The sequence below is a fragment of the Primorskyibacter flagellatus genome (genome assembly GCF_900176485.1).
In the GTDB taxonomy this organism is placed as follows: Bacteria; Pseudomonadota; Alphaproteobacteria; order Rhodobacterales; family Rhodobacteraceae; genus Primorskyibacter; species Primorskyibacter flagellatus.
Genome location: NZ_FWYD01000023.1, coordinates 1 through 54,035 on the forward strand (window position 1 = coordinate 1; position 54,035 = coordinate 54,035).

The window sequence follows — 54,035 nt, forward strand, 5'->3', positions numbered from 1 at the left end:
TAATGCGGAGCAAAGCCGTCGCATAACGGCAAAAATGAGTGGCTATCAAGCGACTGTCCCACGCACCTCCGCATTATGGCCACCTGATGATAAGTGAAGCGAGGGAAGAGCGACGCCGTTGATGTAGAGGCGATCTGTGAAGCCGTTCGGCGGCCAACGATGCGGTTCGTCGAAATCAAGACCGAAGAACAGCAGGCTATTCTATCGATCCATCGCACCCGAGATTTGGCAGTTCGGCAACGCACCCAGTTGGCCAACATGATCCGCAGCCTGTTGCGCGAGTTTGGGCACATTTTGCCGATTGGGTTCGAAGCAGTTACGGCTTTTGCAAAGCGTCACCGGGACGGTGATCACCCTGACATGCCGGAAATCGCGAACGGGATGCTTGGAATCCAGTGCTACCAATTCATCGGCCTGAACGAACGCATCTCTGGCTATTCGAAGATGATCGAGCAACACGCAATGCTGAACGCAGATGCACGTCGATTAATGCGCATGCCTGGAATTGGGCCGGTCACAGCATCGGCGATTGTCGCCACTATCGGTGACGCGCATCAGTTTCGGACAGGGCGCGATCTGGCGGCGTGGCTGGGGTTGACCCCTCTCAATAAATCCAGCGGCGGTAAGGAACGTCTTGGAAAGATCACCAAGCAGGGTGATCGCTACATTCGCAAGTTGCTGGTCGTGGGCATGACGTCTCGCGCTGTGATGGCGAAACGTTCGCCAGAGAAGGTCGATCTGTGGACAGCCAAGATCATTGCCGACAAACCGTTCCGGCTGGCAACGGTCGCCATGGCAAACAAGGCAGCCCGGGCCGTCTGGGCCATGCTGGCCAAGAAACAAGAATACCGGCAACCAGCGTTCTAAGCGCTCTACGAGATGCAAGACGTTGAAGTGATGATGCGGAATTAAGTCAACCAAGAGCAAGGACACTCCGGGAATGGCAGCGGCCCTTTGAGGTCGATAAGCCGATTGGAACCTCGCTTGCGGAACTCATCAGGGCCAGTGGAGGCAATGCCAAAACATAAACAGGCCGGACAGACGACAGTACTGACTAAAATGACCGCAGAAATTGCCAGAAAACGCTTGCAATGCAGGAGCCACCCACAGATGCCGTTCGATAAGGTCGCCAATGCCGCGCCGCAGCTATCCCAAAGAAGTCATTCATCGGATGTGCAGTAATTCTGTAGGCTGGAAGGAAGCTGTACGGATGGATAAGCTTTCGCTGTGGTCGTTCCAGCGCCCGTTTACAGTAAGGGTTGCGGGCTCTTTCCGGTTTTGGAATCGGCCTGCTGTCGTTAGAACTGGCCCCAATTAACCCCATTGGAACCGGACAGATACAAATGCTTACTGCAGATATCAACGGCAACCGAAGTAGGCCATTGCCAGGCACCGTTGGTATGTGTCCCTTTTGTCATTCAGAGATGATACCTCGATGTGGTGAAGTAAGAGTTCATCATTGGGCCCACAAAAGCAAAACGGACTGCGATCCTTGGTGGGAGCCCGAAACTGACTGGCATCGCAACTGGAAGAACGAATTTCCTCTTAGATGGCAAGAGCGTATATTTACGGATGAAGCGGCAGGCGAAAAGCACATTGCCGATGTCTACACGCTTGCCGGTCTCACTGTAGAGGTTCAACATTCCCATCTGGAACCAACAGAACGCCGTGCGAGAGAGGCATTTTACAAGAATATGCTCTGGATCGTTGATGGCTCGCGACTTGAGGGAAACCGAAAGAGAATAACAGAATGGCGAAGCGGATTGACCGAAATTATTCAGGGTCAAAAACGCACCGGTCTGTTCCTATCCGATGTCGCGGAAGAGCTTTTTCCCAAATATTGGCTGGAAAGCCCAGTTCCTGTTTGCTTCGATTACATGGGCCCAAAAGCTGATCTGTCAGCAGCCCCTCAGCCACTTTTTCTGCTCTACCCCGGCATTGTCCACAGCAGACGTCTCGTTGAGCCGCTGTCACGCGACGGGTTATTGCGATCCATTCTATCAGAGAAACTGAATATGAACTCCGTGCGAAGCATCATGCATGATGTTGCAAGGCTGCGTCTTGGGAAAAACCGAAGATGACCTACTACTACGCAGTTTTGGTCTCCGTGCCTTAACCGCATTCACTTTGGGTTATGGGCTTGAACCGGAGCTCGCGCTTGGCGAACCATCTCATGCTGTGAAGGTCCAACTTCCGGCGTTTTCCGGCCCAAACATGCAGTTCGTCATGCTGTAGCAATGTTGCGTCTGCAGCCCGCATTGCCGACATTAGCTGCGAACTCGAAGTCTGATGCTTCTTGAAGCCAGAAGCCGGACGGGCTGATCAACTTCAAAATGGGCTGTAACGTGCCTAAATATGTTTCAACGGTCAAAATTTGAAAGGCGGCGTATGAACAACAGGTGAGCGTTCCCTCTTTTTAGTTCAGCCTGAACAAGTCAGAAGCCACTGATTTTACTTATCGATCCCGCTAGAACTGTAGCGTGAAATTGCAGGGTTTCGTATACTGGGTTTCGAAAGCTTGCAAATTCCGGAGCCGTGATGAAACCTCATCCCCGCGCTGAAGAGCAGGATGATCTCCTGCGTCCCCGCCTGACCGACATGATCGATCTGCGCCACGAATTGGCGAAGCTGGAAAAGCTGATCGACTGGGAGTTCTTCGAGACGGAATGGGCCGGTTTCTTTCCCTCCACGACAGGGCGGCCAGCCACATCGCCGCGCCTCGTCGCGGGGCTGCTGTATCTCCAGCACGCTTACCGGCTGTCCGACGAGGCTGTGGTCGCCCGTTGGGTTGAGAACCCATATTACCAGCACTTCACAGGTGAGGTTTTCTTTCAGCATCGCCCGCCCATCGATCCGTCCTCGCTGACCCCCTCTCAGCGAATGTAAACATTCGCCTGCCGGGCAATGGCTGGCGCAAACGGATGGGAGAGGAAGGGGCCGAGTGGCTACTCACCAAGACGATCGAGGCTGGGCGCACATCCGGTGCCGTTGATGATGGCAGCTTGTCGCGCGTCGCCGTGGATACGACGGTGATGGAGAAGAACATTGCCCACCCGACCGATGCACGCCTGTATGAGAAAGCCCGTCGTCAGCTTGTCGCCCTGGCAGACGAAGGCGGGATCACACTGCGGCAGAACTACAACCGTCTGGCACCGCGCCTGGCGCTGCAGGCCGGTCGCTACGCCCATGCGCGCCAGTTCAAGCGCATGCGCAAGGCCCTGAAACAACTGAAGGGCTACACCGGTCGCGTCCTGCGCGACCTTCGCCGTCAACTGGATGAGATCCCCGACGGTTCTTTCCGCGAGCGCGTGCTGGACACCCTCGTGCTGGTCGGCCGTCTGCTGCACCAGGGGCCGAAGAGCCGCGGCAAGATCTACGCTTTGCATGAACCCGAGGTCGACTGCATCTCCAAGGGCAAGGCCCGTAAGCGCTATGAATTCGGCACCAAGGTCAGCCTCGCCACCACCATCGACGAAGGCTTCGTCGTCGGCATGCGGGCCCTGCCGTGTAATCCTTACGACGGCCATACCTTGGCCGAAGCCCTTGAGCAGGTGGAAATCCTCACCGGCCAGATGCCCGCGCTGGCCATCGTGGATCGCGGATATCGGGGCCACGGAGTCTCGCGCACAAAAGTCCTGATCAGCGGCACGCGCCGGGGCCTGACGCCGAAGCTGAAGGCGCTGCTGCGACGGCGCAGCGCCACCGAGCCCGAGATCGGCCACATGAAAACCGACGGACGCCTCTCGCGGTGCCCACTCAAGGGCACGTTCGGCGACGCCATCTTCGCCGTCCTCTGCGGGTGTGGGCACAACATCCGCAAGATCCTGACCCACCTCAGGGCCTTTTGGGCCTTCATCCTGGCGGCGTTGTGCGCCGCCTTCATCCCGAAGAGCAGGCCGTCAACTTCCTATCTCTTCGGCGGATCAGGTTGTTCAGCCGGAACTACTGAGGTAACGAATTTGACAAACCATTTTTGATCCAATTTTCACAGCAACAACGGCCATTATTTTGGAAGGAATATACTTTGAACACATTCGAGGATTCCTTAATTGCGAAACGCCATCGCGACTTCATTTTGGCGGGCCTGTCGAACGGGATCGTGGCCTTCGCTTTTGCCGTTATCTCGTTTGCTGTCCTGCCGTTTGTTCAAGCAATGGTCACAACTCTGATGGTGATGACGGTTTTATATGGGATGTCCGTGAGCCGTGCCCTGAGTCACAACCAAGATCTGCAAACTAGAATGACTACCTTGCGCGATTTGCGCCACCTTGAACTCATAGCCTTGCACCAACCGCGCGACGAAGAAGCCTCTAGTGAACTGTTACGCCAAGCAGACCACGAAATGCTGCAGTCATTGGGCCAAGCATACGATCTTATAGCTGCCGTGCAAAAAACTGGGATCTACATTGCACTTCAGATCGCGTTACTCTTCGCCAGCGCTTGGTTGGGCACAGTTTGGTCGTTGCCAATCTTAAACTTCCTCGCAAAGGTCGAAGTACTATTTCACTGAATTCAAAAAACAAACATGGCCGCACTGTGTGAACTCACCGGTTCCGAAAGCTCGTAGTCGCGACGAACGGCAACAACGGAGGACTGCGCCGCGGCAAATAAACTCGGCTGGCTGCGTCAAACGGCCGAGTTTGCAAATGCCGCTATCTGCGCACTGATCTGCTCTGCCTTTTTCTGGTTTGAAACGGGCGTGTAAGACGACACCGTCGTGATCAGGCTTTCGTGGCCCATGTTCATCGAGCGGTGGTCGCAGGATTTCGGACCAGTTGCTAAGCTTTAGCGACTGACGAAGGACCGAACCGAGATGACGAAACGAAAGCGCTATTCTGCGGAATTCAAGGCGAAGGTGGCATTGGAAGCCATCCGTGAGGAGCTGACGACGGCCGAGTTGGCCAAGAAGTACGGCATTCATCCAACAATGATCAGTGGCTGGAAAAAAAAGTAAGCATCCGGCGTAGGCCACAGCGAGGTCAACGCGCGTGCTCACGGTCCATTTCGATGAGTTCTTGCAGGTTTTCAATCCCGAAAGGAGTGAAGGCGATGACGCTGGCGTCGCCGGGGCCGTAGACCCAGATCACACCATCTTCGGTTTCCATATCAATGGCGAGATTGAAGATCCGATCAACTGTTTCTCCGAGCTCGGCAGCAACGCGGTCGATGGTCTTGACGGAATACACCTTGTTCAGCTGCATGGTCACGCCGCCTCGGCGAGGGACAGGGTTTTCCAGTTCCAGGGCAGAAGTTCATGCACGCGCGAGACGGGCATGTCGGGCAGCCGAGCGAGGACATCGGCCAGCCAAGCCTGCGGGTCGATGTCGTTCATTTTAGCGGTGACGATGAGGGTATACATGGCGGCGGCACGGTGCCCGCCGCGCTCGGAGCCAACAAAAAGCCATGACTTTCGGCCCATAGCCACGCCACGCAGAGCGCGTTCGGCTGCATTGTTCGTCAGGCAAATGCGCCCGTCATCGAGGAATGCCGTGAAGGCCCGCCAGCGGCCTTCTTTTTCGAACATGTAATTGATCGCCTTGGCCACTTTGTTGTGTTTGGACAGTTTCGCGCGCTCCTCCTTCAGCCAGTCATGGAGATTATCCACCAAGGGCAGAGACAGGTTCTGGCGGGCGGCAAGGCGGGCCTTGGCATCCAGCCCGTTAATGTCGCGCTCGATGTCGAAGATGGCGTCGATCCGTTTCACCGCCTCCAGTGCAACCGGCGAGATCTGATGGGCAGGTTTGCCCTTGCGCACGTTGCCCGCGATGTCTGCCAGTTCGAAAAACTTCCGGCGGGCATGTGCCCAGCACAGTGCACTGGTCACGCGGCCCGCATCACGGTCAGCGCGGTAAAGATCGTTGTATCCGCCATAGGCGTCGGCCTGCAGCACGCCTTGCCATCCGGCGAGATGCTGATTGGGATTGGTTGCCGCGCGACCCCGGGAGAAGCGGAAGACCGCAGCCGGTGGCGCGCCACCATTCCAGGGCTGGTCATCGCGCACATAGGTCCAGAGACGGGCCTTTTTTGCACCGCCCCGCGCCAGAAGCGGCACGGTGGTATCGTCGCCATGTAGGCGGCCAGCGGCACGCACATGGTTCTCGATCAAGGCATGGATCGGCTGCAATGCGACAGCGGCATGCCCCACGAGGTCAGCCAGGGTGGACAGGCTCAGATCGACGCCTTCACGGGCAAACCGCTCGGCTTGCCGGTTCAAGGGCTGATGCTGTCCATATTTCTCGAAGACGAGCATGGCGATCAGGCTGGGCCCGGCCCATCCGCGCGGGATCGCATGGAACGGGGCCGGTGGCTGACTGATCTTCTCGCAGCTCCGGCAGGTGAACTTCTCGCGCACGGTCTGGATCACCTTCCACTGCCGCGGGATCACCTCCAGGGTCTCGGCGACATCCTCGCCCATCTTCACGATACGATCCGAGCCGCAGCAGCTACAGGCATCAGGGGCTTCGATCATCACCCGCTCGCGCGGCAGGTGCTCGGGGAACGGCTTGCGCACAGGTGGACGGCGCGTGAAGGCACGCACCGTGGTGGCGGCTTTGTCGGTCGATTGTTCTGCGGCCAGGGCATCTTCGGTAGCCGCAGCTTCCAGTTCGTCAAGCTGCAGTTCCAGTTGATCGATCAGCCGCGCGCGCCGTTCCGACGAGATACCGTATTTGTCGCGGCGCAGCCTGGCGATCTCGAGCTTGAGCTCCTGGATCATTGCTTCCGAGCAGGACACAGCCGCACGGGCCTGTGCCAGCTCGCTTTCCGCAACATCCGCACGGGCCTCGGCTGCGACAAAGGCAGCGCGCAATTTGGCGAGTTCGAAGATGGCATCAGACATGGTCAATGTCTACCATCGGCAATCGCGCTGCACCAATAAAAACAGGCCTGTCAGCGCAGTTTATCCAGCCTTTGCAGGGCGTTGCGTCCAGCGAGGATTGCGCCAGTCGATGCCCTCCAGCAGGTAACCCAACTGCGCCGCCGAGACCTGAACCGCTTCACCGGACCGGCTCACCGGCCAGATGAACTTGCCTGCTTCCAGGCGCTTCAGATAAAGCGACATGCCTACCCCATCATGCCACAGGATCTTGACCAGATCGCCGTTACGCCCCCGGAAGCAGAAGATCTCGCCCGCATGGGGGTCACGGCCAAGCCCTTCCTGCACCTGTAGCGCCAGCGTGTTCATGCCGCGTCTCATATCGGTGATGCCGCCCGCAATCCAAACTTTCACCCCCGCCGGAAACGCGATCATTGCAGGTCCACCACTGCCAAAATCCGGGCAAGCGCTTCGGGCTCCACGCCCATCGGCACGATGAGTCGGCGCCCATTCGGGAGGGCTATCTCGACCTGACAACCCGGAGGCGGATAGGGATCGACCTGGTTGGCTCGCGACGCGGGAGCTTCCTTCGTCACAGCCACCGGCGCGAACGATACCGGGCGAGAAGACCCAAGCTCACCGTTTCGATACTGCCGTCGCCAAGTGGTCAGCAGCGATCAGCAAATGCTATGCCGCCGCGCCGTGGCTGCCACCTGACGGTGGCCGATATAACTTTCTTCCACAATGCGCAGTTTATCATCATCTGACCAAGACCGACGGCGATCCCCATCGGCGGCGGAAAGAACTTCAATTTGAGGGCGGTTGATAAAATCGGACATAAGGTCGGACTTACCATCGGATCAACCCGAGATCAGACGGCCGCCGCCGAAGGCTTACGGAAGAAGGCAGCGATTGCGAACATGGCTTCGACGTTTGGCGGGGCCTCGTCCTCCGAGCCGCAGGTGTCTGCGGGTGACGTCGAAAAACTGCACGCCAAGATCGGCCAACTCGTCGTGGAGCGAGATTTTTTGGTCGATGCCTCCAGTCTCATCCTCGGCACTGGAGGCAAAAGGCGGTGAAGCAGAACCATCCTGAGCTCAGTGTCCGGCGGCAGTGCAGCCTGCTGTCGCTGGCGCGCTCCAGCCTGTACTATCATCCACGCGGCGAAAGCGCCGAAAATCTGGCGTTCATGGCAATCATCGACCGCCAATTCTTGGAGACGCCTTGGTACGGCTCGCGGCAGATGGCCCGTCACATGCAGCGACAGGGCCACCAATGCGGGCGTCATCGGCTGCGGCGGCTGATGAGGCTCATGCGCTTGGTGCCGATCTATCAGGAACCCAAGACAAGCAAGAAGCACCAGGCGCACAAGATTTATCCATACTTGCTCAGGGACTTGCTGATCACCCGCCCCAATCAGGTCTGGTGTACGGACATTACCTACATTCCGATGCGCCGTGGGTTCCTGTACCTGGTGGCGGTCATGGACTGGCACAGCCGGAAGATGCTGAGCTGGCGGCTGTCCAATTCCATGGAAGCGGGGTTCTGCATAGAAGCATTGAAGGAAGCGCTGGCCCGATATGGGGCGCCGGAAATATTCAATTCCGACCAGGGCTCGCAGTTCACCAGCACCGACTTCACTGACGTGCTGCACGACGCGAAGGTGAAGATCTCCATGGACGGGCGCGGTCGCTGGATCGACAACCGGATGATCGAGCGGCTCTGGCGCTCCTTGAAGTACGAATGCGTCTACCTGAACGCTTTCGAGACCGGTTCCGAGGCCCGCGACGGGATCGGCAACTGGATCACCTACTACAACGAAGAACGCCCACACTCATCGAACGGCTTGCTGACGCCTGCCGAGGCCTATGATATCCGCAACGACAAACTTAAGGCCGCTGCCTGACATGAAAACAATGCTATAGCTTAGCCCGGCGGAAAACTGGTCGAAGTTCCAGGACCACCTCTATCGACCATGCCTTGAGTCGCTCCATGTCGTGGCACTTGCGCTTGCCCAGTATGGCCAGCGTCGTGCGGAAGTCATGCGGGGTAAATTCCCGCATCTGGACTGAGACGAAGGTGGAGCGGATGATCTTGTTCAGCTTGCCTCCGTTCGCTTAGGGGTCGCGCAAAAGCCCAAGCACCGCCAAGCCGCTGTCCAGCGCATTTTGTTCGCACGGTTCAACTCGACGGGCACTCAACCCCCGGGCAACGAATTCTCTTCCCCCAGCAGCGCGCCCGACGAAGCCAGTCGCTGGACGCTGCTTCTATCCGGCAGGGCCTAGCTGCCGAGGGCATCACGTGCCCATCGCGCGGCTGGATCGATACACCGAAGAGGGCCGCAAGTTTGATTAATGCCGTATTTACTCCAGAACAAAGAATGCTACGAAACCGAGGCGTTGGGCTTTGCCCGGTGCGATTGATCAGGACTTGTCTGTCAGATAACTGCCTAGATAGCCTTTTGTTTGACCGGCATTTATCCGCAGCTTTAGCTCCAAGATATGGATGCATTAGCTCCTTCTTAGACTGCTTTTAGCTGGGCCCCATCTGCTTTTTTCACGCTCTTACTTCGAGTTTGTCTCTGACTTATCTGCCGCGTCTCCCTGGTAATGCTCGCGCAGTTTGGCGAGTTCGGCTTCGATTTGTTCCTTCGTCATGCCCCGAACGGCGGTGTGGTGATGGGCCATGAGCTCCATCATACCCGGTCGCATGACGTGTTCGTAGTGCCCGGCCGTGTTGCGCGGGTTGTCGCCCCAGGTGTCGGGGAAACGCGTCCGCAGGATTCTAATGAGCGGTTTGGCGTCTCCCTCACCTCCAAATGCCATACGGACCGCCTTACCGGTCCAGTAGGCCGCCAGAGCGGTCCAGGCGATGCAGCAGGCTTCGTCAAATTCGGGGTAGCGCGCAGCCCAGTTGTACATGGTCGACATGGAGACCCCCATCTCGGAGCACCAAGCCTCGGGGAACTGGCCCTCGCGTGCCATGCGCTTGACGATCTCACAATATTCGGGCCGGTACTTTAGAGCATTTTTTGCCCGCGGATCGGCCGTGAGCGGCACGATGTTGCTGCGCTTTCGACTGTGCGTCATGACAAGGATCCTTCGATACGCTGGCTGTGGAGAATCGTCATCCGAGGAACCCCATAAGCGGGCCGACTGCAAAATACATCGACCAAACTTTGACGCTCGACATCACGTTCTGGCACGCGGTCGGTGACTTCATGCCCCGACCGGGTAAGTTGCTGACTCGTAAGAGGTACTGGTTTCGACAGCCGGACAAAACCGACATTACCGACAAAACCTTCATCAAGACGGCTTCTGTCAGTTTCGTCAGTTTTGTCCGGACCGACGTTGCCAAACGTTCAGCTGCCAACCATTGGGTCATGTTTGATCTCAATGTAGCGCCGGGTTGACCGCAAACAGTCGTTGTGGGCGTCCCCCCTTAGCGCCCGGTGGTGTCTCCATTGGGCGTATACAGTCACCTTCGTCCAGGAGCGCGAGCGCCGGATTGAGTTGTGCCTTGGTGCCCAAACCTGCGCGGTCGAGCCGCAGTACATCTCGTGAACTGAAGCTCCTCCAAGCCTGATCCCGGATGATGCCCACCAAACGCCGTGCCGCGCGTTCCGCTTTCGATATCGCCGCGTCCGCGTAAGCGCGCTGCGCCATCGGCAGGAGATATGCCTCAACCAGCGTCGTTGCCCTGCCAAATTCCAATGCCGAAATCTCTCGAGGCTCGTCCTTGTCATCTAATGCCCAGCCAAGGAAGGCTAGAACCAGAGACAGGCGTGCAGCGAGCCCTGGCAACTTGCCAATAAAGGACAACATCAGCCCTTCGGTCTCAGCTTCCAGGCAACGCATTCGCTGGCGGAAACCTTGCAAAAGATCGCGCGCATCCTCGGCGAAGGGAATAAAGTCAGACTGTGTCTCGCCTTCTTTGCTTGTAATAAAATCGAGAGACAGAAGTTTGCTCAATATCCGTTCCATCAGGATTTCGTCTGTCCCTGACCGAGGGCGGCGCAAGGGCGCGGGGTCCGGCCAGATCGGCACGAAGCGCGCCAACAGCCCGTCATCGTCGGACTTGAACAGCAGGCTCTTCAACCGGTCAGGCTGGATTCCCCCGCAAACGCCCACCGCGAGTCGGTCAATTGTCAGGGAATCCCTCCCCATTCGCTCTACTGTAAAGTTTCGGCCGCCGAAGGCCTCGATCCAGAACGGCCGGTCGCTGGCACCACCAGAGTAGCGTTGCATGTCTTGCAACCATCCTGCCAGTTCATCGCGTAGCTGCAGGACGCCCCGAGGTTGCTGCGCGAGGATCACTCCGAGCCGCTCGATCGTGGCGTCGTTTATCACCAGCCTGGGAACATGCGGAGACGTGCCGGCATTCGCTTCTTCTGGTCGTTTCGGCGGCGTGTCGCCCGCCTTAATCGCTGCCTTTGCTGTTTCCTTCCATGCGGCTTCGGCCAATTTCGCAAGGTCAGCCTTTGCGGACCAAGCTTTATATTCTGCGTGCGCCGCCTCGCGCAGGCGGCGTTCGATCGACCGCAGCGGCTGCATAATAGCATCGATTGCTGGTGATTTTCCTGAACTGGGGAGTCCGACGCACATGGTCCAGATGATGGGCGGTTCAGCCCAGCCCTGCCAAGGCGAAACCCACCGAGTATTGCCGATAGCCGCGCCGCCCACGGTCATAAGGGTTGCAAAGATGTAGTCTGGCGGCGCTCCTTTCGCCTCCGCGGCATCTTTTACCCATTTCGAGAGGCACGGCCCCAGCACGTCGCGCAGCGGAAGTTCTGGCGCAGGCGGCAAGTCTGTGCGCAAAAAGCGTTCCGAGGGTTCTGGCCAGTCGGGTGTGAAGGGTATCGGTTCCGGGGCACTCATGCGGTACCCCTTTTCGTAATAAGGACATCATTCCAGTCGCAGCGGTTAGGAGCGGGTAGCAGCGAGACGTCCCAGCCGGTCGCATGCGCCCGTTCGGCCAACGCAACCGCGGCCGCCTGCCCAGCGGGGTCGCCATCGGATGCTACGATCAGCTGACCTGGTTTCGAGGGCAGCGAAAGGGCGCGCATCCCAGACGTGGAGAGCGCAGCCCAGACAGTTGCCGGATCTTGCAGCAACCCGCAGGACAGGCTGAGTGCGGTTTCGATGCCCTCGGCCACGGCCAGCGCACCGGGGATGTCAGATAGTCTGACTGCACCACCGGCAACAGCGCCGAGCATCGCTTTGGCGGGCTTGATCGCTGCCTTGCCGCGCCCGTCGCTGCGCAGGTAGGTCCGGTGTACCGCGAAGCCGTCGCCGCCCACTACGAGCGCCACCAGAGCGGGATGTCGGGTCGCGGTCGCCCCGTGCCAGCATGCGGATTGAAAGCGCAGCGTCTCCGGCAGCGGGCAGGTGATGCCGCGGGTGCGCAGGTAGATCTCGGCGAGGCTACCGCCAATCGATTGCGTCGCATCCCAGATTCGGCGCGCCTGGACGGCACGATTGACGGCTTTGGCCCGTCGGGCCGCCTCTCGACGTGGAATCTCAAAGGGATCGGGCGGCGCTACATTGCCAGAGACAATACCCCCGGCCGCGAGAATATCGCGGAAGGCACAGTCCGATTTCTTGCAGTGCAGCAGCAACTTGCCACCTGCATCAGAGATTGTCAGCGCGGTCTGATGCCTTCGCATCTCGGGCTGACAGACGGGGCACGGTGCAGTTCCATAGGCACCGTGCCAGTGCCCTCCAAGCCGTTGGGCGAGAGTGCGAGCATCACTCACTGGACGCCCTCCCGCAAAGGTAGCCCGCTCGTCGATTGACCATAAAAGAGCTATGAGCCATCTGTTCACGCATCGGGATCGACCCGGTTTGCCTCGGCCCATGCGTTCAGGTCCGCGCCGCGATAGATGATCTTGCGACCAAGGCGATAGAAGGCCGGGCCGACCCCCTTGTGGCGCCACTGCGCCAGTTTCGCCCTATCTCCAATCAGCTCCAAATCGATGTCACCGAGAACGTAGCTGCGCGCGTCGTCGAAAAGTTTTGGCATTTGTTCCGCTCCGTATATGTCTGAAACGGATCTAAGCGGATCATTTTATACTGAAAACGGCTCATCAAATGACAAAATCTGGCCGCACACCTTCTTTATGGTTCGGCGTCCAGGATGGTTTTTCCACAATTCGGGAGTCAGTCCTCCGGTACGGAGGATTTCGACCTTAGCGCCTCGAATATGTGTAGATCGTAGATCGGCAGCCGCACAATATCTTCATCTGTCAGTTGCTTCAAAGCCCATTCTCCGGGGCGGCGGATTTCGCCCTTGATCTCCAGAGCCTCGAAAGTTTCCTCCAGCGCCCTGCCGTAATCGGTTGACGGGTGCCCTCCATCAGAAGCGGTGCCGAGCGTTGGCTTTCTGCCGGTTCGCCCAGCCACCAGTTTGGCCAATCTCAACGCAATCGTCCTGGCATAGGCATTTGGTGGGCGTCCCCTTTTGCTCCAGGTTTTCTCCAAACGAGCATCAAGATCCGCCCGCCTTCGCTCCGCCAATCTCTGAATTCCGCCCAGCAAGGTGGCCGAAGACCCCCAAGCGCCAACCTTTGCCGCTCCGTCGATGACCAGGTCGGTCGGGTCCTCAACCATCCGCTTGGCAGCGTACCGTCTTGCCTCGGAATCCACATATTGCATCAAGGGCAAGCCAACCTTCTTTTCAGCGTCTTTTCCGAGCAAGGGGGAGCGCAACAGCGGCACCAGAACGTTTAGCTGAGAGAGGAGTTTTTCTATCAGTTCTATTTCCGCCAAAAGTTCCCCCTTGGTTTCGTGCAGGTCCGGATTGTCGATGTCGAAAGGCGGCTGATGCGCGCCGAATCCGACGCCCGGCGGAATGTCGAAATATCGTCCAACAATCTCGTTCAGGCGTTTGACGGTGTCTTTGCCGCGCATCCGGTCAATTTCCCCAACTGTATTTGGAACATGGATGATGCGCTCTTCTGCGGTTTCGGCTGGCGCACTGGTCTGGACATAAATGTAACCGACGCCTGACTTTTGTCATTTACTTTCCGTCCAGCGTCGCACCCGGCAGCGCAATAACCGTGCCCTCTGAGCCGGTTACATGGCTTGACCACCGATCCATCAGCACCCGCCGCTTTTCCAGCATGTCCGACCGCGCATAGGCCCTTTCGACATCTGACCCGACTCGGTGCGACAGGCTCAATTCGGCGACTTCGCGTCGCGCGCCCGCGACTTCGGACGCCCAATCGCGGAAGGTGGAGCGGAAGCCGTGGACCGTGACGCCCTCGACATTCATTCGGCGCAACAGCATCAGCATTGCCATATTCGACAGCGGCTTGTGGCGTTTCTGGCCCTCGAAGACGTATTCCGATTGCATCGCGCGCAGCGGCTCGATGATCGCCAGCATCTCGTCGGTCAGCGGAACGCGGTGATCTTCGCCGGTTTTCATCCGCAGCGCAGGACAGGTCCAGACCCGCGCGTCGCTGTCGATCTCATCCCATGTCATGCCCAGCACTTCGCTGGTGCGCGATCCGGTCAGACAGGTCAGCATCAGCGCCTTTGCCGCCATCGCGTTGCGGGTTTGCAGATCGGCATAGAAGGCTGGCACGTCCTGCCACGCCATCGCCTTGTGGTGTTTTACCTTGGCTTTGACCTTGGGCAGAGACCGGGCTTCCTTGATCGCCGTAACAGGGTTCTCGCCGGATCTGAACCCCTTGGAGCGCGCCACGTCCAGCACCGTCTTGATCCTTTGCGCCAGACGCTTCGCCGTTTCGTGCTTTTCGGTCCAGATCGGCGCAAGGCACATCATCACCTCGGGCTGGCCAATGCTGTCAATCGGCATCCGCCCGATCTTGGGAAAGGCATAGTCGCGCAGGGTGTTGATCCATTGTTGACCATGCTTGGCGTTTTTCCATGTCGGCATCCGGTCGATATGAACCTGCTGGGCAAACTCCTCGAAACTCTGCACCTCGCGCTTGGCGTTGTAGCGCGGGTTCAGGCCTTGCTTTGCCATGCGCCGATAATCCAGCGCCCGGTCGCGCGCTTGGTTCAGCGTGACAACATCCGCGCCGCCTAAGCCGAAGTCAGTGCGCAGCGGTGCGCCCTTCTTGTTCTTCTGCCCCTTGACCACAACCCGCACGATCCAACGCCGTGCCAAAGACGGATCAACCACCAGATAAAGCCCCGAGCCATCGCCATGCCGCCCCGGTCCAAGGTTCTCCACCAGCTTCTTGGTCAGCTTTCCAGTCAGGGCCATCTCAAAATACCACGTTCCATACCACTCAAGAAAAGCATACGGGCAGTATCGAAAGAAATCCAACAAAAAGCAGAAACCGCGCAACCCCCGACACACAAAGAGAAAAGGCCACCCAAGGAGATCCGATCAAATCATGAAAAATGTGATAATGGCGGAGGAGGTGGGATTCGAACCCACGGTACGCTTTCACGCACGCCGGTTTTCAAGACCGGTGCATTCGACCACTCTGCCACTCCTCCGGCGCGCGGTGGGTTGTCGTCTAGACCGGTCCGGGTGATTCTGAAAGCAAACTTTGCAGGCGGGTTTTTCCGCCGACAGCGCCGGGTGGACTTTCCATGCGCGGGATGACGCTGTAGGCTTTGGCCGTTGGCGCTTTCCCGCGCCTGTTGAGCATGAGGACCGGCACAACCGGCGCAGTCTCAAGGTCCGAGCAGGCAAAGGGTGACGCATGAAAAATTCTGGTGCAGCCGGCCTCTGGCGTGACCGATGCCGATATGGCAATCAACTGCACTCGCAACTGACTGGAGAACGCGCCGCGATGCTGCCAAGACTCTGCCGATTGATCCCTGCCCTCGTCGCCGCAATGCTGTTTGCACTGCCCGCAGACGCATTCGACACACGCGCGCGCGCAGCCTATGTGCTCGACCAGACCACGGGGACTGTGCTGTTGGCCAAGAACGCCGACCAGCCCCTGCCGCCCGCATCGATGTCCAAGCTGATGACGCTTTACATGGCATTCGAGGCGATCCGCGACGGCAGGCTCAGCCTTGACGAAAGGCTGCCGGTTTCCAGCCACGCCATGTCCTATGGCGGCTCCACCATGTTTCTGGACACCACGGACCGTGTCCGGGTCGAGGATCTGTTGCGCGGCATCATCGTCCTGTCGGGAAATGATGCCTGCGCGGTGATCGCCGAAGCGCTGAGCCCGGATGGCACAGAACGCGGCTTTGCGCGCTACATGACCCAGCGCGCGCGGCAAATGGGCATGACCAACTCGGTTTTCGCCAACTCCAACGGCTGGCCCGCACCGGAACACGAGATGTCGATGCGTGATCTTGGCCTGCTGGCTACGCGGCTGATCGCCGATTTTCCGAAATTCTACCCGATGTTCGCGGAAGAACGGTATGAGTTCGATGGCCGCGCGCCGCAGAATGTGCGCAACCGCAACCCGCTTCTGTCTTTGGGGATCGGTGCGGACGGGCTGAAGACCGGCCACACGACCGAGGCCGGGTACGGTCTGGTCGGGTCGGCGGCACAGGGTGATCGACGGGTGGTCGTGGTGATTTCGGGACTGGATACAGAACGGAGCCGCGCCGAAGAGGCCGAAGCGATCATCAACTGGGCCTTTCGGCAATTCGCCAGCAAGTCGGTTGCGCGCGCCGGGACCGTGATCGCCGAGGCCGACGTCTGGATGGGCGATGCAGCCAAGGTCGGCCTGACCGTGGCCGAGGATCTTGATCTGCTTTTGCCGGTACTGGGCGGCGACGAGGTCAAGGGCGAGGTTGTCTATACCGGCCCGATCACCGCGCCCGTCCAAAAAGGACAAGAACTCGCCGAACTGATCATCAAGCCCGAAGGTCTGCCAGAACACCGGTTGCCGCTTGTGGCGGACCGTGATGTGGCGCGCGGCGGCTTCGTCAACCGTATGATGACGGTCAGCCAGGTGTTGATCAAACGACTGAACGAAGGTCCCGAGGGGGCGCTGTGACATCCAAAGGACTGTTCGTCAGCTTCGAGGGTATCGACGGATCCGGCAAATCGACACAGGCAAGACGCCTCGCTGATACGCTGACCGCGCGCGGGCATGAAGCGGTGCTGACCCGCGAGCCCGGTGGCAGTCCGGGGGCCGAGGAAATCCGTGCACTTGTCTTGCAAGGCGACCCTGACCGTTGGTCGGCAGAGACGGAGTTGTTGCTGTTCACCGCTGCCCGCCGCGACCACCTGGAACGCACGATCCGTCCGGCGCTGGCCGCCCATCGCATCGTCATCTGCGACCGGTTTGCCGATTCCACCCGCATGTATCAGGGTCTCAGCCGTGGTGATCTGCGCGCTGCGGTGGATCAGTTGCACGAGCTGATGATCGGGCAGGAACCGGATGTGACCATCCTGATCGACATGGACCCCGCCGCTGGTCTGGCCCGTGCGAAATCCCGTCAGACCGTCGAAGAACGGTTCGAGGATTTCGGCGTGGCGCTTCAGGAAGACATGCGCACGGGCTTTCTGGCGCTGGCGCAGGAATTTCCCGACCGCATCCGCGTCATCGACGGCAATCGCCCTGAAGAAGCGGTGGCACGGGACGTTCTGGATGCGGTGGAAACCTGTCTGCCATGAGTGATGACGCCCTACCCGAATCCGACCGCGCCCCCGGCGCGCCCCACCCGCGCGAAACGCCCGAGGTGATCGGACAGGATGCCGCCAAAGCGGCTTTTCTCGAAGCTTTCAACAGCGGACGGCTGCACCACGCCTGGCTGATCACCGGACCACACGGGGTTGGCAAGGCGACGCTTGCATGGACCATCGCGCGCTTTCTGTTGGCCATGCCGATGCCGCAACCTGAAGGTGGCGCGGGCCTGTTCGGCGATGCCCTACCCGATGCCACGCCGCAAACGCTCGACATCGATCCCGATCATCCGGTCTCGCGGCGCATTCTGGCCATGTCCGAACCCGGCCTCTTTCTTCTGCGCCGCCCCTATGACGAAAAGTCGAAACGCCTCAAGACCCAGATCACCGTCGACGAGGTGCGACGGCTCAAGGGGTTCTTCTCGCTCTCGGCAGTCGATGGCGGACGCCGCGTGGTGATCATCGACGCGGCGGACGAGATGAATATCTCTGCCGCCAACGCGGTTCTAAAACTGCTTGAAGAACCGCCTGCCGACACCACGCTGCTGCTGATCAGCCATCAACCGTCGCACTTGCTGCCGACCATCCGCTCGCGGTGTCGCGAATTGCGACTGAACAGTCTGGACAGGCATGGCATGGCCGAAGCCCTTGCGCTTGCCGGGATCGAGACCGAGACAGCCAACACCGCGGCCCTTGCCGAACTGTCCGCCGGATCCGTGGGCGAGGCGATCCGGCTGGTCAACCTCAACGGGCTGGCGCTGTATGACGAGATTATCTCGCTTCTGGGCGGCCTGCCCGATCTTGACCGCGCGCGCGCCATTCGCCTTGGCGAAAGCGCCGCAGGTCGCACCGCCGAGGATCGCTATGCGCTACTGCTGGGCCTGCTGGATCTGGCGCTTGTCCGTGTCGCGCGGACCGGTGCCACGGGCCAGCCGCCGGTGATCGAGGCCGCACCGAATGAAGCGGGCATCCTGACACGGCTGGCCCCCTCTCCCCATGCCGCCCGCGCCTGGGCCGAGACCGCCCAGACTGTCAGCGCGCGGCTGCGCCATGGCCGGGCGGTCAACCTTGACCCCGCCGCGCTGATCCTTGATACCCTGCTTAAACTACGCAGTACCGCCGCCGATCTCGCGCGGCAGCACGGATGACCATGACCCAGATCCCACACATCACCGACAGCCATTGCCATCTCGACTTTCCCGATTTCGACGAGGAACGCGACGCCGTCATCGACCGTGCGCTGGAGGCAGGCGTTCACCGCATGGTGACAATCTGCACGCGACTGCGGAGCGAACCGCAGGTGCGCGCCATCGCCGAGGCGCACGCGCCGGTTTTCTACGCGGCAGGCACACATCCGATGAGCGCCGCAGAAGAGCCGCTAGTATCGGTGGACGACCTTGTCGCCCTGTCGCAGCATCCCAAATTCGTCGGCATTGGCGAAACCGGACTTGACTATCACTACACGTCGGAAAGCGCCGATATTCAGAAAAAGTCCCTGCGCGTCCATATCGAGGCGGCGCAGAAAACCGGCCTGCCCCTTATCATCCACGCGCGCGCGGCTGATGACGACATGGCCCGCATCCTGACCGAAACCTATCGCCACCGTGCCTATTCCTGCGTGATGCATTGCTTTTCCTCCAGCGCCGAACTGGCCAAGGCCGCGCTTGATCTGGGCTTCTATCTTTCGATGTCCGGCATTGCCGCCTTCCCCAAAAGCCAGGAGTTGCGCGACATTTTCGCTGCCGCCCCGGTCGAGCGCATTCTGGTGGAAACCGACAGCCCCTATCTTGCGCCGCCGCCGCATCGCGGGCGCCGAAACGAGCCGGGCTATACCGCGCACACCGCGCGCGTCGGTGCAGAGGTCTTCGGCCTCGATTATGCCGCGTTCGCCCAACAGACAGAAGCAAATTTCGACCGGCTCTTTGCCAAGGCCGCCAGCTACCGGGCCGCGCCATGACCCGAGAGCTTCGCTTCACCATTCTCGGCTGCGGGTCTTCGGGCGGCGTGCCGCGCCTTGGCGGACATTGGGGCGATTGCGACCCCGAGAACCCCAAGAACACCCGTCGCCGCTGCTCTATGCTGGTCGAGCGCGAGACCTCCGACGGCACCACCCGCGTGCTGATCGACACCTCGCCGGACCTTCGCCAGCAATTGCTGGACGCAGGTGTCGGCGAACTTGACGCAGTGGCCTACACGCATGGCCATGCCGACCATGTCCACGGCATCGACGATCTGCGAATGATCGTTTTCAACATTCGCAATCGCTTGTCGGTCTGGGCCGATGGCGACACGCAAAACGGCCTCTATTCGCGGTTTGGCTACGCTTTTGTGCAGCCGAAAGACAGCCCCTACCCGCCGATCCTTGACATGCATACGATCAACGGTCCCTTTACTGTCAACGGTGCAGGTGGCCCGATTACCCTGACTCCGTTTCAGGTCAATCACGGCTCAATCGACGCTTTGGGCTTTCGCATTGAAAACCTCGCATACCTGCCCGATGTCGCAGAAATGACCGATGAGGCCTGGACGCAGGTCGAAAACCTCGACTGCTGGGTGCTGGACGCGCTGCGCCGCAAGCCGCACCCGACCCATTCGCATCTTGCGCAATCGCTGGACTGGATCGCCCAGGCAGCGCCGCGCCGCGCCGTCCTGACGAATATGCATAACGACCTCGACTATGCGACCATTGAAGCTGAAACCCCCGACCACATCACCCCCGCATTCGACGGTATGGTGATCCGCTACAAGCTGTGATCGGAAAGATGGTGCCGCATTTTTCGGCCCGCCCCTGTTTTTCACCAATCTCCCCTTTGGCTTTCGAAATCAGGCCACATCCATGCAGGCGCTGATCGACGTCATCCTGCCGGTCTTTCTGGTGATCGGAGCAGGCTATGCGGCGGTCTGGCGCGGCTGGTTCAGCAATGACGCGGTAGACGGCTTGATGAAGTTCACCCAGAACTTCGCCCTTCCCTGCCTGCTGTTCCGCGCGATCTGGCAGCTCGACCTTGGCCAAAGCTTCGATATCGCCCTCTTGGGCAGCTTCTACGCTGGCGCGCTGGCCGGTTTCTGCGCTGGCTATCTCGGCGCGCGCTACCTGTTCGGCCGGGATGTCGAGGATTCCATTGCCATCGGGTTCTGCGGTCTGTTTTCCAATTCGCTGATGCTGGGGCTGGCCATCACCGAACGCGCCTATGGGGCCTCGGCGCTGGAAGCCAACTATGCGATCGTCGCGGTGCACGCCCCGTTCTGCTACGCCGTCGGCATCACCGCGATGGAGGTCGCCCGCGCGCATGCGCGCGGCGAGGGGCTGACGCGTCTGCCAATGACCGTCGGTCGTGCCATGTTCAGCAACGCTCTGATCCTCGGCATCGCGCTGGGGTTCGCGTTTAACCTGGGTGGCATCGGCCTGCCCGACCCTGCGGCAGAGGCGATCGACATGATGGTCCGAACCGCCCTGCCCTGCGCGCTTTTCGGTCTGGGCGGCATCCTCTACCGCTATCGCCCCGAAGGCGACCTGCGCGTTATCGCCTTTGTCTGCGCGCTGTCGCTGATCCTGCATCCCGCGATCACCTACATGATGGGCCGCAGCACCGGTCTTACTTCTGCGGAAATGCGCTCTGCCGTACTGACCGCCAGCATGGCCCCCGGCGTCAATACCTACCTCTTTGCCAATATGTACGGACGGGCCAAACGCGTCGCCGCGTCTGCGGTGCTGATCTCGACCGCGCTGTCCATCGTGACAATCTGGGGCTGGCTTCACCTGCTGCCATGACCCTGGAGCTGCGCTCTCGTAATGCGTCACCTCACCTTTGGCCGCAGAGCGAGGAAAAGGCCGCAAGGCCTTTGACGAGACACAAAGCGCGCCGAAGGCGCTCCGCCAGGTCAAGCCCGGCCATGCGATCAGACCCGGCGCAGCGCCAGAACCGCATTGAACCCGCCAAACGCAAAAGCATTGGAAAGCGCCACTTTGACATCGGCGTCGCGCGCCTCGTTCGGCACCACGTCCAGCGCGCATTCCGGATCAGGTTCCTGATAACCGATGGTGGGCGCGATCACCCCGTCGCGCAGCGCCATGATACAGGCCAACAGCTCCACCGCGCCGGTTCCACCAATCAGATGGCCATGCATCGATTTCGTGGAAGAGATCATCAGCGTATCCGCATACGGCCCGAAAACATCCGCAACCGCGGCACATTCGGTCTTGTCATTCGCGGCCGTTCCGGTGCCATGCGCGTTGATATAGCCTACCTCGCTTCGCGACACCTGCGCGTCGTCCAGCGCGCCTGCAATCGCGCGTGCGGCACCCTGCTTGGACGGCATCACGATATCGGCCGCGTCCGAACTCATCGCATAGCCAATCACTTCGGCCAATATCTCGGCACCGCGGGCGCGCGCATGTTCATATTCCTCGAAGACAAAAACGCCTGCGCCCTCTCCCTGCACCATGCCGTTGCGATTGGCGCTGAAGGGCCGGCAGGCATCGCGGCTCATCACACGCAGACCTTCCCAGGCCTTCACCCCGCCAAAGCACAGCATGGATTCCGATCCGCCTGTCACCATCGCTTTTGACATACCCGACCGGACCATCTGAAACGCCTGCGCCATGGCATGGTTCGACGATGCACAGGCCGTGGACACCGTGTAGCTCGGCCCTTTCAGATTATACTGCATCGAGACATGGCTGGCTGCGGCGTTGTTCATCAACTTCGGCACCACAAAAGGATGCACGCGGTTTTTTCCGTCCTCATAGACAGAGCGGTAATTATCATCCCAGGTAGACACACCGCCCCCCGCCGTGCCCAGAATGACGCCTGCCTTGGCAGCCAACTCGCCGGTAAACTCCAGTCCGCATTGCGCGATGGCTTCAGCTGCGGCCACCAAGGTGAATTGCGTGAAGCGGTCATAGAGCGTCAGCTGCTGACGGTTGAAGACGTTTTCGGCCTCGAACTCGCGGACCTGCCCACCGATGCGGACGGCCAGACGGTCCACATCGCGGATGTCCAATTCGCCAATGCCGCAGCGCCCCTCGCGCATCGCTTCCAGCGTCGCGGGCACATCGCCGCCCAACGCATTGATCGTTCCCGCGCCGGTTATGACGACACGTTTCACGGCTTTTGGTCTCGCACCAGCTTTTCGATGCCGGCGACGATGGTGCGCACGGTCGAGATGTCGAATTCGCTTTCGGTCGGATTGTTGGCGTTGAACGGGACAGAAATGTCGAACGCCTCTTCGATCGCGAAGATGCTTTCAACCAGCCCAAGACTGTCGATCCCCAGCTCTTCCAGCGTGCTGTCCATCGTCACGTCCGAAGGCTCCAGAACAGCCTGTTCGGCCACTATTTCGATCACTTTTTCCCTGATCTCCATGGCACCGCTCCTGTTGTCACGTTCTGAGCGAGGCTTTAGCCGTTCTGCTCGTGCTTTGAAACCGATTTCTGCAAAGCAGCGACGTCACGAAACAGCCGTGGCAACCGGCGCATGGCCTTGTAGATTTCGATATGTTTCTGCATCTGCACCGCCGGATAACCCAGCATCACACGCCCCCCCGGCACATTGGCCAGCACCTTGGTGCCGCCACCCGTGATCACATGGTCCCCGATGAAAAGATTATCACCAACGCCCGTTTGTCCGCCCAGCACGACGTGATTGCCCAGTCGAGTGGACCCGGCCACACCTACCTGTGCGCACAACAAGCAATGGTCGCCGATCACAACATTATGGCCAATCTGCACAAGATTATCGAGTTTTGTGCCATTCCCCAAACAGGTGTCCCGCACGGTGCCACGATCAATGCAGGAATTGGCACCGACTTCGCAATCGTCACCGATGTTGACCGCACCAAGCGAATGGATCCGCGCCCAAGGTTGCGCAGCGATCTCGCCCTGATCGCCCAGGGTGCCACGCGCGCGCTCCACAGCCGATTGTTCGGGCGTTACGAATGAAAACCCGTCGCCGCCAATTATCGCGCCTGATTGGCAGATGAACCGCGCCCCGATGATGACACGCGCCCCGATGCGGACCCCGTCGCGCAGCTCCGCCCGTTCCCCCAGAACAGAGCTGTCGCCAATATGGCATTGTGGGCCGATGACAGATCCCGCGCCGATTTTCACATTCCGCCCGATCACCGTGAACGGCCCCACGGACACATCGGCACCCAGAACAGCAGTTTCGTCTATGCATGCTGTGGGATGGATTCCCGGCGCGAAGCCCGGTCCGGGGTCCAACATGCTGGACAGGCCCGAAAGCGCGTGTCGCGGGCGCGCCGCAAGAACGGCCCCCTGAAGCCCCATTGCTTGCCAGTCCGCATCTTCCCACAGCATCGCGGCACGCGCTTGCCCTTTGCCAATATCCGCTGCAAAATCCGGTTTCATCGCAAGCGCCAGATCTTCGGGGCGCGCGTCGGCAGGTTCTGCAACAGCCGTTATCCGGATGCTCGCATCACCTGCAACCTTCAGACCAAGCGCACCTGCTATCTCACCGATGGTGTGGCTCATCGCATCCTCCGGACCATTGCGCGGAGTGGTTTATCCCTGAACCGCCCGCAGGGCCACCCCTGCATTGCGCAGCGCCCCCCAAATCCGCGCATCACGGCCATAGACGTCACGACGATACTCCAACCCGCCCTTCGCCTTGGTGATCGCCGTCCGGTAGATCAAATGGACCGGCACGGGTTCGTCCAGTGTCACGCGCTGTTCCTTGCCGCCGTTCAGTCGGGAATGGAAAAGCCCCTGCGGATCCGAAGTCTGCTTGGCCAGCAACGCATAGGCAAATTCAAAGGGCTGTTGCAGGCGTATACACCCATGGCTGAACGCACGCGATTCGCGATCAAACAGGCTTTTTGAAGGGGTGTCGTGCAAATAGATGTTGTATTTGTTCGGGAACATGAACTTCACCAGACCCAATGCGTTGGTGGAACTCGGCGGCTGGCGCATCGAGAACGGAAAATTCCGGGCGTTGTAGGCCGAGAAATTCACCGAACCACGGTTGATCTGTCGGCCATTCCGATCGGTGATAATCAGATGGCTGACCGCATTGCGGTTGGATTTCAGCTTTGGCAAATATTCCTTGGTCACGATCGAGCGCGGGACGTACCAGCTTGGATTGATGACCATGAACTCCATCACGTCGGAAAATTCGGGGCTGCGCCGGTCGCCCTGATCGGCACCAATCACCGAACGCGTTTCAAAGGTCAGTTTGTCGTCATCGTAGATCTTGGCGGAAAAATCGGTGAGGTTCACCTTGATATGCCGTTCACCCAGGCCTTCGGGTAGGTTTATCCAGCGCTCACGTTCCATCGCCACAATGACAGAGGCCAGCCGGTCCTCGACATCGCGATTTATCTCCGCCATTGTGACGGCCCCGGCCACACCATCGGCCGACAACCCGTTATCCTGCTGAAATGATTGCACGGCCGCCTGCATCTGCGCATCAAAACCGGCCTGAGCCGTCCGGCCAAGATATCCCATCAGTATCAACCTATTGCGCAATGCAACCACCGCATTGCCCGTTTGACCGGGCTTCAAACTGTCGGCGTTCACTTTTGGCCCCCATCCGCCCTGCGCGAGCCGCATTTCAAGCACACGTTTTTCTTTCATCAGGCGCGCATATTCGGGCGATTGCGGCGGCAAGGCTTTGAAGAACGCGGCGGGGCTGCTTGTTGTAAGGGCGGCAAGATAAGAAGTTCCATTGCGCAGCGGAACAGTGCGCTTGATCTCGCTGTCAATGCGCGAAGGGGTTAGAATCCCGGTCTGTATATCACGGGCGAATTGCAAAAAGACCTTACTGAGTTCGACCTCGACGTGACCGCGGGCACGCGGATCGGTCGCCCCCTGCATCTTGGTCTTCAGCATCGTCGCGTCATAACGGCCCGCAGGTAGCCCGTGGGCGTTCGCCGTCACGACAGCATCCAGCAATGCCTGTCGCCGCGCCTTGTCGTCAGAGGAGCTTCCGGTCCAGATCGGATCGAAATCGTTGGCCCGATAAAAAGCAGCGATATCAGTGTCCTGCGCAGCAGCTTCGGCCACTGCCTGTTTGAACGCCGTTACCTGCGCCGTCGCGGCAAAAGGCCATGTCAATGCAAGTATGGTGGCGACCGAGATGACCCGCAGGTGCAGTTTGAGATTGACCGAAAAACGTTGGCTCATACGAACCCCCTTACAACAACTGATATCCCCATCTAAACGCATCTCGTCCAAAACTGCCCACAAGTCTATTCACAAACGGTAAACTTCTTCCAAACAGACCTTCGTGGTGCAGCCCCGCACCTGTTTGCGGACACATTAGCCACATCTTTACCAATTTCAGCGAAAAATTGCTCAAATCTCTTGATCCTCTGCCGGACACCGAAAACGGCCTTGGTCGTCGAATCGGAATATGCAATAAGTCAGGCGGGGATGTCACATCACGGCCGTGCAACGACACGGGCATCACGAAACCGAGCGACGGGACAGGCGCTAATAACATGACTGACATACGCACTCGCGGAGTATCGCGGCGGCACCTTCTTGGTGCATTCGCTGCAACCATGGTCACGGCGACACCAACCTTCAGCAACGCAGCCGGCTTTTTGCGCGGTGCCGGCGACATTCGCCGGATACGCATGTATTCCGGGCGAACTGGCGAACGGCTTGATATGATCTATTGGATCGAAGGTGACTATATTGCCGATGCCGTGAAAGAAGTTCACCACTTCATGCGCGACTGGCGCACGAACGACGTCAAGCAAATCGATTTGCGCACCATCGACATCATGGCAGCTGCGCATAATCTTATGGATGTCAGCGAACCTTACATGCTGTTGTCCGGTTATCGCAGCCCTAAAACCAATGCGATGCTGCGCGCGCGCTCGTCGGGTGTCGCGAAAAACTCGCTGCACCTCAAGGGACAGGCTGCGGATCTGCGACTTGGATCGCGTTCGGTCAGCCAAGTGGCGCGGGCTGCGGCGGCCTGTCATGCAGGCGGCGTGGGGCGTTATTCGAAATCCGATTTCGTGCACATGGACTGTGGTCCTGTGCGCAGCTGGGGACGTTAAGCGACCCAAACGATCAGAAGGACCGAGCGTCCCCTCCTGTTCTGCTAGGCACCCTTCAGGGTGCCTTTTTTCGTCGAGACCTCCCGCAGCGGGAGAAAACATCGGCTTGCAGCCAATTTCTCGAAATATCCTGCCTGTACCCATCATGGAAACCCAACCCACGACGAGCGATCAAGTTCCCGGAATATTTTGAATTTTGACATGTTATTCAGTAGTGGCGCGGTTGACGGGGCTCGAACCCGCGACCCCCGGCGTGACAGGCCGGTACTCTAACCATCTGAGCTACAACCGCGCATCTGTATCGGATCCCGAACAGAACGTTCGGCTGTGATCCTGACCCTGGTTCAAAATTGGCAGCGGTGGCGCGGTTGACGGGACTCGAACCCGCGACCCCCGGCGTGACAGGCCGGTACTCTAACCATCTGAGCTACAACCGCCCGCTGCACACCCGAACCTTGGGCGTGAGCGGTCTTCTATGGCGCTGTCTGCCGACCGTCAAGCAGTTTCCGCAGGCTGCACAGCGCATTTTTTCCACTTCGCGGAAATGCGCCTTGCCGATGTCTTAATCCGACGCTTGCGCGAATAAAGCCAAGGCGCAGGCTTGGGTAAATCAAAGTGACGCTAAATAGCGACAGTCCCCTGAAAACACAGGCCGTCAAGCATGGGAACCGTTCGCGCACAACCGACAGAGACGATAGACTCAATTCGTATCGCCTCGATGGCTTGGATTTGACCCGTGACAAGAAAAATAGGCAATTTCGAACCGGATATACGTCTCGTCGACATTCTTGGCAGATCTCTCGACGTTCGGCTGGAAGATGTACCTGATTATTTATTGCATCGTAAAACCTTGCTGTTTTACGCGCTGAGCATCGTCGTGTTGCTGGCAGCCGACCCGTCCAACATCAGCGTCCATTATGCTTTTCCGGTCACTGCCGGGTATTGGGTCGCGGGCTTCGTTGTCTATCTTGCGCTCTATACTCCGGCACTATTGGTTGTTGCACCGCTGCAAACCAGATTTCCGCGTCTTCTTGTGCCGCTGCCGCTGCTCAGCATTCTGGTGCTGATACCGGCACTTTCTCTGACCACGGCGCTTGCCGATTCATTCTCCGGGACAGATCTTCGCATCTTCGCTCCGAAGAGATTCCTGCCACTATTTCTGACCGTTCAAGTGCTGGAGACGGTGTTCTCCCGCTATGTCCTGCCTGAGGTCATAAGAAAAACGCGTTCGGTGAAGACCCGTGCGTTGGAGGCACAGCCGCGCCACATCGCGGTTGGGCACCATCGCCTTCCGATAGATCGCCTCTATCACGTTTGCGCACAGGAACATTTTATCCACATCCAACTGCAAGACACCCATATCCGGCACCGTGCCCGTCTGAGTGATCTGATTGCCCAGACCGCTCCAGAGGATGGTATTCAGCCGCATCGCTCCTGGTGGGTGTCGCGGAACGCCAAACCACGCCTGGATCGCGAAGGCAGTCGGCATGTCTTGGTGCTGGAGGACAAGACTGTGGTTCCGGTTGCGCGGACGCGCCTTCGCGAAATTGAAGACTGGTTGGATCGCCGGAGGTGACGCTCCTCCCGAGGCACGCTGCCTGACTGCAAGATCATGCGTGGACAGTTCCGTTCAACACGCTTCCCCTTGCGATTGCGCAGCGAGAGTCCGACAATATCCGCGATCAAGTGCGGCTCGACACAACGTCAGTGCGCAACTGTGGCAAAATAACTGAACCGATCAGTTTGCATTTGTCCGACTTTGGCATATTTGTGCAGCGAATCGCGGAACCACACAAAAGGGACACGCCGTGCGCTTTTTTCTTCCATTTCTCGGAGTCCTCGCTCTGGCCGCCTCTTCGCTTGCCGCACAAGAGGTGGTGAAACCCGTAAAACTGATAGAGCTACGTTCTGGCCCTGTCGTCCTGCAACGTCAGTTCTTCGGACAGGTGCAGGCACGCCAGACCGTCGACCTAGCGTTTCAGGTGGGTGGACAGATCGTGGACTTGAACGCCGATGAAGGCAGCAAAAAGGCCAGCGGCGCCCTGATTGCCCGGCTTGATCTGGACGGATACGAACGTGCCCTTGCGCAGGCCCAAGCGAATTACGACAAAGCCCAGCGAGATGCGGATCGCCTGAAATCGCTGCGTGGTCAGGCCGTATCAGAAGTGCAGGTCCGCGACGCTGAAACCCAGCTTCAGCTGGCCGACATTGCACTTGCGGGCGCGCAGGACAACCTGGAACATGCCACGCTGCACGCCCCCTTCGATGCCTTGGTGGCGCGGCGGCTGGTGGCAAATTACACCACTGTGGCAGCCGGTACGCCGGTTGTGCGCCTGCATGACGTTTCGGAAATCCGCGTCGACATCGAAGTGCCGGAGGTCCTGTTCCGGCAGGCCGGTGCTGGTGGCGGTGTCACATTTGCGGCAGAACTGCCCGGCGACACCACACGCTTTGCGCTCGCCATGCGCGAATTCGAAGCAGAGACGTCCTCGGTCGGCCAGACCTACACGATCACCCTCGCCTTCACCGAAAACCCCGGAAACTACGTTCTTCCCGGCGCGTCGGTGACGGTCTATGCCTCGGCCGAAGGCACCCAACCCGACGGCATCATCCTGCCAGAAACAGCGCTGATCTATGACCCGGCGGGTGCCCCGTCTGTCATGGTCTTCGAGGATGGCAAGGTCCGCAGCGTCCCGGTTGAGGTGGAGTTGCAGGAAGACGGCCAGTTGCACATGATCGACGGCCCCGAAGGCGGCACGCAGATCGTGCTGACCGGCGCTTCACAGCTCACGGATGGTCAATCCGTTCGCCCCTTCACCCGCGTCGGAGAATAAGCCCATGTCCATCGCGCGCGCGTCCATCGACAAGGCGCTGATCACCTGGATTCTGATGCTGGCATGTTTGCTGGGTGGGATCTGGGGCTTCGCCACCATCGGCCGCCTCGAAGATCCGGCCTTTACGATCAAGAACGCCATCATCTTCACACAATACCCCGGTGCGACCGCTGAACAGGTGGCGCGCGAGGTCACGGAACCCATCGAATCCGAGATCCAGAAGATGGGTGAGATCGACTTTATCACCTCGTCCAACAAACCTGGCGTCAGCCGCATCTCGGTCAATATCGAATCGACCTATGATGGCACCGAATTGCCGGCGATCTGGACCAAACTGCGCAACCGCGTGGCGGACTCGCAACGCAGCCTGCCGCCTGAGGCTGGCACACCCATCGTCAACGACAATTTCGGCGACGTATACGGTGTATTCTATGCGGTGACAGCTCCCGGATTTTCCGATGCAGAGCGTCACGAAATCGCGGACTACCTGCGGCGCGAGCTTTTGGCGGTGGACGGCGTGGCGGATGTCGCCGTGGCGGGCCTGCCGGAAGAAGCTGTCTATGTCGATGCCAGCACCTCGATCATCACCAATCTGGGGATCGCACCCAACGCCATCGCGGGTGCGCTGTCGAACACGGACACGCGCACAGAAGCAGGCAGCGTCACCCAAGGTGGGCAGCAGATCCGCATTCAGGCCCCCGAGGGCACGGAAACCGTCGAGGAAATCGCCAACCTGACCATCGGTGTCGGCGGCGAGGTCATCGACATGCTGGATCTTGCGACGGTTTCGCGCAGCCGGGTGACAGAGCCCACCGAGATCATCAGATTTCAGGGCCAGGAGGCCTTTACCCTGGGTGTCGCGGGCAAGGCCGCCTTGAACATCGTCGATGTTGGCAAACGGGTGGATGTGCGTCTGGCCGAAATCATGCGCGACGTGCCGGCAGGGGTCGAACTGCACCCGGTCTACCAGCAACATGTGGTGGTGGATGAAGCGTCGAACGCCTTTTTGCTGAATCTGGCGATGTCGGTGGGCATCGTCGTCCTGGTGCTGGCGCTGTTCATGGGGTGGCGCGCGGCTGTGGTTGTGGGCGCAACACTGCTTCTGACCGTTGTCGGCACGATCTTTCTGATGGCGATTTTCGGCATCGAGATGGAACGGATCTCGCTTGGTGCGCTGATCATCGCGATGGGCATGCTGGTGGACAACGCCATTGTTGTGGCCGAAGGCATGCAAGGCGACATGGCGCAAGGCAAGACCGCGCGCGATGCCGCGGAGGATGTCGCCGCCAAGACGCAAACCCCGCTTCTGGGTGCCACGGTGATCGGCATCATGGCCTTTGCAGGGATCGGCCTGTCACCGGACGCGACGGGCGAATTCCTGTTCTCGCTCTTTGCGGTGATCGGGATTTCGCTTCTGCTGTCCTGGATTCTGGCGATCACCGCAACGCCGCTTCTGGCGCATTATTTCTTCAAGACCGGCACCGGCGACGCTGGCGACCAATATGGCGGGCCGCTGTTCCGGACCTACCGCGCAGTGCTGTCCGCGGCGCTGCGCTTGCGCTACCTTGTCATCCTTGCGCTGATCGGCATCACGGTGGTCTGCTATATCGGGTTCGGGCAGGTCAAACAGCAGTTTTTTCCGGACAGCAACACGCCGCTCTTCTATGTGCATTACAAACTGCCGCAGGGTGCCAGCATTCACCGTGTGTCCGACGATATGGCGCAGCTTGAGGATTGGCTGGCGGACCGCGACGAGGTTGTCTCTGTCTCGACCTTCATCGGCGGCGGGGCTACCCGCTTCATGCTGACCTACGCACCAGAGGAAGCCCTTCCGACCTATGGCCACCTGATCATTCGCACCGATACGCTGGAACAGATCCCGGACTTGCGCGAAGATCTCGAAGCCTTCGGTCGCAGCACCTTGACCTCCGGGGAATTCCGGACCGAGCGGCTGGCATTCGGGCCGGGCGGCGGCTCGCCCATCGCGGCACGATTCTCCGGCCCCGATCCGGTCGTGCTGCGCCGTCTGGCACAAGAGGCAACCGCCGTGCTGACCGAAACCTCCGATCAGTTGCAGGATCTGCGCACCGATTGGCGGGAACGTGAATTGGTGATCGTACCGCGATTCGCTGACGAACGGGCAAAAGCCGCCGGCGTCAGCCGTGAGGATGTCGCGCAATCGCTGCAACTGGGGTCCGAAGGCATTCGTGTCGGCGTCTACCGCGAACGTGACCGGTTGATCCCGATCGTTCTGCGCACTGACAGCGCCGCGTCTGAAGGCAGCGCGCATTTGTCGGATCTGCCGGTCTATTCGGCGGCAGCCAAATCCTACATCCCGGTATCACAGATCACCAACGGCTTCGCCTGGGAGGCGCAGAATACACTTCTGATGCGTCGTGACCGGGTGGAGACGATCACCGTTCAGGCCGGCGTTCCGGCGGGCGTGAATGCCGCGACGGTCTTCACCCAGATCCGCAGTGCGGTCGAAGGGATTGAATTGCCCGAAGGCTACAAGATGGAATGGGGTGGCGAGTATGAAAACTCGACCGAAGCGCAGGCATCGCTGGGCAAGCAATTGCCGCTGTCGTTGATCACCATGGTGCTGATCTCTGTCCTGCTGTTCGGGAAGATCCGTCAGCCGGTTATCATCTGGCTGCTTGTCCCGATGAGCGTGAACGGCGTGGCGCTGGGTCTGTTGGGCACCGGTCTGCCCTTCTCGTTCACCGCGTTGCTGGGTCTGCTCAGCCTCTCGGGGATGCTGATCAAGAACGGCATCGTTCTGGTCGAGGAGATTGATCTGGTCCGTGCCGAAGGCGTCGGCTTCCGCAAGGCGATCCTGGACGCCTCCACCTCGCGTCTGCGCCCCGTCGTTCTGGCGGCGGCAACGACGATCCTGGGGATGATCCCGCTTCTGTCCGACGCGTTCTTTGCCTCTATGGCGGTGACCATCATGGGCGGGCTGGGATTCGCCTCTGTCCTGACCCTGATCGCGGCACCGGTCTTCTATTACAGCTTCTTTCCGAAAGAACGTCGGGCAGATGCGAAGGCCAACGCCTGAAAGCAAACACCTCGACCCAAAGCGCTCATCCGCTTTGGGTCGTGACAGCTTTCCCAACTCGCAAGCCACCTTGCGGCGATTGCCCTGTTGTGCCTGTTTGCGGAACGGGCAATCCTGTGGCCTGAAGTCGTGATGGGAGCCACATTGTGAGCATCTTTGCCGATCTGTTAAGCAACATATTCGACCGTCGCTACCGCTTTGGTCTCGCGCGGGAGGACGACCGCACCTTGTCAGAGCTGACGGACGATCTTGTCAGCGCCTCGGGCGATGTCACCGGGCAGGCCGTCGCGCGCCAGATCCTTGACCGTTATGCCAAATGGGACGACGCCGAAAAGCTGGATTTCTTCCGCCATATGGCACTTGGGATGGATCTGGACCCCCAAGCGGTGCGCGTGGCACTGGATGCCTATGAGGCATCGCCGGGCAAGACCAGCTATCGCGTCTTCATGGCCGCTGCCGAGCCGCCCCGGCAAGAACTTGTCCGCCGCCTGAATCAAGTCCCCGGAGCCACACATCTTTTGGTGTCGATGCGGTCCGATCTTCTGCGGCTGGGACGGGAGGACAACGCGCTGATGGCACTGGATCTCGACCTTCGTCACCTTTTTGCCTCGTGGTTCAATCGCGGCTTTCTGGTGTTGCGGCCGATCAGCTGGGAGAGCCCTGCGCATATTCTGGAAAAGATCATCGCCTATGAGGCCGTGCATGCCATCGACAGTTGGAATGAACTGCGCCGCCGTCTGCAACCTGCCGACAGACGATGCTTTGCCTTCTTTCACCCGTCCATGCCGGATGATCCGCTGATATTTGTCGAGGTCGCGCTGACCAAGGGCGTGCCCGGCTCTATCCAGACGCTTTTGGCCGAAGGCCGCAGCGCGCTTGCGCCTGAACAGGCCGACACGGCGGTGTTCTATTCGATCTCCAACTGCCAGTCCGGGCTGGCCGGAATCAGTTTCGGCAATTCACTGATCAAACAGGTGGCTGCGGATCTGTCCGCGCAGCTGCCGGGACTGAAAACCTTTGTCACGCTGTCACCGATCCCCGGTTTTGTCCGCTGGCTGGGCGATCAGGATCTGCCTGACAGCACTCGGGACGACACAACCCTGCGCCAATTGGCGGCCTACTATCTGACCCGCGCCAAACGCGACAACGGCAAGCCGCTGGACCCGGTGGCACGGTTTCATCTTGGCAACGGCGCGGTGGTACATGCGCTGCATGCCGGGGCGGACACCTCGCCCAAGGGGCGCGCCCAATCTGAGGGCGTCATGGTCAACTACCTTTACGATCTGGCCCGCGTGTCGCAAAACCACGAGAAATTTGCGTCTGACGGCGTCATTGCCACCTCGCCGGATCTGCGAAGCCTGGCCCAGGCCGGTGAGGCGAGATTGAAGGAAACCGCACCATGAACCCGCTTTATGATCGTCTTTTCGGGGCTCACGAAGGCAAGTCCACGCCGTTCTTGCTGCTGCCCTCCGGCAAGGTCCTGCACCACGGTGATTTCCTGAAAATGGCGGCGCAATTCGCGCATGTTTTGACACGCGCAGGTTTGCAGCCCGGTGACAGGCTGGCCGCGCAAGTCGAAAAATCGCCACAGGGACTGGCGCTTTATGCGGCCTGTGTGCAGGCAGGCGTTGTCTTTTTGCCTCTGAACACCGCCTACACCCACGACGAACTGGAATATTTCGTCGAAAACTCCGGCGCAAAGCTGATGGTATGCGACGGTGCCACCGAAGAAGATCTGCGCCCGATGGCCGAAAGCTTGGGCGCGCAGTTGATGACGTTGAATGGCGATGGAACGGGCAGCCTGCCGGACGCCGCGCAAACGCAGCCTGTGACCTTCCAGACCGCAGAACGCACAGAGAATGATCTGGCCGCTTTACTGTACACGTCCGGCACCACCGGGCGATCAAAAGGGGCGATGCTGACTCAGGCCAACCTTCTGTCCAACGCGGAAACGCTGGTGGAGTATTGGCGCTTCACGGCACAGGACGTCCTGATACACGCGCTGCCGATCTTCCACACGCACGGGCTGTTCGTGGCGACCAATGTGACGCTGCTGGCAGGCGGGGCGATGATCTTTCTGCCGAAATTCGATCCCGACACCATTATTGCACGCCTGCCCGAAGCGACGACGATGATGGGGGTGCCAACCTTCTACACCCGGCTGCTGGAGGATACGCGCTTTGACCGTGATCTTGCCCGGCATATGCGGCTGTTCATATCCGGCTCTGCGCCGCTGCTGGCCGAAACGCATATCCGGTTCGAAGACCGCACCGGCCACCGCATTCTGGAACGCTACGGGATGACGGAAACGAACATGAGTACCTCTAACCCCTATGAGGGCGACCGCCGGGCGGGCACTGTCGGCGTCCCCCTGCCCGGCGTCGAATTGAAGGTCACCGATCCCGACACGGACGAGGAACTGCCGCGCGGTGAGGTCGGACAGATCGAGGTGCGCGGTCCCAACGTCTTCAAGGGCTACTGGCAGATGCCCGAAAAGACCGCCGCTGAATTGCGCGCGGACGGTTTTTTCATCACCGGCGATCTGGGCGTGCAGGATGAAGATGGCTACGTCACCATTGTCGGCCGAAACAAGGACCTGATCATTTCCGGCGGCTACAACATCTACCCCAAAGAAATTGAGCTTGTGTTGGACGGTCAACCCGGCGTTCTTGAAAGCGCAGTGATCGGCGTTCCGCACAAGGATTTCGGCGAGACCGCAGTTGCGGCAATCGTGCCCGAGAAAGACCAGACACCAGCCACCGAGCAGCTTCTATCGGCCTGCGTCGAGCAACTGGCCCGCTTCAAACACCCACGCAAGATCATCACCGTGGATGCCCTGCCCCGCAACACGATGGGCAAGGTCCAGAAAAACCTGCTGCGCGAGGCCTACAAGGGTCTTTTCGTCACGGATTGAAAAACTGGCGTTTTCCTGTCGCCAACATTCGTCGCGGTCGAGAAACGGGTCGGGAGTTTGCACATGTCAGGCACTGTCACGAATGATCAATTGTCCCGAAAACCGGCAAAGATCCGTTGTGTCGGATTCACCTTTCAAAACCTGCACCAACCCTTCGGCCATCGCGGAAATCGGTTGCCGATAGGTGGTCAGCAAATAATGCGGGCTGGCCGCTTGGGGTACATCGTCAAAGCCGGTCACGGCAATGTCCTGGGGTACTTTCAGGCCCAGCTCATAGCGGATCGCGTCGACGGCCCCCATCGCCAGCGCATCGTTTTCGCAAACGACGACGTCAGGCCTGGCGTCTGTCGTGCTGTTTCGCATGCGATCCGCGACAGATTGGTAGGCCAGCGCCGGATCGTAACTGCCGACGGAAATGAAATCCGGCCTGTCCCCATTGGCCTCATGCCACAGTCTGACAAATGTTTCCTTCCGCATCAGGTGGGCGGATTGAGTCTGCGGACCGGCCAGAAACAATGGCCGCCGATAACCCTTGCGGATGACGTGGCCAGTGATCTCTGTCATCGCTGACCGGTCATCACAGCAGATCGAAATCGTGTTGGGGTTTTCAGAGCTGCGCGCAAACACGATCAGCTTTTTGACACGGCGCGCGCCAAGCGCCGCAGCCAGTTCCTGATCGTTGAAGTTCACACCGATCAGCACGGCCGCGTCCACTCTGCGCTGGCTGGCATTCATCAAAGCCGCAGAGGCATCGTTTTCGTCCAGAGTGTTCACCAGCAACGTATCCCAACCATTCTTGCGCAGGATGCGAGTCAGCCGCTCCATCATCACCAGCTTGTGCGGGTTGGCGAAATCATCGACCAGAAGTGCAACAAGGTTGCTTTTGTCCGACGCGAGGCTCGCCGCCAACAGATCCGGCGCATAGCCAAGCTCTGTCGCGGCTTCGAGAACCTTCTTTCGGGACTTGGCAGAGATCGAGGCGTCTTTCTTGAACGCCCTGCTTACAGTCCAACGGGACACGCCTGCCAGTTCCGCGACATCGTCGGCAGTGATGCTGTCTTGTGCGACATTTGATGGCATGTTCCGCGCCTCCTTATTGTCAGGCTAGCTGATTAACCACCCAGCCTCCAGAACATTTGCACCCGCGTGCAGTTTTTTGTTGCACGCGTGTGCAAAAATTGCCACCATGGCCCGCAACAACAGGATTCGGGGGAAACATGCTGAATATTGGGCTTCTGGGCGCGGGCCGCATCGGCAACGTACACGCACGGGCCATTTCGGCACATTCGGGTAGCCGCTTGGTGGCCGTGTCTGATGCGACTGCGGAAAACGCGAACAAGCTGGCAGCGGAATTCGGCGCAAAGGCGCAAAGCTCGGATGAAATCATTGCCGATCCCACAATCGACGCGGTCCTGATTGCCACCTCCACGGACACCCATTCGGATCTGATGGAAGCAGCCACCGCCGCCGGAAAGGCCGTGCTTTGCGAAAAGCCCGTTGATCTAAGTCTGGAACGTGCGCAAGCCTGCCAACGGGCCGTTGCAAAGACCGGCATGCCGGTGATGATCGGCTTCAACCGCCGGTTCGATCCCAGTTTCGGGGCGCTCAAGGCAGCCTTGGATGCGGGCGAGATCGGCAAGGCCGAGCTTTTGTCGATCACCTCATTCGATCCCGCACCGCCGCCAGTCAGCTATATCAAAGTGTCGGGCGGGTTGTTCCGGGACATGATGATCCACGATTTCGACATGGCAAATTTCATAATGGGCGACGCACCGGTTTCGATCAGCGCGGTGGGCAGTTCGGTCGTCGATGCGGCGATCGGCGCGGCTGGGGATGTCGATACAGCCGTGGTCACGCTGAGCTACGCCGATGGCCGGATCGCCGTTATCAAGAACTCGCGCCGCGCCGTTTACGGCTACGATCAACGGGTGGAATTACTGGGGTCCGAAGGCTTGCTACAGGCGCAGAATATGCTGGAAAACACGGTGGTTAAATCGACAAGTTCAGGCGTTACCGGAGCAAAGCCCACCTACTTTTTCCTGGAGCGCTACATGCCCGCCTACATTGCCGAATGGTCGGCATTTGTCGAGGCGGTCACGACCCGATCCCCCATGCCTGTCACGTTGGATGACGGCGTCACCGCACTGGCGATGGCAGAGGCCGCCACGCGTTCCGCCAGAACCGGCGCGCCGGTCAACCTGTCAGAATATTGTTGAAACCGGTTGCAATGTGGCCGAAGTTCGGGATCAGAAGGAGGTAGATCAGCGTTTCAAGCCAAACATAATCCGGCAAAAGCCGGATAAGCCGGGGACTGCTTGCGGGCTTCGGCTTGGGGTCGGGATGGCCCGCATTACCATAACTCATTGGGAGGAAGACAATGAACACTCTATTGAAAGGCGCACTGGCAGCCAGCGCGATTGCACTGACAACACCGGCATTCGCTCAGGACATCGTTGTGGTGTCACACGGTCAGGCAAATGACGCGTTCTGGAATGTCGTCAAAAACGGCGTCGAGCAGGCCGGCAAGGATACCGGCATCAACGTCGATTACCGCGCACCGGAAACCTTTGACATGGTGGCCATGTCCCAGCTGATCGACGCGGCGGTAAATCAGGAACCTGACGGGCTGATCGTCTCGATCCCCGACGCGGACGCGCTGGGGCCATCGATCGAACGTGCGGTTGCGGCAGGTATTCCGGTGATCTCGATCAACTCGGGTTCTGACGTCTCCAAAGGACTTGGTGCCCTGCTGCATGTCGGTCAGGATGAATTCGACGCAGGCAAGGCCGCGGGCGAGAAGCTGGCCGAGATGGGCGGCACAAATGGCATTTGCGTGAACCACGAGGTCGGCAACGTCTCGCTTGACCAACGCTGCGACGGGTTCGCCGAAGGTTTTGGCGGTAATGTCACCGTTCTGCCCACCTCCAACGACCCGACTGAAATCGAGTCGAAAGTCAGCGCCGCGCTGGCGTCGGATGAAAGCGTCGACACCGTGATGGCACTGGGTGCCGGCACTGCGGGCGAGCCATCGGTTGCCGCGGCCAAAGCATCGGGCCGCGACGTCAACGTGGCTTCGTTCGATCTCTCAGCCAACTTCCTGCAATCCGTGGTGGATGGCGATGCGGCCTTCGCGGTCGACCAGCAGCAGTTTCTGCAAGGCTATCTGTCGGTCAATTTCATGGCGCTGAATGCCAAATATGGCCTGATGCCGGGCGGCAACGTGCCATCGGGTCCAAACCTGGTCACGTCCGACAAGGCCGCACAGGTCGTAGAACTGTCGGCTCAGGGCATTCGTTGATCCAAAGCTGACTGAGTAGACCAAAGGGTTCGGCATTTCGATGCCGACCCCGTGGAACCCAAGAGGATCACATGGAAAATTCATCTACCCCACCTGTCGATGAAAGGGTGAAATCCCAGCCCTTTTTCGCAAAACTGATGCAACGGCCAGAGCTGGGCGCGATTGCAGGTGTCATTCTGGTTGTCATCTTTTTCTCGATCACGGCGGATGGCTCCATGTTCAGCCTGTCGGGTTTCATGAATTTCATGTCTCCGGCCTCTCAACTGGGTATTCTGGCAATCGGTGCCGCGCTGTTGATGATTGGCGGTGAATTTGACCTGTCCATCGGATCCATGGTCGCTTTTGCGGGCCTGTTCTTTGCCGTCTGCGTGATAAACTGGGGCCTGCCACTGGCCGTCGCGATCCCGCTGACATTTGTCTTCGCGGGCTGTGTGGGCGCGATCAACGGAACCATCGTGATCCGGTCCGGACTGCCATCCTTTATCGTGACGCTGGCGTTTCTGTTCATCCTGCGCGGCCTGTCGCTGGTCGGGCTGAAGGCGGCAACCGGCGGGTCCACCCAGCTGCGCGGCGTGCGTGACGCGACCGAGACCGACTGGCTGACGCCGTTCTTCTCGGGCGATGCCTTTCCCGGCCTTTTCGCCTGGCTGGCCGAAAACGGGTGGGTCGAAACCTTCAAGAACGGTACCCCCAAAGTGCCCGGCATCCCGGTGGAAATCCTGTGGTTCGTGGTGATCACCCTGCTGGCCACCTATGTTCTGCTGCGCACCCCTGCAGGCAACTGGATATTCGCAGCAGGCGGTGACACCAATGCGGCTTCCAATTCCGGCGTTCCCGTCACACGGGTCAAGGTGTCACTGTTCATGCTGACGGCCTGTTGTGCCGCTCTGGTGGCCATCATCACCGTGATCGACGCAGGCTCGACCGATGCCCGCCGCGGGTTTCAGAAAGAGTTTGAAGCCATCATCGCGGCCGTGATCGGGGGCTGCCTGCTGACCGGCGGCTACGGATCTGCCATCGGGGCCTTTTTCGGGGCAATCATCTTTGGCATGGTGGTGATTGGCCTGACCTACACGGATTTCGATCAGGATTGGTTCCAGGTTTTCCTTGGTGGCATGTTGCTGATTGCAGTCCTGTTCAACAACGCGATCCGCAAGCGCGTCACGGGGGAGCGTTGATATGACTGATGACAGCACATTCCATCACGGTGACGCCACGAGTGCAGCGCCCATCGTCGAAATGAAGAATATCGAAAAGCATTTCGGCAATATCATCGCCCTCGCCGGGGTCAGCTTTGATGTCCGCCCCGGTGAATGCCACTGCCTTCTTGGCGATAACGGTGCTGGCAAATCGACCTTCATCAAGACGATGTCGGGCGTTCACAAGCCCACGAAAGGCGAGATCCTGTTCGAAGGCAAACCGATGAGCTTTTCCACCCCGCGCGATGCGATGGAGGCCGGGATCGCCACGGTGTTTCAGGACCTTGCCATGATCCCGCTGATGAGCGTGACCCGGAACTTTTTCATGGGACGCGAACCCACAAAGGGAAAAGGCCTGCTGAAAAGGTTTGATATCGACTATGCCAACGAGGTCACGATGACCGAGATGCGCAAGATGGGCATCAACCTGCGCGGTCCCGATCAGGCCGTGGGAACCCTGTCGGGTGGCGAGCGTCAGACCGTCGCCATCGCCCGAGCGGTGCATTTCGGTGCCAAGGTTCTGATCCTGGACGAGCCGACCTCGGCGCTGGGGGTGCGGCAAACATCGAACGTGCTGGCGACCATCGACAAGGTGCGCAACCAGGGTATCGGCGTGGTCTTCATCAGCCACAACGTGCGCCATGCACTGGCGGTGGGGGATCGGTTTACCGTGCTCAACCGGGGCCAGACACTGGGCACCGCAAAACGTGGCGATATCTCTCCCGAAGAGCTTCAGGATCTGATGGCTGGCGGGCAGGAGATGGCGGCGCTTGAAGGCTCGCTTGGCGGTACGGTCTGACCTACCACTGACAAGGATGAACCATGCGCCCTCCCGCATCCGGGAACTGGCGCACGGCCCGCGAGGGGGCCGTTCTGACAGCCCCTCGCGAAGCGGTTCGCTCCGTTTCAAGACACCGCTCGGCTGATGCGTCTGTATCCGGGTCGGGCAATTGAGTTTCCGCGCTTGGGCGCTTGAATGCGCTTGACCGTTTCGAAAGGCAAAAACTGTGAAAGCACTTGATCTGATCACGATTGGCCGGTCATCGGTGGATCTTTACGGTGGCCAGGTGGGTGGCCGGTTGGAGGATATGCGCTCCTTTGACAAATATATCGGCGGCAGCCCCACGAATATCGCCTGCGGCACGGCGCGGCTGGGGTTGAAATCCGCTGTCATCACCGGCGTGGGCGACGAACATATGGGCCGGTTCATCCGCGAGGAACTGGAACGCGAAGGCGTCGATACAACAGGCGTCAAGACCGATCCGGACCGGCTGACGGCGCTGGTATTGCTCGGCATCCGCAATTCCGACAGCTTTCCGCTGATCTTCTACCGCGAGAATTGCGCCGATATGGGGCTGACGGTCGATGATATTGATCCGGATTTCATCACCTCAGCGCGGGCCGTCGTGGCCACCGGCACCCATCTCAGCCACCCGAAGGTAGAGGCCGCGACGCTGAAGGCGCTCGAAATTGCCCGCGCGAACGACATGCAGACCGCGCTGGACATCGACTACCGCCCCAATCTGTGGGGCGTGGCCGGGCATGGCGACGGCGAAAGCCGCTTTGTCGCCAGCGAAAAGGTCACGGCCAAGTTGCAATCGACGCTGCATCTGTTCGATCTGATCGTCGGCACCGAAGAAGAGTTCCACATCGCAGGCGGCACCACCGATACCGTCGCGGCCCTGCGTGCCGTGCGCGAGGTGTCGGCCGCCACGCTGGTCTGCAAACGCGGCGCTGCCGGTGCCGTGGCCTTTACCGGTGCGATCCCCGACAGCCTTGACGATGGCGAGGCCGGACCGGGCTTCCCGATCGAGGTGTTCAACGTGCTGGGCGCGGGCGACGGGTTCATGTCGGGCCTTCTCAAAGGTTGGCTGGACGGCGAGGATTGGCCCACCGCGCTGAAATACGCCAATGTCTGCGGTGCCTTTGCGGTCAGCCGCCATGGGTGCACCCCCGCCTATCCGTTCTGGGACGAGATGCAGTTTTTCCTGAAACGCGGCGTCCTGCGCCCGGACCTGCGCAACGATGCGGAACTGGAACAGGTCCACTGGTCCACCAACCGTCGGGGGGACTGGTCGACGATGCGGGTCTTTGCTTTCGACCACCGAATGCAGCTTGAGGAGATCGACGGCTACACGAAGGACAAGGGCGGCGCATTCAAGTCGCTGTGCCTTGAGGCGGCGCGCAAAGTCCAGAACGGCAAGCCGGGATACGGCATCCTGTGTGACGACCGGATCGGGCGGGACGCGCTGCACGCGGCCAGCGGCTCCGGGCTTTGGGTCGGACGGCCCACCGAATGGCCCGGATCGCGCCCCCTGACGCTGGAGGCAGAGCTTGGCCCGGATCTGGGCGGGCTTGGCGAATGGCCCCGCGATCAGGTGGTCAAGGTGCTGTGTTTCTGCCACCCCGATGATGATGCGGCCATCTGGGCCGATCAAGAGGCGACAATCCTGCGCCTGTTCCATGCCTGCCGCCGCAATCATCTGGAATTCCTGCTCGAAGTGATCCCTTCGAAAGTGGCACCGATTGACGATGACACGACCGCGACGCTGATCCAGCGCTTCTACGACCTTGGCGTCTATCCCGACTGGTGGAAGCTGGAGCCGCTCAAGACCGAAGCCGCTTGGACAAAGACGGTCGAGGCCATCACCCGCAACGACCCACACACACGCGGCATCGTGGTGCTGGGCCTTGATGCGCCCGAGGAGGCGTTGGCGGCAAGCTTTGAACTGGCCGCGCGGCATGATCTGGTCAAAGGGTTCGCCGTGGGCCGGACGATCTTTGGCTCAGTCGCGCGCAGTTGGATGGCGGGCGAAATGCCGGACAGCGACGCGGTAGAGGAAATGGCCCGGCGCTACGCCCGGCTTTGCGACATCTGGGATGCGGCGCGCATCGCAGCAAGAGGATGAGAGCGATGAGCAAGACAATCAGACTGACCGCCGCGCAGGCAATGATACGCTATCTGACCGCACAAATGACCGAGACGGGCGAGCCGTTCATCGCCGGTATCTGGGCGATCTTCGGTCATGGCAACGTCGCGGGCATCGGCGAGGCACTGCACGGCGCGCGCGACCAGATCCCTACCTGGCGCGGCCATAACGAACAGACCATGGCGCATGCGGCAATTGCCTATGCAAAACAGTCGGGCCGCAGGCGGGCGATGGCCGTGGCCACCTCGATCGGGCCGGGCGGGACGAACATGGTCACGGCCGCCGCGCTGGCGCATGTGAACCGTCTTCCCGTCCTGTTGATCCCCGGCGACGTGTTCGCGCATCGCGGCCCCGATCCGGTGCTGCAACAGATCGAAAGCTTCGGCGATGGCACGGTCACGGCCAATGACACGTTCAAACCCGTCAGCCGCTATTTCGACCGGATCTCGCGGCCCGAACATCTGCTGACCGCGCTGCCCCGCGCCTTCCGCATCATGACCGATCCGGCAGATTGCGGCCCGGTGACGCTTGCATTCTGTCAGGACGTGCAGGCAGAGGCCTATGACTACCCCGCCAGCTTCTTTGAGCCAAAGATCTGGTATCAGCGCCGCATTCGTCCAGACGCGGGCGAGTTGGACCGCGCAGCAGAGGCCATCAAGGCCGCGAAAAATCCGGTGATCGTCGCGGGCGGCGGCGTGCATTATTCCGGCGCGACCGAGGCGCTGCAAGCCTTTGCCGAGGCGCACAACATCCCCGTGGCCGAAACGCAGGCCGGAAAGTCCGCGCTGGCCTGGGATCATCCGCTGAACCTTGGCCCCATCGGTGTCACAGGCGGCGACCCGGCCAACAAGATCTGCGAGAGTGCCGATCTGGTGCTGGGCGTGGGCACGCGATTTCAGGATTTCACCACCGGATCCTGGGGGCTGTTCGCCAACCCGGCCCGCGTGCTGATCAGCCTGAACACCGCCGCCTATGACGCCGAAAAGCATGGCGCGATGCCGGTACAATCCGACGCTTTGGTCGGGTTGGAAGAACTGACATCCGCGCTTGGTGCCTATAAGGCCGACGCGCTTGCCCCCGACCTGAAGGCGGATTGGTTTGCAGCCGTCGATGCCCTGACCGATGCGCCGACCGACGGCAACGCGCTGCCCACGGATATGCAGGTCATCGGTGCGGTGCAACGCGCCGCCAATGACAACACCGTTGCCATGTGCGCGGCCGGCACGATGCCCGGCGAATTGCACAAGCTGTGGAAAGCCCCCCGCCCCGGTGCCTATCACATGGAATACGGCTTCAGCTGCATGGGGTATGAGATCGCGGGTGCCATGGGCATCAAGATGGCCCAGCCCGACCGCGACGTGATCTGCTTTACCGGCGACGGCACCTATATGATGGCCAATTCCGAACTTGCGACCGCCGCGATGATGGGGATCGGCTTTACTGTCGTGGTGACGGACAATCGCGGCTTTGGCTGCATCAACCGGCTGCAAATGGGCACTGGCGGGGCAGAGTTCAACAATCTGCTGGATCACACGATCCACGAGACGCCTTCGGCCATCGACTTTGCGGCGCATGCCCGCGCGATGGGCGCAACCTCGGTCAAGGTTGCGTCTATTGCGGAGCTAGAGGACGCGCTGGCCAAGCGGGGCGACATCACCGGACCTTATGTCATTGTCATCGACACGGACCCCTACCCGTCCACCCCCAATGGCGGCACATGGTGGGAGGTTGCCGTGCCAGAGGTCAGCACCCGGCCCGAAGTAAACGAAAAACGCGCGGCCTATGAGGCGGCCCTTGAGAAAAGAAAAACCCAATGAGCGTCCGGATCGGGATCTCTCCCATCGCGTGGCAAAACGACGACCTGCCGGATCTGACGGCGGGCTTCACGATGGAACAGGCGCTGCTAGAGGCGCGCCAAATCGGCTATACCGGTGTCGAACGCGGCCGCCGGATGCCGCAGGACACCGACGGGCTGCGCCAATATCTCGATGCCAATAACATCGCGCTTTGCGGCGGTTGGTGTTCGGGCAATCTGATGGGGACCAGCGCGTCTGATGAAATCGAGGCAGTGCGCCGGCAGGTCTATCAATTCGTGGCACTCAACGCGCCCTGCCTGGTCTATGCGGAATGCTCGAACACAGTTCAGGGCCAGATAAACACGCCTGTGAACGACCGACCCAAACTATCACGCGATGAAATCAGAACTTATGCCGCCAAGCTGTCCGAGCTTGCCAAATGGATGGCAGATCAGGGTATGGTGCTGGCCTATCATCACCACATGGGCTCGATGATCGAGGATCAGGACGACATTGATTGGCTGATGGAGGGCAGCTCGGACGCGGTGACGCTGCTGTTTGACACCGGCCACCTGCATTTTGGCGGGGTCGATGTGATGGCGACGCTGGATAAATGGGGCCACCGCGTCCGGCATGTCCACTTCAAGGATGTCCGCGCGGATGTGGCAGCCAAGATCCGCGCCGAAAACCGCAGCTTTCTGGACGGTGTGATTGCGGGTGCCTTCACCGTGCCGGGCGATCCGCAAGGCTGCGTCGACTTTCAGGCCGTCACCGACGCGCTGGCAAAGTCAGGCTATACCGGCTGGATCGTGGTGGAGGCAGAACAGGACCCGGCCAAGGCCAATCCCTACGAGTATTCCAAGCTGGGCTACGACCACATCGTCGAGATTTGCGGCAAATCCGGCCTGACCATCGACACACGAACCTGAAGGAGCCCCCTAATGGCGGACCTGCAAAGAAAACCCTTCGGCACGCGCGGCAAGGTGCATGCGATCACCCCCGAAAGCGCGGGCTGGCGCTATGTCGGCTTTTCGCTTTACCGGCTCAAACCGGGGGATACCGCCGCAGAGGCGACCGGCGACAATGAGGTGATCCTTGTCATGGTCGAGGGCAAGGCCAGGATCACCGGCGCGGATCAGGATTGGGGGGAGTTGGGCGACCGGATGAATGTGTTCGAAAAATCCCCGCCGCATTGCCTGTATCTGCCCAATGGAACCGACTGGCGGGCCGAAGCAACGACCGATTGCGTGATCGCGGTCTGTACCGCCCCCGGCAAAGGCGGCCACGCGGCGCGCCGCATCGGCCCGGAGGGTATCACCCTGACCGAACGCGGCAAGGGCACGAACACGCGCCACATCAACAATATCGCCATGGAAAACGAGGATTACTGCGACAGCCTGCTGGTGACAGAGGTCTTCACGCCCGCGGGCCACTGGTCCTCTTATCCCAGCCACCGGCATGACGAAGACGATTTTCCGCGCATCACCTATCTCGAAGAGACCTATTACCACCGCCTGAACCCCGCTCACGGGTTCGGCATCCAGCGGGTCTATACCGACGACCTGCAATTGAACGAAACCATGGCCGTGGCGGATGGCGATGTGGTGCTGGTGCCGCGCGGCCACCACCCCTGCGGCGCACCCTACGGGTTCGAGATGTATTACCTCAACGTCATGGCGGGCCCCTTGCGCAAATGGCGCTTTGTTCCGGCCCCACCGGTCGCATGGATCGTGGAGCGCGACGCGTGATGAAAGACCAACGGATGCGCCAACCGTTCCAGCTTGCGGCCTGCGCCGAGATGCTCTGGCAGGACAGGCCAATGGATTGGCGCGCGGCGCGCCTGACCGAGATGGGCCTTGGCGTCGGCCTTTGGAACTGGTCCGCCTGGGATCTGGACGCGCTGGAAAGGTCAGGTGCAAACTTCACCATTATGAACGGCTATCTTGAAGGTCGGCTGGCCGATGAGGAAGGCGCCACCATGCTGCTGGCCTCAGCGCGCGAGGCCGCGCAGGTCGGCAAACGTCTGGGCGTGGACCGGCTGAACCTGCATGGCACGGGGTTGGGCGATGGCGGCATCCCGATCCGGCAACAGGAAACTGTCAGTGGCGCGATGTGGCTGAAGGCCAAGGATACGCTGCACCGTCTATGCGATCTGGCAGAGAAAGAAGACGTCGTTTTCACACTGGAAAACCTCAACGCGCTGGATCACCCCGGTTGCCCGTTCGCCAGCACGGCGGACGTACTGGCGCTGGTCTCTGCGGTGGATCGACCGCAATTGCGGATCAATCTTGACCTCTACCACACGCAGATCGGCGAAGGGGATCTGATCCGCTGGTGTGAAAAATGCCTGCCATGGATCGGCGAGATACAGGTCGCTGACAATCCGGGCCGTTGTGAGCCGGGCACCGGAGAGATCAACTATGCCGTGGTTGCACGGGCGCTGATCGAGTTGGGGTATCATGGCCCGGTCGGGATGGAAGCCTTTGCCGCAGGTGACCCTGACACCGCACTGGAAGCGTTCCGACTCGCATTTTCAGCAGAACCGTCAGTTGACTAGGCGGGAAACCGTTCTGGCCGCGCCCGGTGCTAACCCGAGGCCGCGCGTGACGCAATGAACCGCTTGCCCAACTCCAGCGTGTAGCTCTCAAGCTCTGACAGCACGGTATCAGCGCCAATTGTGTCGCGGGCCTCTACCGCATCCGTCAGCCTTGTATGCAGCCGAACGATCTGACCCCGCGACCGGGCGCTGAAGGTGATCATGTTCATCAAGGGCTGCATCGCCTCGACCGCACCGGCAAGCTGATAGGACAGGATCGGATTGGCCGCCGCATCCACCAGCGCGCGGTGCAGGGCGACATCCGACGCACAGAACGCCTCGTCGCTGAGATCGGGTTGGCTCTGGCGGTGAATCTCGGCCCGCATCGCGGCGAGGTCATCCCCTGTCCGGCGAAGCGCAGCCAGTGCCGTGCAGGATTTTTCCATCGCGAAGCGCGCTTCGCAGGCGATGTCGAAATCCACCTCGTTGATCGACAACAGCAGGGTCGAGGCCGTCGCGTGCAACGCTTGCGCCTCCTTGTAGGACAGGCGTCGGACGAAAGCCCCGCCAAATGCCCCGCGTTCGGTGCGAATAAGCGATTGCGCCGCGAGCCGTTTCAGCGCCTCGCGCACTGTCGGGCGCGACACTGCGAATGTCTCGGCCAGATCTGCCTCTGACGGCAGGCGGTCGTCGGCCATCAAATCACCGGCCAGAATGGAATCGCGGATTGCCTTGGCAATCTGCGCGGGCAGATCTGGTGTTTGATTTCGCTTGCTTCTTTTCATTTGTCTTACATTTAAATGTCAGGCATTTTGATTGCAAGCTTGATCGTCAGATGCAGGACAGGAAGGAGGGGCCATGCTCGCATTGCGTATCAGATCACTACGCGGCCCGCACTGGCTCGCCTTTTTTGGCGCTACGATACTGTGCTGGGCGGTGCTGTTCCGCATGGCCATCCCGTCAGATTTGCGAAGCCTTGAGGCGACCTACGGCGCGTCCTTTGTCGAATTGCTGTGCAGCGGCGGGTTCGGCGCGTCCGGCTTTGCATCCGCATTCGCGATGTGGGCGCTGATGAGCGCCGCGATGATGGCACCCACCGCCCTGCCCGCCTTTGCCACCTATGAAGATCTGGGCCGCATCACCCCGACGGGTCTGGGCAAGCTGTTGAGCGGTTATCTCACAGCATGGATCGGGTTTTCCGTGATCGCCGCGATGGCACAGGTCAGCCTGTTTGAGTTGGGGTGGATCGGCGGGTTCGGGCAAAGCCTGTCGGTACCGCTGACGATGGTTCTGCTGATCGGCGCGGGCCTCTATCAATTCAGCGCAATGAAAGACGCCTGCCTGTCGCGCTGTCGCGCACCGCTGACATTCTTCATGCAATATTGGGACGAAGGTCCGTATCGCAACGGGCTACGATTGGGGTTGGATTGCGTCGGGTGCTGCTGGGCGCTGATGCTGCTTGGGTTCGTCGGCGGCACCATGAATCTGGCCTTCATGGGCCTGGCCATGGTACTGATGACGCTGGAAAAACTGCCCGACCTTGGCCGCTATTTCACCAAACCGCTTGGCGTCGCCCTGATCGCCGCCGGGCTTGCGATACCACTTTTCTGAAACCGAGGAGCCCCGCAATGGCATTGGACGCCACCACCATTCCCGACTGGACGCTCAAGGGAGAGCTGATCCTGAACTGCAACTGCACGGTGTTCTGCCCTTGCGTTGTCAGCCTTGGCAAACATCCCCCGACAGAGGGGCATTGCCAGACCTGGGGCGGCGTCCGCATTGATCAGGGTCAACACGGCGAAACCGACCTGGCGGGACTGAATGTCGGTCTGATGATCGAGATCCCCGGCATGATGTCGCGCGGCAACTGGAAGGTCGCGTTGTTCATCGACGACCGTGCGACAGACGCGCAATATGACGCGCTTGTCTCGATCTTCAGCGGTGCCTCGCGCGGCACGACCGGCTTGTTCAAGATCCTGGTCAGCGAGATTTTGGGCCATGAGCGTCAGCCTGTCACCTACGAGACCGAGGGCAAGACACGTCATATCACCGTCGGTCGCAAAATTCAGGGCGTGGTGACGCCGGTCGGCGGCAAGGATGAGGACAAGGATCTTGTCATCACCAATACGCAATACTGGATGGGGCCCGATATCACCGTGGCCTCTGCGCAAAAAGGCAAGCTGCGCGCCTACGGCCGGGTCTGGGATTTCGACGGACGCTCGGCCGAGATCTGCCAGATCGACTGGCACGGGCCGCGCTGAACCAGCGACAACAGTCGCACGCGGCAAGACCACGCAAACGGCCGGGGGCGCCTCATAGCCTGCACCCCGGACCCATTCACAAGATAACTGGCTTTCAGGAAAGGACACCATGTTCAAGGCTCTGCTTGTTGAGAAGAATGACGAGGGCAAGACCTCTGCCTCGGTTCAGGACATCAGCGAAGATCAATTGCCCGAGGGCAATGTCACCGTTGCGGTTGAGTATTCCACCGTCAACTACAAGGACGGGCTGTGCATTGGTCCCGGTGGCGGGCTGGTGCGTACCTATCCCCATGTGCCCGGCATCGACTTTGCCGGGACGGTCGAAACATCGGACGACGACCGCTACAAGCCCGGCGACAAGGTCGTGCTGACCGGTTGGCGCGTGGGCGAGAACCGCTGGGGCGGCTATGCCGAGAAGGCGCGTGTGAGCGCCGATATGCTGGTGCCCCTGCCCGAGGGGCTGACGACCCGTCAGGCGATGGCCGTGGGCACCGCCGGTCTGACCGCGATGCTGGCCGTCATGGCGCTGGAGGATCGGGGGCTGAAGGATGGCCCGCTGCTTGTCACCGGGGCCGCGGGCGGTGTCGGGTCGGTCGCGACCGCGATCCTTGCCAATCTGGGCCATGAGGTCGCCGCCGTTACCGGACGCCCCGAGCAGGAGGACTATCTGAAAAGCCTTGGCGCCACGCAGATCGTTGCGCGCGAAGAGTTGACGGAGGTTACCCGCAAACCGCTTGAGGCAGAGCTGTGGGGCGGGTGTGTGGATGCCGTCGCCGGTGCCATGCTGGGCCGTGTGCTGAAGCAGATGAAATATGGCGCTTCCGTTGCCGCGATCGGCCTTGCCGGCGGTGCCGCGATCGAGGGCGCGCTGATCACGCCCTTCATCCTGCGCGGCGTCAACCTGCTGGGCATCGACAGCGTGATGCAGCCATATCAGAACCGCGTCCGCGCGTGGGGCCGGATCGCCAAGGATCTGCCGATGGACAAGCTGGAGGCGATGGTACAAACCGCCACGCTTTCGGACCTGCCGGGTCTGGGCAAAGACATCCTGAAAGGTCAGGTCAAGGGGCGGGTGGTCGTCGATGTAACCGCCTGACGGGCGACGCGGGGTGAACGTGTAGGGCGGCGACCGGCGTCGCCCCGCACGGTCAAATTACCGACCGGCATGTCATCAATCCAGCGCGACACGTTTCCGGCCACGGCAACATCGCGCATGGAAAACCAAATGCCACCCGAAAAGGGGCAACGGGGTCACTCGGAAACGCCCAGAAGCCGCATGGCGTTTTCCTTCAGGATCAGCGGGCGCACCTCGTCCTTGAAATCCGCCTTGTCGAAGGCGTTCAGCCATTTCTCGGGCGAGATCATCGGCCAGTCAGATCCGAACAGCATCTTCTTTTTCAGCAGGCTGTTGGCATAGCGCACAAGGATCGGCGGGAAGTATTTCGGCGACCAGCCCGACAGGTCGATATAGACATTGGGCTTGTGCTGGGCGACCGCCAGCGCCTCTTCCTGCCAGGGAAAGCTGGGATGGGCGGCGATGATGTTCATATCGGGAAAGTCCACTGCCACATCATCCAGATACATCGGGTTGGAATATTTCAGCCGCATCCCGTTGCCGCCACGCATCCCCGACCCAACGCCCGTCTGCCCGGTGTGAAACAGTGCCACGCAGTTATGCTCTGCCAGGACTTCATAAAACGGATAGGCCATCCGATCATTGGGATAGAACCCCTGCAAGGTCGGATGAAACTTGAAGCCCCTGACGCCATGGTCCTCCACCAGTCGCCGTGCTTCGCGCACCGCCATCTTGCCCTTCCACGGGTCGATGGACGCAAAGGGGATCAGGATGTCGTCATTCTGTTTGACCAGTTCCAGAACCTCGTCGTTGGAATAGCGCCGGTAGCCGGTCTCACGCTCGGAATCGACGGGAAAGATCACCGCCGCGATGTTCTGTTCGCGGTAATGCGCGGCGGTTTCGGGAATGGTCGGGGGATGTTCCCACGGGGCACCGAAATACCCCGCCATGGTACGCTGCAACTCGTCATAGCCGTCATCGGTATGGCAGCCGCAGGGTTCCTCTGCATGGGTGTGAATGTCGATCGCACGGACCTTGGAAAAATCGACCATGGTTGCCTCCTTCAGACGCGGATCAGCGCCGGGTCTTCGTTGTCGTAAAGCCGTTCAAGCAGATCGGCGCGGCGCGTGATGATGTTGCGCACGTTGAGCGAGCCCTTGTCGGTGATCTCGCCGTCTTTCAGCGAGGGCGGTTCGGCCAGTACGATGGCACGGCTGATGCGCCTGGCAGAGCCTGTGGCGGCGTGGGCCATCTCGCGCAGGCGCTCTTCGATCCTGGCTTGCAGCGTGGGATCGATCACCGCGCCCTGCGATGTGTTATCGCCGCGCAGTTGATCGGGATACGGGATGATGAACATACCAATTGCGTCGCGGTCATGGCCGCAGATCACCACATCCTGCGCCAACCCGCGCAGCCCTTCCAGCGCGTCGATCCGCAGTTTGCCCGCCTGAACCCATGTCCCGGTCAGCAATTTGAAATCTTCGGACACGCGCCCGTCAAAGGTCAGCCCGCGATCCGGATCGTCGACATCGACAAAGCGGACGGCATCACCGGTGATCAGGAAACTCTCGTCGTCAAAAGCCTGCGCCGTCTTGTCAGGATCGCCGAAATATCCCGCCATGATGTTGGGGCCCTTGACGCGCAGCTCGCAGCGCATTTCAGCGTCGGGAGTCAGCTTGATCTCGGTCCCCGGCAGCGGCACGCCGATCACCCCGGACCGTCCGATAGGTTCATGCAGCATGATCGTGGCGGGCGCGGTTTCAGTCATGCCCCAGCTGGAAATCATCAGGGGCAGCTTGCCGCGCACCTCGCGCGCCATGTCCTCAAGCCCGGTCCAGACTTCTTGCGGAAGCGAGGCACCGGCATAGAAGATCAGATCAAGATCGCGGAAATATGCCTCGCGCAGCGCGGCGTTGGTCTTCATTTCCTGCACCAGCAAGGAAAACCCCACGGGCACGTTGAAGGACAACGTTCCGGGTTTTTCGATGATGTTGCGCACGGTATCTGCAAAAAGGTTGTTGGTCGGCTTGCCGCTGTCGATCACCAATGTGCCGCCATGGGCAAGCATCATGTTGACGTTATGCGATCCTCCAAAGACGTGATTCCACGGCAGCCAGTCGCAGATCCGCGGCGGACGATCCTTGAGGAACGGCAGGACAGAGGCCATCTGCGCCTGGTTGGTACACATCATCTTCTGCGTGGTCAGCACGCCCTTGGGATCGGAGGTCGACCCCGAGGTGAAAAGGATCTTGGTCACGGTATCCGGCCCCATCGTAGCATGGCGGGCGTCCAGATCGACAGTTGCATCGCCATTTAGCAGATCAGCAAAGGCTGTCACGTCCCGAGGCGCGCCAGCGGAGTTCGAGGCGACAACCTCTACCCCGTCGAACTGCGGAAGCCTCAGGGCAGAGGCATAGCGCCCGGCATCGTCTGTAAAGGCCATAGACGGTTTGACCTTGTCCAGAACATAGGTCAGCCGCCCATGTGCCTCGGGGGTCAACGAATATTGCTCGGCCAGTGGCACGGTCGGAACACCAACATACTGCGCCCCGAAAGACAGCAGCGCGTGATCGACGGAATTGCCTGACAAGATGACGATGGGCGTGTCCTGCGTCAGCCCGCGCGCCAGCAGCCACGCCGCAACCGCCCGCACCTGCCGCAGCGCCTGCGCATAGGTGACCTCGCGCCAGCTATCGCCTGCCCGCTCGGACAGAAACACGCGGTCGGGCGCAGCACTTGCCCAGTGATGCAGCCAATCGGATGTACGGTCGACAACGGCGTCCAGCGGCACATTCGAGGTTAGAAAAAGATGAGACTTTTCGCGCCGCATTTCGACAGAATGGGGCACCAGCCTCAGACCTGTGACCGGGTCTTTCATTCGTCCGCTTCCTGCCGTTTCCGTGTCGCGCTGCGCGTCGCACGCACAAGCAATTCCCGAAGCGTGCGGATGTCCTCGACTGCGAGCTTGTCAAACAGCGCATCCTCATGCGATTGCACGGCACGCTCCGCATTTTGCCAAAGATGCCAACCCTGTGCTGTCACCTGCAACGCGTAGGCGCGGCGATCGGTTTCGACGGGCTTGCGGTCAATTGCGCCCAGGTTCTCCAGTTCGTCGACCAACACCACGACACCTGACCGCTTGATATTCAGCACTTCCGAGAGCTGTGTCTGAGAAATGCCTTCGCTGCCCAGCACCACTGCAAGCGCCGAGAACGTGCCGATCCGCAGGCCAAAAGGTGCCAATGTTTGGGTCAAGTCGCCCTGTAATTGCATATAGGCCCGTTTTATGTTGTAGCCGACGAACTGACGCAACAACCTGTCAGACGGCTGGACCGAAATGTCCTCGTCAGTGTCACTCGATAAAGCCATTACGCTCCCTCTCCGGATTTTTCAGATGTCACTGGCAGGACGCCGGACGCTGATGGGGAGCACGGTCTGAATCGGTGCCTGCACCTGATGCCGTCGTTTCATCGGCCGCCACGAACCCCCTCCGGAAATCAATAGGTGCTCAAATATATTGTTATGTCAGTGAACATGTTTAATCAATCAATCTTTCAAGCACTTATTGGACAGCATCGCGGATGACACGCCAAGCGTCGGCACGTCCTCCGGCAACTTGTTGCGTATGCGCCGTCTCGGCCCCATTGGTGTTTCGCTTGCGGTGGGGTGCTCGGCTCATTCTGCTGACGTTTTTGCCTTCGTGAACGCTCAGAATGAG

47 protein-coding genes, 3 tRNA genes and 4 pseudogenes are annotated in these 54,035 nt (G+C 60.1%); 32 read left to right on the plus strand and 22 right to left on the minus strand.

Going from position 1 to position 54,035, the window contains the following annotated elements; translation table 11 throughout:
- Positions 1-93 precede the first annotated feature (93 nt).
- The 5 genes and pseudogenes from B8991_RS17850 to B8991_RS17870 form a co-directional block, all read left to right on the plus strand.
- A pseudogene (locus B8991_RS17850) lies at positions 94-867 on the plus strand (IS110 family RNA-guided transposase); the annotation flags it as partial.
- Positions 868-1,343: 476 nt separating this feature from the next.
- Positions 1,344-2,081 (plus strand): competence protein CoiA, encoded by a 738-nt coding sequence (locus B8991_RS21250; protein WP_143514660.1) that lies wholly within the window; start codon positions 1,344-1,346, stop codon positions 2,079-2,081.
- A 457-nt stretch (positions 2,082-2,538) separates the two neighbouring features.
- A pseudogene (locus B8991_RS17860) lies at positions 2,539-3,977 on the plus strand (IS5 family transposase).
- Entirely contained in the window at positions 3,974-4,510 is a 537-nt protein-coding gene (locus B8991_RS17865; protein WP_084354357.1) for a hypothetical protein, read from the plus strand. The pseudogene B8991_RS17860 and the gene B8991_RS17865 overlap by 4 nt, the downstream one beginning before the upstream one ends.
- Positions 4,511-4,813: 303 nt before the next feature.
- A pseudogene (locus B8991_RS17870) lies at positions 4,814-4,951 on the plus strand (transposase); the annotation flags it as partial.
- 28 nt (positions 4,952-4,979) lie between these two features.
- On the opposite strand, the gene B8991_RS17875 reads toward B8991_RS17870, so the two are convergent.
- From B8991_RS17875 to B8991_RS22045, 4 genes are all read right to left on the minus strand, one after another.
- A complete protein-coding gene (locus B8991_RS17875; RefSeq protein ID WP_084354361.1) occupies positions 4,980-5,201 on the minus strand; it encodes a hypothetical protein in 222 nt (73 codons plus the stop codon).
- A 2-nt stretch (positions 5,202-5,203) separates the two neighbouring features.
- Positions 5,204-6,838: an IS66 family transposase gene (tnpC, locus tag B8991_RS17880; RefSeq protein WP_084354363.1), complete on the minus strand. Its 1,635-nt coding sequence runs from the start codon at positions 6,836-6,838 to the stop codon at positions 5,204-5,206.
- Positions 6,839-6,898: 60 nt separating this feature from the next.
- Positions 6,899-7,249, minus strand: coding sequence for an IS66 family insertion sequence element accessory protein TnpB (tnpB, locus tag B8991_RS17885; protein WP_084354365.1), 351 nt, complete (start codon positions 7,247-7,249; stop codon positions 6,899-6,901).
- Positions 7,250-7,491: 242 nt separating this feature from the next.
- Positions 7,492-7,653 (minus strand): transposase, encoded by a 162-nt coding sequence (locus B8991_RS22045; RefSeq protein ID WP_235866687.1) that lies wholly within the window; start codon positions 7,651-7,653, stop codon positions 7,492-7,494.
- Positions 7,654-7,713: 60 nt separating this feature from the next.
- On the opposite strand from B8991_RS22045, the pseudogene B8991_RS17900 reads away from it, so the two are divergent.
- Positions 7,714-8,720 (plus strand): annotated as a pseudogene (locus B8991_RS17900) (IS3 family transposase); the annotation flags it as partial.
- A 658-nt stretch (positions 8,721-9,378) separates the two neighbouring features.
- Here B8991_RS17900 and B8991_RS17905 read toward each other — a convergent pair.
- The gene (locus tag B8991_RS17905; RefSeq protein WP_084354371.1) at positions 9,379-9,903 is read right to left on the minus strand and encodes a hypothetical protein; all 525 of its coding nucleotides are present in this window, start codon (positions 9,901-9,903) and stop codon (positions 9,379-9,381) included.
- An 89-nt stretch (positions 9,904-9,992) separates the two neighbouring features.
- On the opposite strand from B8991_RS17905, the gene B8991_RS17910 reads away from it, so the two are divergent.
- Positions 9,993-10,226, plus strand: coding sequence for a hypothetical protein (locus B8991_RS17910; protein WP_084354373.1), 234 nt, complete (start codon positions 9,993-9,995; stop codon positions 10,224-10,226).
- On the opposite strand, the gene B8991_RS17915 is transcribed toward B8991_RS17910, so the two are convergent.
- The 4 genes from B8991_RS17915 to B8991_RS17930 form a co-directional block, all read right to left on the minus strand.
- A complete protein-coding gene (locus B8991_RS17915; protein WP_084354375.1) occupies positions 10,207-11,691 on the minus strand; it encodes a YfjI family protein in 1,485 nt (494 codons plus the stop codon). The two genes, B8991_RS17910 and B8991_RS17915, sit on opposite strands and share 20 nt — an antisense overlap.
- Entirely contained in the window at positions 11,688-12,479 is a 792-nt protein-coding gene (locus tag B8991_RS17920) for a DUF7146 domain-containing protein (RefSeq protein WP_235866685.1), read from the minus strand. The genes B8991_RS17915 and B8991_RS17920 overlap by 4 nt, the downstream gene beginning before the upstream one ends.
- A 155-nt stretch (positions 12,480-12,634) precedes the next feature.
- On the minus strand, positions 12,635-12,835 hold the full coding sequence (locus B8991_RS17925) for a MerR family transcriptional regulator (RefSeq protein ID WP_084354379.1): 201 nt from the start codon (positions 12,833-12,835) through the stop codon (positions 12,635-12,637).
- Between the two features lie 137 nt (positions 12,836-12,972).
- Positions 12,973-13,581, minus strand: coding sequence for a hypothetical protein (locus B8991_RS17930; protein WP_143514661.1), 609 nt, complete (start codon positions 13,579-13,581; stop codon positions 12,973-12,975).
- 54 nt (positions 13,582-13,635) lie between these two features.
- On the opposite strand from B8991_RS17930, the gene B8991_RS21255 reads away from it, so the two are divergent.
- Positions 13,636-13,821: a hypothetical protein gene (locus B8991_RS21255; protein ID WP_143514662.1), complete on the plus strand. Its 186-nt coding sequence runs from the start codon at positions 13,636-13,638 to the stop codon at positions 13,819-13,821.
- 10 nt (positions 13,822-13,831) lie between these two features.
- On the opposite strand, the gene B8991_RS17935 is transcribed toward B8991_RS21255, so the two are convergent.
- Together B8991_RS17935 and B8991_RS17940 are read right to left on the minus strand one after the other, a co-directional pair.
- Complete coding sequence (locus tag B8991_RS17935) at positions 13,832-15,046, minus strand: tyrosine-type recombinase/integrase (RefSeq protein ID WP_084354383.1); 1,215 nt, start codon at positions 15,044-15,046, stop codon at positions 13,832-13,834.
- A 149-nt stretch (positions 15,047-15,195) separates the two neighbouring features.
- Positions 15,196-15,285 (minus strand) — tRNA-Ser (locus tag B8991_RS17940).
- Between the two features lie 299 nt (positions 15,286-15,584).
- Here B8991_RS17940 and B8991_RS17950 point away from each other — a divergent pair.
- The 6 genes from B8991_RS17950 (at position 15,585) to B8991_RS17975 (ending at position 21,158) form a co-directional block, all read left to right on the plus strand.
- Positions 15,585-16,754 (plus strand): D-alanyl-D-alanine carboxypeptidase family protein, encoded by a 1,170-nt coding sequence (locus B8991_RS17950; RefSeq protein WP_084354387.1) that lies wholly within the window; start codon positions 15,585-15,587, stop codon positions 16,752-16,754.
- Positions 16,751-17,377 carry a dTMP kinase gene (tmk, locus tag B8991_RS17955; RefSeq protein WP_084354389.1) on the plus strand — a complete coding sequence of 209 codons (627 nt, stop codon included), beginning with the start codon at positions 16,751-16,753 and terminating at the stop codon, positions 17,375-17,377. The genes B8991_RS17950 and tmk overlap by 4 nt, the downstream gene beginning before the upstream one ends.
- Positions 17,374-18,534, plus strand: a complete 1,161-nt coding sequence (locus tag B8991_RS17960; RefSeq protein ID WP_084354391.1) for a DNA polymerase III subunit delta' — start codon at positions 17,374-17,376, stop codon at positions 18,532-18,534. Before tmk ends, B8991_RS17960 begins: the two co-directional genes overlap by 4 nt.
- 2 nt (positions 18,535-18,536) lie before the next feature.
- Positions 18,537-19,343: a TatD family hydrolase gene (locus B8991_RS17965; RefSeq protein WP_084354448.1), complete on the plus strand. Its 807-nt coding sequence runs from the start codon at positions 18,537-18,539 to the stop codon at positions 19,341-19,343.
- Complete coding sequence (locus tag B8991_RS17970; protein ID WP_084354393.1) at positions 19,340-20,140, plus strand: MBL fold metallo-hydrolase; 801 nt, start codon at positions 19,340-19,342, stop codon at positions 20,138-20,140. The genes B8991_RS17965 and B8991_RS17970 overlap by 4 nt, the downstream gene beginning before the upstream one ends.
- An 82-nt stretch (positions 20,141-20,222) precedes the next feature.
- Complete coding sequence (locus B8991_RS17975) at positions 20,223-21,158, plus strand: AEC family transporter (RefSeq protein WP_084354395.1); 936 nt, start codon at positions 20,223-20,225, stop codon at positions 21,156-21,158.
- 128 nt (positions 21,159-21,286) lie between these two features.
- Here B8991_RS17975 and B8991_RS17980 read toward each other — a convergent pair whose 3' ends face one another.
- Genes B8991_RS17980 through B8991_RS17995 form a run of 4 tightly spaced genes read right to left on the minus strand, consistent with a single transcriptional unit; the run spans position 21,287 to position 25,529 of the window.
- A complete protein-coding gene (locus B8991_RS17980) occupies positions 21,287-22,495 on the minus strand; it encodes a beta-ketoacyl-[acyl-carrier-protein] synthase family protein (protein WP_084354397.1) in 1,209 nt (402 codons plus the stop codon).
- On the minus strand, positions 22,492-22,752 hold the full coding sequence (locus B8991_RS17985) for an acyl carrier protein (protein WP_084354399.1): 261 nt from the start codon (positions 22,750-22,752) through the stop codon (positions 22,492-22,494). The genes B8991_RS17980 and B8991_RS17985 overlap by 4 nt, the downstream gene beginning before the upstream one ends.
- A 35-nt stretch (positions 22,753-22,787) precedes the next feature.
- On the minus strand, positions 22,788-23,879 hold the full coding sequence (locus B8991_RS17990) for a UDP-3-O-(3-hydroxymyristoyl)glucosamine N-acyltransferase (protein ID WP_084354401.1): 1,092 nt from the start codon (positions 23,877-23,879) through the stop codon (positions 22,788-22,790).
- Between the two features lie 30 nt (positions 23,880-23,909).
- Complete coding sequence (locus tag B8991_RS17995) at positions 23,910-25,529, minus strand: L,D-transpeptidase family protein (protein WP_084354403.1); 1,620 nt, start codon at positions 25,527-25,529, stop codon at positions 23,910-23,912.
- 317 nt (positions 25,530-25,846) lie between these two features.
- Between B8991_RS17995 and B8991_RS18000 the strand changes: the two genes are divergently transcribed.
- On the plus strand, positions 25,847-26,416 hold the full coding sequence (locus B8991_RS18000) for a peptidoglycan L,D-endopeptidase MepK (protein WP_084354405.1): 570 nt from the start codon (positions 25,847-25,849) through the stop codon (positions 26,414-26,416).
- Between the two features lie 215 nt (positions 26,417-26,631).
- Here B8991_RS18000 and B8991_RS18005 read toward each other — a convergent pair.
- Positions 26,632-26,708: transfer RNA gene (locus B8991_RS18005), tRNA-Asp, on the minus strand.
- Positions 26,709-26,776: 68 nt separating this feature from the next.
- Positions 26,777-26,853, minus strand: a tRNA-Asp gene (locus tag B8991_RS18010).
- Positions 26,854-27,152: 299 nt separating this feature from the next.
- Between B8991_RS18010 and B8991_RS18015 the strand changes: the two genes are divergently transcribed.
- The 5 genes from B8991_RS18015 (at position 27,153) to B8991_RS18035 (ending at position 35,222) form a co-directional block, all read left to right on the plus strand.
- A complete protein-coding gene (locus B8991_RS18015) occupies positions 27,153-27,992 on the plus strand; it encodes a LytTR family DNA-binding domain-containing protein (protein WP_084354407.1) in 840 nt (279 codons plus the stop codon).
- Between the two features lie 232 nt (positions 27,993-28,224).
- On the plus strand, positions 28,225-29,250 hold the full coding sequence (locus B8991_RS18020; RefSeq protein ID WP_084354409.1) for an efflux RND transporter periplasmic adaptor subunit: 1,026 nt from the start codon (positions 28,225-28,227) through the stop codon (positions 29,248-29,250).
- A gap of 4 nt (positions 29,251-29,254) precedes the next feature.
- Positions 29,255-32,308: an efflux RND transporter permease subunit gene (locus tag B8991_RS18025; RefSeq protein WP_084354411.1), complete on the plus strand. Its 3,054-nt coding sequence runs from the start codon at positions 29,255-29,257 to the stop codon at positions 32,306-32,308.
- Positions 32,309-32,454: 146 nt separating this feature from the next.
- Positions 32,455-33,711 carry a malonyl-CoA decarboxylase gene (locus B8991_RS18030; RefSeq protein ID WP_084354413.1) on the plus strand — a complete coding sequence of 419 codons (1,257 nt, stop codon included), beginning with the start codon at positions 32,455-32,457 and terminating at the stop codon, positions 33,709-33,711.
- Positions 33,708-35,222: a malonate--CoA ligase gene (locus tag B8991_RS18035; RefSeq protein ID WP_084354415.1), complete on the plus strand. Its 1,515-nt coding sequence runs from the start codon at positions 33,708-33,710 to the stop codon at positions 35,220-35,222. The genes B8991_RS18030 and B8991_RS18035 overlap by 4 nt, the downstream gene beginning before the upstream one ends.
- 66 nt (positions 35,223-35,288) lie before the next feature.
- Here the strand turns inward: B8991_RS18035 and B8991_RS18040 are convergent, their stop codons facing one another.
- Entirely contained in the window at positions 35,289-36,302 is a 1,014-nt protein-coding gene (locus B8991_RS18040; RefSeq protein ID WP_084354417.1) for a LacI family DNA-binding transcriptional regulator, read from the minus strand.
- Positions 36,303-36,439: 137 nt separating this feature from the next.
- On the opposite strand from B8991_RS18040, the gene iolG reads away from it, so the two are divergent.
- The 9 genes from iolG to B8991_RS18085 all read left to right on the plus strand — a co-directional run bounded on the left by iolG (position 36,440) and on the right by B8991_RS18085 (position 47,002).
- Complete coding sequence (iolG, locus tag B8991_RS18045) at positions 36,440-37,438, plus strand: inositol 2-dehydrogenase (RefSeq protein ID WP_084354419.1); 999 nt, start codon at positions 36,440-36,442, stop codon at positions 37,436-37,438.
- 161 nt (positions 37,439-37,599) lie between these two features.
- Positions 37,600-38,520 (plus strand): sugar ABC transporter substrate-binding protein, encoded by a 921-nt coding sequence (locus tag B8991_RS18050; protein WP_084354421.1) that lies wholly within the window; start codon positions 37,600-37,602, stop codon positions 38,518-38,520.
- Positions 38,521-38,591: 71 nt separating this feature from the next.
- The gene (locus tag B8991_RS18055) at positions 38,592-39,698 is read left to right on the plus strand and encodes an ABC transporter permease (protein WP_084354423.1); all 1,107 of its coding nucleotides are present in this window, start codon (positions 38,592-38,594) and stop codon (positions 39,696-39,698) included.
- 1 nt (position 39,699) lies between these two features.
- Positions 39,700-40,518 carry an ATP-binding cassette domain-containing protein gene (locus B8991_RS18060; protein ID WP_084354425.1) on the plus strand — a complete coding sequence of 273 codons (819 nt, stop codon included), beginning with the start codon at positions 39,700-39,702 and terminating at the stop codon, positions 40,516-40,518.
- Positions 40,519-40,726: 208 nt separating this feature from the next.
- Positions 40,727-42,628: a bifunctional 5-dehydro-2-deoxygluconokinase/5-dehydro-2-deoxyphosphogluconate aldolase gene (locus tag B8991_RS18065; RefSeq protein WP_084354427.1), complete on the plus strand. Its 1,902-nt coding sequence runs from the start codon at positions 40,727-40,729 to the stop codon at positions 42,626-42,628.
- Between the two features lie 5 nt (positions 42,629-42,633).
- Positions 42,634-44,466, plus strand: a complete 1,833-nt coding sequence (gene iolD, locus B8991_RS18070; RefSeq protein ID WP_084354429.1) for a 3D-(3,5/4)-trihydroxycyclohexane-1,2-dione acylhydrolase (decyclizing) — start codon at positions 42,634-42,636, stop codon at positions 44,464-44,466.
- Entirely contained in the window at positions 44,463-45,374 is a 912-nt protein-coding gene (iolE, locus tag B8991_RS18075) for a myo-inosose-2 dehydratase (protein WP_084354431.1), read from the plus strand. Before iolD ends, iolE begins: the two co-directional genes overlap by 4 nt.
- Positions 45,375-45,386: 12 nt before the next feature.
- A complete protein-coding gene (gene iolB / locus B8991_RS18080; RefSeq protein WP_084354433.1) occupies positions 45,387-46,193 on the plus strand; it encodes a 5-deoxy-glucuronate isomerase in 807 nt (268 codons plus the stop codon).
- A 14-nt stretch (positions 46,194-46,207) separates the two neighbouring features.
- The gene (locus B8991_RS18085) at positions 46,208-47,002 is read left to right on the plus strand and encodes a TIM barrel protein (RefSeq protein WP_084354450.1); all 795 of its coding nucleotides are present in this window, start codon (positions 46,208-46,210) and stop codon (positions 47,000-47,002) included.
- A gap of 29 nt (positions 47,003-47,031) precedes the next feature.
- Here the strand turns inward: B8991_RS18085 and B8991_RS18090 are convergent, their stop codons facing one another.
- Positions 47,032-47,766: a FadR/GntR family transcriptional regulator gene (locus B8991_RS18090; RefSeq protein ID WP_084354435.1), complete on the minus strand. Its 735-nt coding sequence runs from the start codon at positions 47,764-47,766 to the stop codon at positions 47,032-47,034.
- A 73-nt stretch (positions 47,767-47,839) separates the two neighbouring features.
- On the opposite strand from B8991_RS18090, the gene B8991_RS18095 reads away from it, so the two are divergent.
- The 3 genes from B8991_RS18095 to B8991_RS18105 all read left to right on the plus strand — a co-directional run bounded on the left by B8991_RS18095 (position 47,840) and on the right by B8991_RS18105 (position 50,338).
- Complete coding sequence (locus B8991_RS18095) at positions 47,840-48,592, plus strand: DUF2182 domain-containing protein (protein WP_084354437.1); 753 nt, start codon at positions 47,840-47,842, stop codon at positions 48,590-48,592.
- Positions 48,593-48,609: 17 nt separating this feature from the next.
- Positions 48,610-49,242, plus strand: coding sequence for a DUF1326 domain-containing protein (locus B8991_RS18100; RefSeq protein WP_084354438.1), 633 nt, complete (start codon positions 48,610-48,612; stop codon positions 49,240-49,242).
- Positions 49,243-49,351: 109 nt separating this feature from the next.
- Entirely contained in the window at positions 49,352-50,338 is a 987-nt protein-coding gene (locus B8991_RS18105; RefSeq protein WP_084354440.1) for an MDR family oxidoreductase, read from the plus strand.
- A 155-nt stretch (positions 50,339-50,493) separates the two neighbouring features.
- Here the strand turns inward: B8991_RS18105 and B8991_RS18110 are convergent, their stop codons facing one another.
- From B8991_RS18110 to B8991_RS18120, 3 genes are read right to left on the minus strand one after another with little or no spacing between them, the layout of a single operon-like run.
- Positions 50,494-51,369, minus strand: a complete 876-nt coding sequence (locus B8991_RS18110) for an amidohydrolase family protein (protein WP_084354442.1) — start codon at positions 51,367-51,369, stop codon at positions 50,494-50,496.
- Between the two features lie 11 nt (positions 51,370-51,380).
- Positions 51,381-53,195, minus strand: a complete 1,815-nt coding sequence (locus B8991_RS18115; RefSeq protein WP_084354444.1) for a feruloyl-CoA synthase — start codon at positions 53,193-53,195, stop codon at positions 51,381-51,383.
- Positions 53,192-53,686: a MarR family winged helix-turn-helix transcriptional regulator gene (locus tag B8991_RS18120; RefSeq protein ID WP_084354446.1), complete on the minus strand. Its 495-nt coding sequence runs from the start codon at positions 53,684-53,686 to the stop codon at positions 53,192-53,194. Before B8991_RS18120 ends, B8991_RS18115 begins: the two co-directional genes overlap by 4 nt.
- Positions 53,687-54,035: the final 349 nt, after the last annotated feature.

Coding starts and splice junctions, on each gene's coding strand:
- B8991_RS18055 (WP_084354423.1), top strand. CDS start 38,592: ATGGAAAATTCATCTACCCCACCTGTCGATGAAAGGGTGAAATCCCAG.
- B8991_RS21250 (WP_143514660.1), top strand. CDS start 1,344: ATGCTTACTGCAGATATCAACGGCAACCGAAGTAGGCCATTGCCAGGC.
- B8991_RS18060 (WP_084354425.1), top strand. CDS start 39,700: ATGACTGATGACAGCACATTCCATCACGGTGACGCCACGAGTGCAGCG.
- B8991_RS17960 (WP_084354391.1), top strand. CDS start 17,374: ATGAGTGATGACGCCCTACCCGAATCCGACCGCGCCCCCGGCGCGCCC.
- B8991_RS18100 (WP_084354438.1), top strand. CDS start 48,610: ATGGCATTGGACGCCACCACCATTCCCGACTGGACGCTCAAGGGAGAG.
- B8991_RS17935 (WP_084354383.1), bottom strand. CDS start 15,046: ATGGCCCTGACTGGAAAGCTGACCAAGAAGCTGGTGGAGAACCTTGGA.
- iolB (WP_084354433.1), top strand. CDS start 45,387: ATGGCGGACCTGCAAAGAAAACCCTTCGGCACGCGCGGCAAGGTGCAT.
- B8991_RS22045 (WP_235866687.1), bottom strand. CDS start 7,653: ATGTCCGATTTTATCAACCGCCCTCAAATTGAAGTTCTTTCCGCCGCC.
- iolG (WP_084354419.1), top strand. CDS start 36,440: ATGCTGAATATTGGGCTTCTGGGCGCGGGCCGCATCGGCAACGTACAC.
- B8991_RS18025 (WP_084354411.1), top strand. CDS start 29,255: ATGTCCATCGCGCGCGCGTCCATCGACAAGGCGCTGATCACCTGGATT.
- B8991_RS17970 (WP_084354393.1), top strand. CDS start 19,340: ATGACCCGAGAGCTTCGCTTCACCATTCTCGGCTGCGGGTCTTCGGGC.
- B8991_RS17905 (WP_084354371.1), bottom strand. CDS start 9,903: ATGACGCACAGTCGAAAGCGCAGCAACATCGTGCCGCTCACGGCCGAT.
- B8991_RS17875 (WP_084354361.1), bottom strand. CDS start 5,201: ATGCAGCTGAACAAGGTGTATTCCGTCAAGACCATCGACCGCGTTGCT.
- B8991_RS18120 (WP_084354446.1), bottom strand. CDS start 53,686: ATGGCTTTATCGAGTGACACTGACGAGGACATTTCGGTCCAGCCGTCT.
- B8991_RS18090 (WP_084354435.1), bottom strand. CDS start 47,766: ATGAAAAGAAGCAAGCGAAATCAAACACCAGATCTGCCCGCGCAGATT.
- B8991_RS17920 (WP_235866685.1), bottom strand. CDS start 12,479: ATGCGAAGGCATCAGACCGCGCTGACAATCTCTGATGCAGGTGGCAAG.
- B8991_RS17975 (WP_084354395.1), top strand. CDS start 20,223: ATGCAGGCGCTGATCGACGTCATCCTGCCGGTCTTTCTGGTGATCGGA.
- B8991_RS18105 (WP_084354440.1), top strand. CDS start 49,352: ATGTTCAAGGCTCTGCTTGTTGAGAAGAATGACGAGGGCAAGACCTCT.
- B8991_RS17925 (WP_084354379.1), bottom strand. CDS start 12,835: ATGCCAAAACTTTTCGACGACGCGCGCAGCTACGTTCTCGGTGACATC.
- iolD (WP_084354429.1), top strand. CDS start 42,634: ATGAGCAAGACAATCAGACTGACCGCCGCGCAGGCAATGATACGCTAT.
- B8991_RS17965 (WP_084354448.1), top strand. CDS start 18,537: ATGACCCAGATCCCACACATCACCGACAGCCATTGCCATCTCGACTTT.
- B8991_RS18095 (WP_084354437.1), top strand. CDS start 47,840: ATGCTCGCATTGCGTATCAGATCACTACGCGGCCCGCACTGGCTCGCC.
- B8991_RS18110 (WP_084354442.1), bottom strand. CDS start 51,369: ATGGTCGATTTTTCCAAGGTCCGTGCGATCGACATTCACACCCATGCA.
- B8991_RS18115 (WP_084354444.1), bottom strand. CDS start 53,195: ATGAAAGACCCGGTCACAGGTCTGAGGCTGGTGCCCCATTCTGTCGAA.
- B8991_RS18050 (WP_084354421.1), top strand. CDS start 37,600: ATGAACACTCTATTGAAAGGCGCACTGGCAGCCAGCGCGATTGCACTG.
- B8991_RS17950 (WP_084354387.1), top strand. CDS start 15,585: ATGCTGCCAAGACTCTGCCGATTGATCCCTGCCCTCGTCGCCGCAATG.
- B8991_RS17915 (WP_084354375.1), bottom strand. CDS start 11,691: ATGAGTGCCCCGGAACCGATACCCTTCACACCCGACTGGCCAGAACCC.
- B8991_RS17985 (WP_084354399.1), bottom strand. CDS start 22,752: ATGGAGATCAGGGAAAAAGTGATCGAAATAGTGGCCGAACAGGCTGTT.
- B8991_RS18000 (WP_084354405.1), top strand. CDS start 25,847: ATGACTGACATACGCACTCGCGGAGTATCGCGGCGGCACCTTCTTGGT.
- iolE (WP_084354431.1), top strand. CDS start 44,463: ATGAGCGTCCGGATCGGGATCTCTCCCATCGCGTGGCAAAACGACGAC.
- B8991_RS18085 (WP_084354450.1), top strand. CDS start 46,208: ATGCGCCAACCGTTCCAGCTTGCGGCCTGCGCCGAGATGCTCTGGCAG.
- B8991_RS21255 (WP_143514662.1), top strand. CDS start 13,636: ATGCGCGCCGAATCCGACGCCCGGCGGAATGTCGAAATATCGTCCAAC.
- tnpC (WP_084354363.1), bottom strand. CDS start 6,838: ATGTCTGATGCCATCTTCGAACTCGCCAAATTGCGCGCTGCCTTTGTC.
- B8991_RS17990 (WP_084354401.1), bottom strand. CDS start 23,879: ATGAGCCACACCATCGGTGAGATAGCAGGTGCGCTTGGTCTGAAGGTT.
- tnpB (WP_084354365.1), bottom strand. CDS start 7,249: ATGATCGCGTTTCCGGCGGGGGTGAAAGTTTGGATTGCGGGCGGCATC.
- B8991_RS18040 (WP_084354417.1), bottom strand. CDS start 36,302: ATGCCATCAAATGTCGCACAAGACAGCATCACTGCCGACGATGTCGCG.
- B8991_RS18035 (WP_084354415.1), top strand. CDS start 33,708: ATGAACCCGCTTTATGATCGTCTTTTCGGGGCTCACGAAGGCAAGTCC.
- B8991_RS17995 (WP_084354403.1), bottom strand. CDS start 25,529: ATGAGCCAACGTTTTTCGGTCAATCTCAAACTGCACCTGCGGGTCATC.